Here is a 57671-nt window from a genome sequence, read left to right as displayed (position 1 = left end):
GTTATGGAAACCAACCTTGATGGTGTGTTTCTTGTATCCCAGGCGACTATACCGGCCTTGCGCAAAAGCCGTGGCGCAATCGTCAACATCGCATCGATTTCGGGGCTGAGGGCGAGCACACTTCGTATAGCATACGGAACGTCGAAGGCGGGTGTCATCCACCTGACCAAGCAACAAGCCGCCGAACTAGGAGAATTCGGTATACGCGCCAATTGTGTGTGTCCTGGCCCGGTCCGGACCAAGCTTGCGATGGCAGTCCACTCGCCCGAAATCATCGCCGCCTATCATGACGCTATCCCACTAAACCGATACGGTTCGGAGGATGAGATCGCGCAGGTGATCTATTTCCTTTGCTCGGACAATGCCAGCTACGTAACGGGTCAAGTGATCGCGTCCGATGGCGGGTTCGAAAGCACTGGCGTGGGTTTACCTGCTCTACGATCAAGCAACTGAAACTCAACCACGATTTGCCCGCGCCGGGACGCTAAATAGAGTATCTAGGCTCACAACCCCAGCGACGATTTCACGGCGTTGTCGACGACCCCGCCCAGAAGGGCGTTTTTATCCGCGGCACAGCCCTCGGACAGAGCGGCAATGAACGCTTCGCGCAGTTGCACTTTGTCTTCATCCGTGGCGACGTGGTCCTCGATATTGATCTGACGATTATAGAGCGACAGGGCAGTCATCTTGCCCACGACCTCGACAACAAAGGCCTCATCCCCGTCCGCCTCTTCAGCGATTGAGGCGCAGGTGTAGTGCATGACAGGCAGGGCATCGTCAACCATCTGCTGGGCGGCTTCGTCGGCCAAAGCAAAGACCGGAGCCAACAAAAGTGATACCAAGACAACTGGCTTGAGAGTTTTCATCCGCATCGCAATCACTTCCAGTTATGTCCGATAATCGCACCGGCCACACCGCCGATTGCCGCGCCCTTGCCGTCACCGATCAGGGCCCCAACTCCGGCGCCGATCAACGCACCTTCTATTGTCTGCTTCTTCTTTTTGTCGTCCGCAAAAGCCGCAGTCGCCACGGAAAGCGAGATCGCCCCCGCCAATACCAACGCTTTGGAGCCCATAGCTGAAAGTGCCAAACCCTAACCCTCCTGTTTCATCTGTCACAGAATATGCAGGTACAGCCTAGCCGGGGGACATCGCTGTGGCAACAAAGCCGGGTTCAGACCTCTTCCACTGACAGAACGCCATCTAGCGACTTGATCGCGCCTTTGATCTGCGGGTTGATCGGGAAGTCCTGCCCCAAATCCATCTCGACATCGCCCGGCAGGCCCGGGTCCATCAGGCACAGCTGGATCGGCCCCTTGGCAGCCCCTTTCGCAGCGCTGACCGCGTCTGCCAGCACGCTTGCCACCGTGGGCAACACCTGCGGCTGATCGACGAATATACGCAGGCCGGTCGCGCCCGCCTCGGCCACAACCGAATCCACCGGGCCTACCGAACGACCCAGAAGTTTCAGCTGATCTGCCTCCATCGTCGCCTCGGCGGTCAGAACCACCTGCGCGCCGGTCTCAAGATATTCGCGCGATTTCTCCAGCGTTTCTGAGAATAGCGTGACCTCATACGCTCCAGTCGGGTCCGAAAGCTGCGCAAAGGCAAAGCGATTGCCGCGGGCCGATTTCCGTTCCTGCCGGCCGGCAACAACCCCGGCCATCTTCGCGATCAGAGGGCCAGAGCGCGCCTTTTCCGTCACCTCGTCCAAGGTCAGCACCTGTTTGCGTTTCAGCGCAGGCATGTAGTCGTCCAGCGGATGGCCCGACAGGTAGAAACCGATGGCTTTGAACTCTTCGCTCAGACGTTCGGCAGGCAGCCAATCCGGCGTCGGCGACAGGCGCGGTTCGGGCAGGTCATCCCCGGCCTCACCAAACAATGACACCTGGTTCGAGTTCTTCTGTTCGTGGATCGCTGCCGAATACTGCACAAGCGGATCGAGGCTTTCGAACACGCGGCGGCGGTTCTTGTCCAACTCGTCGAAGGCCCCGGCCCGTGCCAGCATCTCCAACGGGCGCTTGCCGACCTTTTTCAGATCAACCCGGCGCGCGAAGTCGAACAGGTTGACGAAAGGCTTGTCGCTCTCTTGACCCTGCGCGCCTTCGGCACGACGCCCATCAACCACAAGGCTCATCGCCTCGACGCCCACGTTTTTCAACGCGCCCAGCGCATAGACAAGATGCCCATTGTCCACATCAAATGTGGCCTGAGAGCGGTTTACACAAGGCGGGATGTAAGGCAGGTCCAGCCCCTTGCGGACCTCTTCAAAGTAAACGGCCAGTTTATCGGTCAGGTGGATATCGCAGTTCATGACGCCCGCCATGAACTCAACCGGGTGGTTCGCCTTCAGCCAGCCGGTTTGATAGCTGACCACCGCATAGGCGGCCGCGTGGGATTTGTTAAAGCCGTAGTTGGCGAATTTCTCCAAAAGGTCGAAAACCTCGGAGGCCTTCTTGGCATCCACGCCATTTTCCGCCGCGCCCTTTTCGAATTTCGGGCGCTCGGCATCCATCGCCTCTTTGATCTTCTTACCCATCGCGCGGCGCAGCAGGTCAGCGCCACCAAGGGAATACCCAGCCATCACCTGAGCGATCTGCATCACCTGTTCCTGATAGACGATGATGCCCTGCGTTTCCTCAAGGATATAGTCGATCAGAGGATGCACGGACTCGATTTTCCGCAGCCCGTTCTTGACCTCACAATAGGTCGGGATGTTCTCCATCGGACCGGGGCGATAGAGCGCCACAAGGGCCACGATATCCTCGATACAGGTAGGTTTCATGCGCTTGAGCGCGTCCATCATGCCCGAGGATTCCACCTGGAACACCGCCACTGTCTTGGCCGCGGAATAGAGCTTGTATGTCGCCTCATCATCCAGCGGGATGGCGTTGATTTGGTTCTCTGCCCCTTCAGCCGGTTCATAGAGCTCTGTCCCGTCTGCCGCGACATGCAGAGGCCGCCCGGATTTGAAGATCAAATCCATCGCGTTCTGGATCACGGTCAGGGTTTTCAGACCGAGAAAGTCGAACTTCACCAGCCCGGCCTGTTCGACCCATTTCATATTGAACTGGGTCGCGGGCATATCGGAGCGTGGATCCTGATAGAGCGGCACCAGCGCGTCCAACGGCCGGTCGCCAATCACAACCCCCGCCGCGTGGGTAGAGGCGTTTCGCAACAGCCCTTCGACTTGCTGGCCGTAATTCAGCAACCGCTCCACAACCTCTTCATTCCGCGCCTCCTCGCGCAAGCGCGGTTCGTCCTTCAGGGCCTTTTCGATCGAAACCGGTTTGACGCCCTCGACCGGGATCATCTTGGACAGCCGGTCGACTTGCCCGTAAGGCATCTGCAAAACCCGCCCGATGTCACGCACGGCAGCCTTGGACAGCAACGCACCAAAGGTGATGATCTGCCCCACCTTGTCACGCCCATATTTCTGCTGAACGTAGCGGATCACTTCTTCCCGGCGATCCATACAGAAGTCGATATCGAAGTCGGGCATTGAGACCCGCTCAGGGTTCAGGAACCGTTCGAACAGCAAGCTGTAGCGCAACGGGTCAAGGTCGGTGATCGTTAAGGCATAAGCCACCAGAGATCCCGCACCGGACCCCCGCCCCGGCCCAACCGGAATGTCATGATCCTTGGACCATTGGATAAAGTCAGCAACGATCAGGAAGTAGCCGGGGAACCCCATGCCTTCGATGATCCCAAGCTCAAAATCCAGGCGTTCCTGATATTCCTCCGGCGTCACCGCATGAGGGATCACGGCCAGACGTTTCTGCAGACCCTCATTCGCAATTCGGCGCAGTTCGGCCACTTCATCATCGGCAAACTTGGGCAGAATGGGATCACGGCGATAGGCCATAAAGGCGCAACGGCGCGCAATCTCGACCGTGTTCTCGATGGCCTCCGGCAAATCTGCAAACAGGGTCACCATTTCCTGCTGCGACTTGAAATAATGCTGCGCGGTCAGACGGCGGCGACCGGCTTGCTGATCGACATAGGCCCCCTCGGCAATACAGATCAGCGCATCATGGGCCTCATACATATCCGAGGTTGGAAAGTAGACATCATTGGTGGCGACCAGAGGCAGGTTCTTGACATAGGCCATCTCGACATGGCCTCGCTCGGTCAGGCGTTCCGCCTCAGGCTGGCCGTCCTCGCCCGGATGGCGTTGCAGTTCGATATACAAACGATCCGGGAACATCCCCGCCAACCGGTCGACCAGAGCCTCAGCCGCCGGGCGCTGACCTTGCTGCAACAACATCCCGACCGGGCCCTCCGGCCCACCAGTCAGGCAGATCAGACCCTCGGACCGATCCGCCAGCTCCTCCAACGTGACCTGCGGCAATTGCCCGCCCTTGTTCACATAGAGACAGGAGCTCAGCTTCATGAGGTTCTCATACCCGACCTCGGACTGCGCCAGCAGCACCAGCGGCGCGGGCGCTTTCGGCTTTTCACCTGGTTGTGGCTGCACATAGGTCAGATCGACCTGACACCCCATGATCGGCTGAATCCCGGCCCCGCTGGCTGTGACTGAAAACTCCAGCGCCGAGAACATCGAGTTGGTGTCGGTCACCGCAACGGCGGGCATTTCTGCTTTCTCGCAAAGACCAGGCAGCTTTTTCAGCCGCACAGCGCCTTCCAGCAGGGAATATTCAGTGTGAACGCGAAGGTGAATGAATCGAGGGGTACTGCTCATACCCCGCACGCTATCCCAGTCAGCAGCGACGAAAAAGCGGGAACGGACTCTGTTGGTCGCTTAAAAAATCAGCAGGGATTATTCTGATTTTTTAGAAGGTGCTTCGGGCCAGACTCTGCACCGCTTCAAAAATGGTCTTTATTTACAAGTGCCTGACTTCTAAACAACTGCAGGATTCACAGGTCGTTCCAGTCCAATGGTACATCATATAGGCAGTTTTTCTTGCCAGATAAGGTGCGCTGTTTCTAACATCTGACGGCAAGCACTTCGCCCGCCACTCTTTCTACGTCGCATCGAAGGAGGGCCCAAAGGGCGCAACCGGGTAAGGCGACGGGTTTCACGAATGGACATCACGTTTCTTCTGAACGGAGAGACAGTGCAGCTGTCGGATGTCAGTCCGACGGTCACCCTGTTGGACTGGCTGCGCGAGGAGCGTGGCCTGACCGGCACGAAAGAAGGCTGCAACGAGGGCGATTGCGGCGCCTGCACCGTGATGGTCACCGAAGAGGGCAGCGCCAAGGCATTGAACGCATGCATCCTGTTCTTGCCCCAACTGCACGGCAAAGCCGTCCGCACCGTCGAGGGCGCAAGCGGCCCAAACGATGAACCTCATCCGGTCCAGAGCGCGATGGTTGATCTACACGGCTCGCAATGCGGCTTCTGCACCCCCGGCTTTGTGATGTCGATGGTTGCCAGTCACGCAAATGGCGCAACCGACCACGACACCCAACTGGCCGGCAACCTGTGCCGCTGCACCGGCTACGCCCCGATCATCCGTGCCGCGAAAGCCGCCGAAACGCATCCCGCCCCGCACTGGATCACCGACGACCAGTCCTTCTCTTGTTCAAAAATACCTCGGGGGGAAGCCGCAGGCCGAGGGGCAGAGCCCCCCTTCCTCCCCGCGTCATCCAACGAGTTGGCGGAGATCTACACTCAACACCCCAACGCCACACTCATCGCCGGTGCAACCGATGTCGGCCTTTGGGTCACCAAGCAACTGCGTGACCTCGACCCAGTGATCTTCCTCAGCGGCTGTGAAGATCTCAAACAGGTCACAATCACCGACGAAGAAATCCGCTTCGGAGCAATGGCCGACATGAACCGGATGGGGGAGGCTCTTGCTGATCTCCACCCTTCCTACGCTGAAATGATCCGTCGCTATGCCAGCGTTCAGGTGCGCCACGCAGCCACCGTCGGAGGCAACATCGCCAACGGCTCGCCCATCGGGGATAACCCGCCTGCCCTGATCGCTTTGGGCGCTACTTTGCACCTTCGCAAAGGCGACACCCGTCGTTCCCTTCCTTTGGAGGAGTTCTTCATCGACTACGGCAAACAAGACCGCGCGCCCGGCGAATTTGTCGAGGCCGTCAGTTTCCCGCGTCAGGCGGATCGACTGAAGGCTTACAAACTCAGCAAACGGTTCGATCAGGATATCTCGGCCGTTTGCGGGTGTTTCAATATCAGCGTTACGGACGGCACCGTCGCCGAAGCGCGGATTGCCTTTGGTGGCATGGCTGGTACGCCGAAACGGGCAACCCATGTCGAGGCCGCACTGATCGGCAAACCTTGGTCGCGCGAGGTGGTTGACGCTGCGCTGCCCCGCTTTGCCGAAGACTATTCACCACTCACGGACATGCGCGCCTCGGCAACCTATCGACTGGAGACCGCCAAAGCGATGCTGGAACGGTATTTCCTGGAAGATCAGGGCGAAGTGACCGACGTGCTGAAGGTGACAGCATGAGCGTGACCAAACCCCTCCCCCACGACGCGGCCCCACTGCATGTAGCCGGTGCCGCGCGCTATGTGGATGACATTCCGACGCCAAAGGGCACCCTCCATCTGGCCTTTGGTCTGAGCCCGATTGCCAAAGGCAAAATCAGCGCAATGGATCTGTCGGCCGTGAAATCTGCGGATGGCGTGGTGCAGGTGATGACGGTCGAGGATCTACCCTTTGCCAACGATGTCTCGCCCTCGATCCATGATGAACCACTGCTGTCGGATGGCACGGTTCATTATGTCGGACAGCCCGTGTTTCTGGTCGTCGCCACCAGCCATCTCGCAGCCAGAAAGGCCGCGCGGTTGGGCAAAATCGACTATGCCGAAGACGCCCCGATCCTGACCGTCGAAGACGCTCTGGCTGCCGACAGCCGGTTCGAGGATGGCCCCCGCATCTACGCCAAGGGCGACGCAGACGCCGCAATCGCCAGCGCGCGCCATATCGTCGAAGGAAGCTTCGAGCTTGGCGGGCAAGAGCATTTCTACCTCGAAGGTCAGGCAGCCCTGGCCGTGCCGAATGAAGGCGCGGATATGCTGGTCCATAGCTCAACCCAGCACCCGACCGAGATCCAGCACAAGGTGGCCGATGCACTGGGCGTTCCCATGCACGCGGTCCGGGTTGAGACACGCCGGATGGGAGGCGGGTTCGGCGGCAAGGAAAGCCAGGGTAACGCTTTGGCCGTGGCTTGTGCTATCGCCGCGCGTGCAACCGGTAAGGCTTGCAAGATGCGCTATGACCGAGATGATGACATGATCATCACCGGCAAACGCCACGCATTCCGCATTTCATACAAGGCCGGGTTTGACGAGAGCGGCCATATTCAGGGCGTCTCGTTCCTACACCACGCGATTTGCGGCTGGGCGCAGGACCTGTCTCTGCCTGTCGCCGATCGTGCCATGCTGCATTCGGACAACGCTTACCTTCTGCCCAATGCGCGGATCGAGAGCCACCGGCTGAAGACCAACACCCAATCCGCCACCGCCTATCGCGGGTTCGGAGGCCCTCAGGGCATGGTCGGGATCGAACGAATAATGGACCACGCCGCGCATGAACTGGGATTGGACCCGGTCGAGCTGCGCCGTCGTAACTACTACGAACCCGCCCACAAGGTTGCTGAAGCTGCACCGGCAGAGAAACCATTGGGACACCCCGATCCGCATGAAGACCTGACCAGCCGGGGCGCAGTTGAGATGGGCGAGGCGCCCGTGCGCCCTCTACCCCAAGGCGGCAACACCACGCCCTACGGGATGGAGGTCAGCGATTTCGAACTGCATGGCATGACCGAAGCTCTGCTGAAATCCAGCGACTATGCCGCGCGTAAGGCAGCCATCGAAAAATGGAACACCGAGAACAGTGTGATCAAGAAGGGCATTGCTTTCTCTCCGGTCAAGTTCGGGATTTCCTTCACGCTGACCCACCTCAATCAAGCAGGTGCTTTGGTGCATGTGTATCAGGACGGTTCGGTCCACCTGAACCATGGCGGCACCGAGATGGGTCAAGGCCTGTTCCAGAAGGTTGCACAGGTCGCTGCGTCGCGCTTTGGCGTTCCGCTGGAGATGGTCAAGATCACCGCGACTGATACGGCCAAAGTGCCCAATACCTCGGCCACGGCGGCGTCTTCGGGCAGCGACCTGAACGGCATGGCGGTCAAAGCCGCCTGCGACACGATCCGCGACCGCATGGCCGACTATTTGGCCGAGCGTCATCAGGCCGACCCGTCGAAAGTTACTTTCTCGGACGGTCACGTCTCAGTCGGTGCGGAACGCTATACCTTCTCTGAGGCCGCCGCTTTGGCCTACCAGGGGCGCATCAGCCTGTCGGCAACCGGTTTTTACAAAACGCCCAAGATCGAATGGGACCGGATTGCAGGGCGCGGACGCCCGTTCTTTTATTTTGCCTATGGGGCCTCGGTGACCGAGGTCGCCATCGACACGCTGACCGGCGAGAACCGCATTCTGCGCACCGATATCCTGCATGACGCAGGCGCATCGCTGAACCCGGCGCTCGATATCGGACAGGTCGAAGGCGGCTACGTGCAAGGCGCAGGCTGGCTGACGACTGAGGAACTGGTCTGGGACGACAAGGGCAATCTGCGCACCCACGCGCCCTCAACTTACAAGATTCCTGCCTGCTCAGACCGGCCCGACATCTTCAACGTATCACTTTGGGATGGCGAAAACCGCGAGGACACGATCTATCGATCGAAAGCGGTGGGTGAGCCGCCCTTCATGTTGGGCATATCGGCATGGCTGGCCCTGTCGAACGCGGTCGCAGCCTGTGGCGACAGCTATCCGGCGCTGGATGCTCCTGCCACGGCTGAGGAAGTCTGGCGCGGCGTTCAGCGGGTGAAAGGAGGCATCTGATGGGCTTCGACCTGGAGGCTTTGAGGGAGGCGGTCAAAACCCACGGACAGGTGACTCGTGTGGTCATCGCCGCGCTCAAGGGGTCGTCCCCGCGAGAGGTTGGCGCTTCGATGCTGGTCTGGCGGGATGGCCAGAGCGGAACGATCGGCGGCGGCACTTTGGAGTTTCAGGCCGCAGAAGCAGCGCGGTCCCAATCCCTCCCCGCCCGTCTAACCCATCACGCTCTTGGCCCGGAGATGGGGCAGTGTTGTGGCGGTGCAGTTTCACTGTTCAGCGAGGTCTTTGATCAAGATACACTTGAAGCGCTCGACGACACGATCATAGCGCGATCCGCTTCTGCAGGCGAAATGCCTCTGTCCGTTAAACGGTTGCTGGCAAATGCGCGCGGTCAGGGGATTGCCCCCGGATCGCAGCTGATCGACGGCTGGATGGTGGAACCCGTTCACAAGCCAACCCGAAACCTGTGGATCTGGGGTGCTGGCCATGTGGGCCGAGCGCTGGTGGACGTTCTGTCCCCCCTGCCCGACATCGCGATCACCTGGGTCGACACGGGACCCGAGCGCTTCCCGGCCTTGGTCCCAGCAGGTGTCACCACGGTCCCGGCGGCAAAACCGGCGGAGCTGGTTCGCCATGCTCCGCCCAATGCCGAGCACCTTGTGCTTACTTATTCACACAATCTGGATTTAGAGCTGTGCAACCGGCTGCTTTCGCATGATTTCCGCTTTGCGGGGCTGATCGGCTCGGCTACGAAATGGGCGCGATTCCGGTCGCGGCTGGCAGCTCTTGGGCATTCGCCTGAACAGATCAGCCGGATCACTTGCCCAATCGGCGATCCTGCCCTGGGCAAACACCCGCAAATGATCGCCGTTGGCGTCGCCGCGCAGCTTCTGCGTCCGGCCCGACAGACTGAGTTGAAGAAGGACCTGAGCGCGTGACCACTCCTCTTTTAAGCCTGCAAGGGCTGACCAAGGCCTATCCCGGCGTCGTGGCCAATGATCAGGTGTCATTCGACATCGGCGAAGGCGAAGTACATGCGCTTTTGGGCGAAAACGGCGCGGGGAAATCCACGCTGGTCAAGATGATCTATGGGCTGGTGAAGCCAGACAGCGGCGCCATGATGCTGCGCGGCCAACCCTTTGCCCCAGCGGAACCCCGCGCGGCTCGGGCGGATGGGATTGCGATGGTGTTCCAGCACTTCTCACTGTTCGACGCGCTGAACGTGGCCGAGAATATCGCGCTGGGGATGGAGAACCCGCCGCCCATGGGCGATTTGGCCTCGCGCATCCGCGAAGTGTCCGAGACCTATGGCTTACCTTTGGACCCGTACCGAACTGTCGGCGATCTGTCCGCGGGGGAACGTCAGCGCGTCGAGATCATCCGCTGCCTACTGCAAGACCCCAAGCTGCTGATCATGGACGAACCAACCAGCGTGCTGACCCCGCAAGAGGTCGAAATCCTGTTCGAGACGCTGAACAAATTGCGGTCTGAGGGCACCTCGATCCTCTATATCTCGCATAAACTTGAAGAAATTCGCACGCTGTGTGACCACGCCACGATCCTGCGCCTGGGCAAGAATGTCGGCGAGTGCATTCCGGCCGAGACGTCCGCACGCGATATGGCCGAGATGATGGTGGGATCAACGCTGCAAACGCCCGAACGCTCGGGCCGTGAGTTCGGCGAGGTTGCGTTGGATGTCAGCGGTCTGTCGGTGCCATCGCCGTCGGAATTCGGAACGGCGCTGAAGAACGTCCATATGACGGTCCGCAAGGGTGAGGTTCTCGGCATCGGCGGTGTCGCTGGCAACGGTCAGGATGAGTTGCTGGGCGTGCTGTCCGGTGAGATTCAAACCCCTGCCGATGCGATCAAATTCAATGGTCAGCGGATCGGCAAACTCGGCCCTACCGCCCGCCGGAAACTGGGCGTGCTGACCGCGCCTGAGGAACGTTTGGGTCATGCCGCTGCGCCGGATATGAGCCTGACCGAAAACGCCCTCCTGACCGGGTCGGTGCGCGAAGGTTTGGAGAACAAAGGGTTCCTCAAATGGTCCGAAACCAAAAGCTTCGCGGAGAAGATCATCAGCGCGTTTGACGTCAGAACGCCCGGGCCTGAAAACGCGGCACGGTCGCTTTCAGGCGGGAACCTGCAGAAATTCGTGATTGGTCGGGAAGTCTTGCAGAACCCTGAGGTTCTGGTGGTGAACCAACCGACATGGGGTGTGGATGCGGCGGCGGCTGCGTCGATCCGGCAGGCCATTCTGGATCTGGCGGCCAAGGGAACGGCGGTGATCTGCATCAGTCAGGATTTGGACGAGCTGATGGAGATCTCAGACAGTTTTGCGGCCCTGAACGAAGGACGGCTGAGCGCGCCTCGGGAAACCACAGGCCTGACCGTTGACGAGATCGGCCTGATGATGGGCGGCGCCCATGGAATGGAGGTGGCGCATGTGTGATCTGTCGCGTCGCCTTCGGCGAGAGTATTTGGAAAAAGATGAAGACGGGCGGGGATTAAGTACATGATTGTGTTGGAGAAACGGCCGCAACCGTCGAAAGCGTGGTCCTATGCGACCCCCGTGGTGGCGGTGATTGCCACTATGGTCTTTGGCGGTATCCTGTTCGCCATTCTGGGCAAGAACCCGGTTGAGGCCATCGGCACAATCTTTTGGGAGCCCCTGTTCGGCGAGTTCGCATTTTACTACCGCCCGCAACTGCTGGTCAAAGGCGCACCATTGGTGCTGATTGCGATCGGGCTGGCATTGGGTTTCCGCGCCGGCATCTGGAATATCGGTGCCGAAGGGCAGTACATCATGGGGGCCATCTTCGGGGCTGGGGCCGGGTTGGCCTTTTACCCTCTGGACGCGTTTTACATCTTTCCGATCATGGTGATCGCGGGCGCGTTCGGTGGCTGGCTTTGGGCGATGATCCCGGCCTTTCTGAAGGTGCGCTTTGGCACCAACGAAATCCTTGTTTCGCTGATGCTGGTTTACGTGGCCGAGCAAATGTTGGCCTCGGTGTCGCTGGGCCTGTTGAAAAACCCCGAGGGGTTTGGCTTTCCCGGTTCGCGCAACCTGCAATCCTATGACAGTGCGCATAATGCCGAACTGATCGCTGGATCAGGGATGCACTGGGGTGTCGTGACGGCCCTCATCGCGGTGATCTTTTCCTATGTTCTTTTGAACCGGCACATGCTGGGCTTTCACATCCGTTTGACCGGTGAAGCTCCGCGCGCCGCAAAGTTTGCTGGTGTGAATCCTGCCCGTCTGATCCTGTTTTGTCTGGGCCTGTCCGGCGCTCTGGCCGGTCTGGCGGGGATGTTCGAAGTCTCCGGTCCTTCGGGTGTGGTCAGCATCGACTTTAACGTAGGTTACGGTTTCACAGCGATCATTGTGGCCTTCCTTGGCCGTCTGCACCCGGTGGGTATCCTGCTGGCCGGTGGCTTGATGGCGCTGACCTATATCGGCGGTGAAATCGCGCAGTCTCAGCTCGGGCTGCCTGCCGCTGCCATTCAGGTGTTCCAAGGGATGCTTTTGTTCTTCCTGCTGGCATTCGATCTTCTGACAAACTACCGCATCCGTGCGGCCCGTAGCGAGGTAGCGTAATGGACCTAGGTGAAATCAATCCCGTCCTTCTGGTCGCCTCGCTCATGGTGGCTGCAACCCCTCTGCTGCTGGCCGCAATCGGAGAGCTGGTCGTCGAGAAAGCAGGCGTTCTGAACCTCGGTGTCGAGGGTATGATGATCGTCGGCGCGATCAGCGGTTTCGCGATCTCGGTGGAAACCGGCTCGCCATGGTTGGGTTTTATCGCGTCAGCTATTGGCGGTGCGGTGCTGTCACTACTGTTCGTGTTGCTGACACAGGTCGCTCTGGCCAATCAGGTGGCCAGTGGCCTTGCGCTGACATTGTTCGGCCTCGGGTTCAGTGCCCTTCTGGGCCAAAGCTATGTGGGGATCAAACCCCCCAGCATGGAGGATATTCATATCCCCCTGATCAGCGATATCCCCGTCATCGGGCCGGTCTTTTTCCAGCATGACCCGATCCTCTATGTCGGCATCGCTTTGACTGCGGGTGTTTGGGCGACGCTGAAATACACGCGTGTTGGTCTGATCCTGCGCGCAGTGGGTGAAAACCACGATGCAGCGCATGCGTTGGGCTACAAAGTGATCAAAATTCGCATCATGGCAATCCTGTTCGGCGGTGCCTGCGCGGGGTTGGGTGGAGCCTATATCAGTCTGATCCGCGTCCCTCAGTGGACCGAGGGCATGACCGCCGGTGTCGGCTGGATCGCTCTAGCCTTGGTGGTGTTTGCCAGCTGGAAGCCATGGCGTGCCTTGCTGGGTGCCTATTTGTTTGGCGGCATCACTGTGTTGCAGCTTAATTTGCAGGCAGCGGGCGTTGCCATTCCTGTCGAGTATCTGGCAATGTCGCCCTACATCATCACGATCCTTGTGCTTGTGATCCTTTCGGCCGACAAGAGCAGCGCACCTGCCTCACTGGGCCGGATTTTCCACGCCTCGCACTAGGGGCCAACTGAACCAACTTGGGGAGTAACACATGAAATTCACGACACTTCTGGCAAGCGCCGCCATGGCGCTGGGTCTGGCCTCGGGGGCCATGGCAGCCGACGACAAGACCAAGGTCGGCTTCGTCTATGTCGGTCCGGTGGGCGACGGCGGCTGGACCTATGAACACAACAAAGGTCGCCTGGCCGTTGAGGAAGAGTTCGGCGACAGGGTTGAAACCGTCTTCGTCGAATCCGTTCCTGAAGGCCCGGATGCCGAGCGCGTCATGACGCAAATGGCGCTGGAAGGCGCTGACCTGATCTTCACAACCTCGTTCGGCTACATGGACCCGACCATTAACGTGGCGAAGAAATTCCCGAATGTGAAATTCGAACACGCCACAGGCTACAAAACCGCCGACAACGTCGCGGTCTACTCGGCCCGTTTCTATGAAGGCCGCGCCGTACAGGGCCACATCGCGGGTAAGATGACCAAATCGAACATCATCGGCTATATCGGTTCCTATCCGATCCCTGAGGTGATCCGTGGCATCAACTCGGCCTATCTGCATGCCAAGAAGGTGAACCCGGATGTCGAGTTCAAGATCGTCTGGGCCTACACTTGGTTCGACCCTGCAAAAGAGGCTGACGCCGCGACCGTTCTGATCGAACAGGGCGCAGACGTGATCCTGCAGCACACCGACTCGACCGCGCCTCAGGCGGCTGCGCAAGAGGCGGGCAATGTCGTGACCTTCGGCCAGGCCTCTGACATGAGCGAATACGCCCCATTCCCGCGCGTATCTTCGATCATTGATGACTGGGCACCCTACTACATCGCACGGACCAAGGCTGTCATGGACGGCACATGGGAAAGCGCCAACACATGGGACGGTATCCGCGAAGGCATGGTTGCAATCGGCGAGATCTCGGACGCGGTTCCCGCAGATGTCAAAGAAGAGGCTCTGGCGCTGAAAGCGGCGATGGCCGCAGGTGAATACCACCCCTTCACCGGCCCGATCAAAAAGCAAGACGGCAGCGACTGGCTGGCCGAAGGTGAGGTCGCTGATGACGGCACGCTGGCCGGTATGAACTTCTACATCGAAGGTCTGGAAGGCGAGATCCCGCAGTAAGCTGCAGGACGTATCAAATAACCAAAGGCCCGCATTTTGCGGGCCTTTTTTGTTGGGGCTAAATCGCCCAGATCAAGGCTTGAGCCTTCAGTGCCCGGTCAGCACCAGCGTATTCACCGGCATCAGGATCAGACGCAACCGAAGGCCGGCCGCGTGAACGACACCAATCGTGTCGACCACATGCAAGAACGCCTTGTTCCAGAACCCAAGGCTTTCATCCTCAAGCTTGTGGTGGTTGTCGGTATAGACATTCGCCAGACAGTTGCTGCCCGGAGGGATGTCATCCGCCATGCCCTTATACAGCGGCTCCATATACACCAGAATTGAGCCGGGCACTTTGTTGTGCTGGACGTCCCGCAGTTCGTCCGTGGGTCGGATCTGCCCCGAGGGGATGACGTCCTGCACCTCGACCACAACCATCGGGATCACGGTGAAGGGTTTAGTCATGCAACCCAGTTCTCCAATCATTCCAGGTTTGATGACCTGAGCAGACATCTGGTTGAACGCAGCCTGAAACCGGTCATGGCCCGAGTGCGAAGGCACCAGAATACCCGCCGGGCGCAAAAGCGGGCTGACATAGTCACCAACCTGTAGACCGAACTGTTCGATCCGACCGGTAACACCCGCGCTGATCACGGTCTTGTCCAGTTCGGTCAGGGCTGCATCCAGTTGCGCGTTGGCGCTGGCCAATTGGGCTGGGATAAGCTCCTCGATCTGCTGCACCACGGCAGCGCGCTGCGACTGGGCGGCGGTGACCTGCGCTTCGCGCTCGGCCACCAAGTTCTCTAACCGCTCAATCTCGGCCAGACGTACGGCGCTGGAGCCTTCGTCGCGCAGTGTGGTGTTGCGCTCTAGGTCTTCGACCGATTGCGCCAAAGCCGCGCGCGCACCGGCGATCCCGGCATCGGCCTGCGCCAGGTCCGTCTCTGCCACTTTCAGTGAGGCTTGAACCTGCGCGATCTGTGCATGGGCGGCCTGAACCTGCGCCTGCTGGGTGAAATCTTCGATCCGGAAAATCGGCTGGCCCGATGTCACCGTATCGTTGTTGCTGACATAGACCTCAGACACCCGCCCGCCCAGTTGCGGCAGGATCGTGACGGTCCGGAAATACGAGGCCGCCGTGCTGGAGGCCGGATGGAAGTAGAACAGCGTGGTGATCACGGACAGCGCCAGAATGGCACAGGTGGTCAGGCCCCAGCGTAGCTCGTACCACATGGTGAAAAGGGTGATCTCATGCCCGATCCGCTTGCCTTGGACAAAGCGTCGGAACAGGAAATCCGGCAGCACCGTAATCAGGGCGCAGAGCATCGTTTCGATCATGACTTACTGCTCCGACGTCGTAGAGGTTTGCGGTGCCGGAGGCGTCGGTTCAGCAGGTGCCTGAGGCGCAAGAGACTGTCCAAGTGAGCGAATGGCATCCGCTATGTTTCGCATCGGGGTCGCAAAATCTGGGAATTGGAAACCGGCAACCAGAACGGCTGCAACCCAGAAAATGCCGTTATGTGTAAACAGCGCCAGCAGCGCCAAAATTCCTACCAACTGGAACTGAGGGTGATTGTTCTCATGCGCCATTTTCTCGGGCACCGAATGCAGCGTCAGATATCCGACACCAATCAACACAACCAGAACGACAAAAAACACGACCATTGCCGAAAAGAGGTAGTCGCTCCCATCGGCTGCGACGACATATTTTGGGATATGTCCCGTAGCCATAGGATGGAGGTCCGCTGCAGTCACCTTAATCTCCTTCTTTTCTATGATGCGTCTTTGGCCGGGTTGATCGCCAAATTCAAGCCTGCTTATAGTCTCCCGAAATCCAAGCATATTCTTATAACAAGCACCAAGACCCTTATGACATCTGCTTCATCACAATCCATCCCGGCCACCCTGCGATGATCGACTTTCTTATCATTGGCGGCGGCATTGCGGGCCTCAGCGCAGGCGCGCGCCTGTCTGCCCATGGCTCTGTCACTGTTCTCGAGGCCGAGGACGCTCTGGGCTATCATTCATCGGGCCGCTCGGCCGCGATGTTCGAGGAAAACTACGGCCCGCCTTCCGTGGTTGCGCTCAATCAGGCCGGGGTCGACTACCTGCGATCAGCGAACGGAGGCTACCTAACCCCCCGGGGCCTCATGCTGGTTGCAGGCCACGATCAGGCTGACTTGTTTGCCAAAGACGTCGAAGAACTAAACGTACGCACCATTTCACCGCAGCAAGCCATCGACAAAGTCCCGATCCTGAACCCGGACGTTCTGGCCCATGCCGCCATCAGCGTGGACGCCTTCGACATCGATACCGACCGCCTGATGCAGGACTTCGCACGCGTGATCCGAGGCAATGGCGGCGCGGTCCTGACACGGCAGACCGTCACCAATATCCGCAAAGGCGGCCATTGGGTGGTACAGGCAGGCGATGTGTTCGAGGCTCGAAATCTGGTCAATGCGGCTGGCGCTTGGGTGGATGAGGTCGCCGCGATGGCTGGCTTGCCGCCCATTGGCATCGTGCCGAAACGCCGCTCAATGGCGCGTATTCCCGCACCCGGAGGGCATGATGTCTCCAACTGGCCCATGCTGATGGGGGCAGGCGAAGGCTGGTACGCCAAGCCTGATGCGGGGAAGTATCTGGTTTCACCCTCCGAAGCCGAGCCGACAACGCCTCATGACGCCTATGCCGACGATATGGTGCTTGCCGAAGGGTTGGCGCGGTATGAGGCGATGGTAACAACACCTGTTACTCGGCTCGAGGCGAACTGGGCCGGGCTGCGTAGTTTCGTGGCGGATGGCACGTTGGCGCTGGGGCCAGATCCACAGGACCGCTCGTTCATCTGGTGCGCGGGTCAGGGTGGATACGGGTTTCAGACATCGCCGGCAGCCTCGTCCCATCTCGCCGGCCTTGTGACGGGGGCGCCGTCTGAGCTGCCTGAAGACGTTGCCAATCAGTTGCATGTAGAAAGGTTGCGATCATGACCAAACGCGCATTGCCTTCGATTGCCAGCGTCGCTACGCAAGGCGACGGGGCCCGTATGATCGCCCCAGCCGCAAGCCGCAACTCGGACGCGCTATGCGCCTTGCTGGCCAAGATGGCCCCTGCCCCAGGCCGTGCTTTGGAAATCGCAAGCGGCACCGGCCAGCATGTCGCCGCCTTTGCAAAGACATTGCCCAATTTGATCTGGCAACCCACAGAAATCGACCCCGAACGCCGCGCCAGTATCGACGCATATGCGACCGGCCTGTCCAATATCCTTCCCGCCTCCGATTTGGATGCAACCAGTGCAGGCTGGTGCGAGGCTTTCCAAGGGCAGGATCTGATCGTTCTAATCAACCTGTTGCATCTGATCTCATGGCCGGAAACTGAAGCGTTTCTCAGCGAGGCTTCACAAGCTTTGAGTCCGGCTGGCCGCCTTATCTTATATGGCCCCTTCATGCGAGACGGTGTCTTGACCAGCCCTGGGGATGAAAAGTTTCACGAAGCCCTCGTCTCACAAGATCCAGAGATCGGGTACAAGAACGACACCGAGGTCAAAGCCCGTTTGCAGCACAATGGCTTGCAATTGCTTCACCTGGTCGAAATGCCCTCCAACAATCTGGCGTTTGTTGCTCAAAGGCCAAAAACCTGATCGGCGGTTGGGGCCAATCAAAGCCTGCTGGCGCAGGCTTGCCTCCGGCGGAGGTATTTTTGAACAGAAGAAGTAACGGATCGTTAACTCTGATTTGCGACTATTGATCTGCGGTACAGGCGGAGGCGCCGATGATCGCAACAGGAGAAGGCCCCCCTTGCCAAAAGCAGGGGGGCTGGATCTTTCACCAGCCCCCGCTTCTTCTGTTTGAAAATACCTCCGCCGGAGGCATGTGTCGCCGCAGGCGGCGCATTCGCGCGCGCCGCCGCAGTTGTCCAAAATGTCAGCCGTCCTTGCGGATGACCTCGTTTTTCGGGTCGTAGGGGCTGTCGCAAGTAACGACGGCATCCCACAGCTTGTCCTGAATCTTGACCTTCAGCTTGGTGCCTTCTACCGCGAGATCAGGCGTCACATAGCCCATGCCGATGGATTTCTCGAACGCCACCGAATAACCGCCCGAGGTCAGACGACCCACGCGCGCGCCTTCCGGCGTATACAGCGCCTCACGGCCCCAAGGGTCGGCATCGTCCGGTCCGTCGATCAGAAGGGTGCAGCACTTGAAGCGCACACCGGTCTCTTCCAGCTTGGCCTTGCCGTAGAAGTCTTTCGACAGGTCGACAAAGCGCGGCAGGTCGGCCTCAAGCGGGGTCGCATCGCGACCTAATTCAGTGCCGAAGGCGCGATATGATTTCTCCTGACGCAGCCAGTTCTGGGCGCGGGCACCGACCAGCTTCATACCATGCTTCTCACCCGCCTTTTCCAGCAGTTCGAACAGGTAGTTCTGCATTTCGATCGGGTGGTGCAATTCCCAGCCCAGCTCACCGGTATAAGCCACGCGGATCGCGTTCACGGGGCACATGCCGAGTTCGATCTGGCGGGCTGACAGCCACGGGAAACGCTTGTTGGACAGCGCGGTTTCCGGATCGGCGTCTTTGATGACCTCTTTCAGAACATCACGGGACTTGGGTCCGGCGATGGCGAAGACGCCCCATTGGGTGGTCACATCCTGGATTTCGATGTAGCCGAACTCCTCCATCTTGTCCTCGGCCGCCTTGCGCAGATAATCGGCGTCGTATTCGGTCCAGGCACCGGCAGAGACGATGTAGTAGTTGTTCTCGCCATTTCGAACGATGGTGTATTCAGTGCGGGTAGTGCCGTGCGAGGTCAGTGCGTAGGTCAGGTTGATACGACCGACCTTGGGCAGCTTGTTGCAGGTGAACCAGTCCAGGAACTGGGTCGCGCCGGGGCCTTTGACGACGTGTTTGGTGAAGGCCGATGCGTCGATCAGGCCAACGCCTTCGCGAATCGCTTTAGCTTCTTCGACTGCATATTGCCACCAGCCACCACGGCGGAACGAGCGGCTTTCCTTGTCGAAATTATCCGGCGCATCGACAGGGCCGAAATAGTTCGGGCGTTCCCAGCCGTTGACCCAGCCAAACTGTGCGCCGCGCGCTTTCTGACGGTCATAGGCCGGAACGGTACGCAGAGGACGGCAGGCTTCACGCTCTTCATCTGGGTGGTGCAGGATGTAGACGTGCTCATAGCACTCTTCATTCTTGCGCGCTGCAAATTCGGTGGTCATCCAGTTGGACGAGTACCGCTTGGGGTCCAGCGAGGCCATGTCGATCTCAGCTTCGCCATCGACCATCATCTGCGCCAGATAATAGCCGGTGCCGCCTGCAGCGGTGATGCCGAAGCTGAAGCCCTCGGCCAGCCACATATTGCGCAGGCCCGGAGCCGGACCAACCAGCGGGTTGCCGTCTGGGGTGTAGCAGATCGGGCCGTTGAAATCATCCTTCAGGCCGGAGTCGGCGCAGGAGGGCACGCGCTCAGCCATCGCCATGTACTGATCCGCGATCCGGTCAATATCCAGCGGGAACAGGTCAGCGCGGAAGCTGTCCGGCACACCATGTTCAAAGCGCGCAGGTGCACCGTGTTCATAGATACCCAGAATCCAGCCACCGCGTTCTTCACGCGCATAGGATTCGTTGTCGGCATCACGCACAACGGGGTGTTCGGGGTTACCGGCTTCACGCCATTTGACCAGCTCAGGGTCTTTGTCCATGACGATGAACGTGTGCTCGACCGGGATCGCGGGCATCTTGATGCCCAGCATCTTGGCGGTGCGCTGCGCGTGGTTGCCCGATGCGGTCACGACATGCTCGGCGGTGATCACCACCTGCTCGTCGGAGGGAACAAGGTTGCCGCCCTGCTCGATCATCTTGGTGCAGGTGACTTCCCAATGAGTGCCGTTCCAGTGGAAGGCATCCGCCTGCATCTTACGAACAATGTCGACCCCGCGTTGACGGGCACCTTTGGCCATCGCTTGGGTCACGTCAGCAGGGTTAATATAGCCATCTTCTGTGTGGTAGATCGCACCTTTCAGGTCGCCGGTTTCGATCAGCGGCCAGCGTTCCTTGATCTGCTCGGGTGTCAGCCACTCGTAAGCGACGTCACAGGTCTCAGCTGTAGACGCATAGAGCATGTATTCGTCCATACGCTCTTGCGTCTGCGCCATGCGCAGGTTGCCGACGACTGCGAAACCCGCGTTCAGGCCAGTCTCTTCTTCAAGCTGCTTGTAGAAATCAACCGAATACTTGTGGATGTGGGTCGTCGCGTAAGACATATTGAATAGTGGCAGCAGGCCCGCCGCGTGCCAGGTTGAGCCCGAGGTCAGCTCGTCCCGCTCGATCAACATCACATCATCCCAGCCCGCTTTGGCCAGGTGATAGGCAATCGAGGTTCCGACGGCGCCGCCGCCAACGACCAGTGCTTTGACTTGGGTTTTCATAACCGGGTGTCTCCCCTTGGAATCTGTTGCCACCATATGGCTTGATTCCGAAATCAATCGCGGAAGCCATCCGACCAGTGATATAAGAAAAACGACCCGCACGGGAGATGCAGGTCGTTAAATGGCGACTTATGATCCAGCCATCAGCCTTCCGAACGACACCGTTTGGTGTTTCCGACGGTCTTGCACACCAGCTTGCCGGGCGGCTCGGCGGTTTCGGATTCCTGAACTTCCGACGTGCTGTCAACGCTTGCGGGCGCATCCTCGGACCCGCCGGTGAAGGCTGCGATATAGTCGCCTGCACTTAACCCGTCACCCGAGGCTTTCGCTTTCTGGTAGTAGTCCAGCCCCGCGACTGCCAGCCCGGCCACCGCGACAAAGCCAGCCAGATATTTTGCACTCATATCGATCACCTGTTCGTCTTTCGCCATAAGACATCACATCACCTAGACGTTTTGTGGGCACAAAGCGGACAAGATCGCGGAAACTGCTAGGTGTGATCGGCCAGTATCTTTCCCGGATTCATGATGTTGTCGGGGTCCAGCGCCGCCTTGATCGCGGCCATGTAGTGTGTTGCCTGCCCCAGTTCTTTCTCAAGATAGGGGCGCTTGCCCTGCCCGATGCCATGCTCGCCCGTGCAGGTGCCCTCCATCGAGATGGCCAGATCGTTGAGCCAACCGACGAACTCATCGGCCCGGCGGACTTCTTCGGCGTCGTCCATGTCGATCAGGGGCAGAGTGTGAAAGTTCCCGTCGCCGACATGCCCAACAATAGGCGCAAGTAAGTCAAGCTCGGCCGCTTTATCCTGAGCGGCCCCTACGGCCTCGGCCAGACGAGAAATCGGCACGCAAACATCGGTCGAGATCCCCTTGGCGCCCGGTCGCAGCTGAAGGCTGGCCCAGTACATGTCGTGACGCGCCTGCCAGAGCTTGTTGCGCTCCTCGGTGGTCGAGGTTGCCGCGAAGTCCGTGCCGCCAAACTCTTCTGCAATCTGGCCGAAAATCTCGGCCTGTTCGGCGGCGCTGGCATCCGAGCCGTGGAACTCTAACAGCAGCAGAGGCGTTTCAGGCAGGGTCAGGCCGGAATAAGCATTGGCGGCTTTGACGGATAGTTCATCCAACAATTCAATCCGCGCGACAGGTACGCCGTATTGGATCGTCATCACTACTGCCCGGCAGGCAGCATCGACGGTTGGGAAAGAGCAGCGGGCGGAACTGATCGCCTCGGGGATGCCGTGCAGGCGTAGGGTCAATTCGGTAATGATACCTAGCGTGCCTTCGGCCCCGATAAGCAGCCGCGCCAAATCATACCCCGCCGAAGATTTCTTGGCGCGATTGCCGGTCCGGATGATCTGCCCATCCGGCATCACCGCCTCAAGACTCAGCACATTGTCCCGCATTGTGCCATAGCGCACCGCATTGGTCCCGGACGCGCGGGTCGCGGCCATCCCGCCAAGCGAGGCGTTGGCACCGGGATCAATCGGAAAGAACAGGCCCTGATCGCGCAGATGAGTGTTCAGATCTTCACGCGTCACACCGGGTTGCACGACGCAATCCAGATCCTCGGCATGCACGGCCAGCACTTTGTTCATTTGGGTCAGATCGACCGACACTCCACCGGCAGGCGCGTTCACATGCCCTTCAAGCGAAGTGCCCGTGCCAAACGCGATTACCGGCACCTTATGCGCAGCGCAGGTTTTGACGATCTCGGAGACCTCCTGCGTGGTGTGGGGAAACACCACCGCGTCCGGGCTTTGATTGGTGATCCAGGTCGTGGTGTGGCCGTGCTGTTCGCGGATGGCCGCACCGGTTTGCAGACGATCCCCAAACCGTTGCTTCAAGATGCCAAGGGCCGTTCCAATCCCAGCCTCATTTCTCGGCAAAGCCGTCGCTTGTACCATGCTACCCCTCTCCTGCCCGCCGGTTGTGCGAGCCTTTCCCAATGTGTCGAAAAGGCCCGCCCGAGCCGGGCAAGACCTAGATTTTATTCTCCCAGCGCGATCCCTTCGCGCCGATGGTCCACCCCACCGCTGAGAGTTTCACCGATCTCAATCGCATGCAGGCCCGAGGTCAGATCGCGGGGGTTTACCTCGAACCCGATTTCGATCAGCGCGTCCGCGTAGCCTTCGGCTGCAGTGTCCACCTCGACATCATAGGTCCCGAACCGGTTGACCAGATGCGGCAGCGAGATCGCCTGCTGCACATCCATGCCCCAATCCGCCCAAGCGATGATCGATTTGGCAACGTAGCCAATGATACGGCTGCCTCCGGGGGACCCGATGGCCAGAACCGGCGCGCCGTCCTGCATGACGATGGTCGGGCTCATGGACGAACGCGGGCGCTTGCCGGGTTCCAAACGGTTCGCGATGGGCACTCCGTCGCGATGGGTGCGGAACGAAAAATCCGTCAGTTCGTTGTTCAGCAAAAATCCGTTCGTCATCAGACGCGAACCAAAGCCGTTTTCAATCGTCGTCGTCATTGACAAGACATTGCCGTAACTGTCGACGATCGAGATATGCGACGTCGAAGGCAGCTCCAATGACTCGTCATCAGCCCAGTTCATCGCATGATCAAACTCGGGATTGCCCGGGGAGACCTCGATCAGTGCGCCCTCGGCATTCAAAAGCTCCGCACGCTGCGCCAGATAGTCCGGGTCGACCAGCCCGGTGGTCGGCATCGGTACGAAATCGCTGTCCGCCATGTACCGCCCACGATCCGCAAAGGCGAGGCGTGAGGCTTCGCCGATCAGGCGCCATGCCTCCATGCTTTCTGGGCCCACTTCGGCCAGATCATAGCTGTTCAGCAGACCCAGAATCTGCCCAACGGTCAGCGCCCCGGACGAGGGCGGACCCATCCCGCAGACCTCGTAGACGCGGTAAGCCGCACAGACCGGATCGCGTTCAATGACCTGATACAGGGCCAGATCGGTGCCAGACAATACGCCCGGATTGCCCGGCGCGGTGCGGACGGTCCGCACGATATCTGATGCGATTTGTCCGCCGTAGAACCCGGCGGCACCGTCCTCGGCCAGTGCCCGCAGTGTATCCGCATAGGCCGGGTTCATCAGACGTTGGCCCTGTTGCAGTGGCTCACCTTCAGGCAGGAAATACGCAGCCGTTGCAGGGAAACGCGAAAGACGCTCGGCGTCGTTGGCGACCAGACTGGCCAGACGAGGCGAGACCAGAAACCCGTCATCCGCCAGCCGGATACCATCGGTGAACAGCCCGGGCCACGGCGAACGGCCCCAACGGCGGTGCGCTTCCTCCAGCAAGGCAGGCGTTCCGGGCGTGCCAACGGACAACCCTCCGACGACGGCATCAAAGAATTGCAAGGGCTCGCCGTTTTCATCCTGAAACAGGGTCGGCGTCGCGTCCAATGGGGCCGTTTCGCGCCCGTCCAGTGTTGTAAGCTGTCCGGTGGCGGCGTCATACCAGACCAGAAACGCCCCACCCCCAAGGCCCGAGGATTGCGGCTCGACCAATCCCAGAACAACCTGCACCGCGACCATGGCGTCCGCCGCCGATCCACCGGTGCGCAGGATTTTTGCCCCGGCCTCAACCGCCAGAGGGTTGGCCGCAGCGACCATCCAATTCTCGGACTTTACGGGCACGCCGCTTGTTTTGGCCTCAAGCGCCGCGATCAACTCATCGGTCAGAGCTTGAACTTGACCTTCGCTCGCGCCTTCAGGGGCCACGGAGTCCGCTGTTTCCTGGGCAAAGCCCGGAGCGGTAAAGGCAACGACAGACAGAAGTAATCCTGAAATCCGATTGATACGCATAATATGCTCCTGGAAAAGGTTACAGCATGGATGGGACCACCTGATCCGGTGGTCTGTGCCCATCCTCGAAGGTCTTGATATTGATAATAACTTTCTCACCCATCTCGATCCGCCCCTCCAGCGTGGCCGATCCCATATGGGGCAGCAGCACCACGTTGGGCAGCTTACGAAGGCGTGGGTTCACCTGCGTGCCGTGTTCATACACATCCAACCCGGCGCCCGCGATATCGCCGGACCGGATCAGCCGCGTCATCGCATTTTCGTCGATCACCTCACCACGCGAAGTGTTCACGACCACAGCCGAGGGCTTCAGCAGCTTCAAACGGCGCGCGTTCAGCAGGTGGAACGTTGAAGGAGTCGAGGGGCAGTGAACAGAGATGACATCCATCCGTGCCACCATCTGATCGAGGCTTTCCCAGTAGGTGGCCTCAAGATCCTGTTCAATCTCGGGGCGCAACCGACGACGGTTGTTGTAGTGGACCTGCATCCCGAATGCACTGGCACGGCGCGCGACGGCCTGACCGATCCGACCCATGCCCAGAATACCCAGACGTCGCCCTCCGATCCGACCGCCCAGCAAAGCCGTCGGAGCCCAACCGGACCAATCGCCTTGCTGCATCAGCGCCACGCCTTCAGGGAAACGACGCGTCACCGCCAGAATCAGCGCCATGGTCATGTCGGCCGTATCATCGGTCAGAACACCCGGAGTGTTCGAGACCAGGATGCCACGCTGACGCGCGGTTGAGACGTCGATATTGTCGACCCCTGCCCCGTAATTGGCTATCAAGCGCAGCTTTTCACCAGCTTGCCCCAACAGACCACCGTCGATTGTGTCGGTCACCGTAGGCACCAGCACGTCGGCCTCTTGCACAGCGGCGACCAGTTCCTCACGGGTCATGGGGGTGTCATCGTCGCGAAGGCGAACATCAAACAGCTCGCTCAGTCGCGTTTCCACTACTTCTGGCAACCGTCGCGTAACAACAACACTCAGACGTTCTCTTGGCACTTCCGCCCTCCCACTGCTTTGCAAACGCGCTTGCGTCATGGCATCGTGGCGCAGGATAAGGCGGGGCACAAGAACCCCAAAGGCATTGAGTCGACCTTTTTTCGAAAGCAGATCAACAGGCACAAGAGCAGGCAGTCAGTGAGTGGTCTTCTACCGGTGAAACGCCTTTGTTTGGCGATCCTATCCGCGTATTTTATTGCGTTCGGCTCTGCGCCGGTCGCGGCCCAAGACGTGCGCGGCCCGGTCACCAACCTGCCCCTTCCGCGCTATGTCTCGATGAAGGCTGCCGAAGGCAATGTGCGCCGCGGTCCGTCCCTGACCCACCGAATCGATTGGGTCTTCAAGCGGCGCGGTATGCCGCTGCAAATCACTGCGGAATACGGCAACTGGCGCAAGGTACAGGATCGCGACGGGGCCGGAGGCTGGGTTCACTACGCCCTGCTGTCCGGCGTGCGCACGGTGCTGATCGAATCCGAGATGCTGCCCGTTTATGCCCGACCCGATCCGAACTCGACCGTCAACGCGCATTTCGAAACCGGAGTGGTCGCCCGCCTTGGCGCGTGTTCGCTGGATTGGTGTCGCATTTCGGCGGGGGGTTACAAGGGGTGGACGCTGAAAGCCAACCTCTGGGGCGTCGATCCGTCGGAAATCCGGGAATAGCCTCTTTCTCTAATCCCGTACCCTAGTCGGATTGCAAAGCCGCTATTTCGTCAAGCGCGCTGATGATGTCTTCGGCATGATCCGGATCGGCAAACAAAGTCCGAAACAGCGCCGCCAGAGGGTAGCCGGGCCAGGCTTCGTCCAACAACAGAATTGTGGCCCGCGCGCGCTCATCGTCTCCGAGCCTTTGATAGCTTGCCGCCAGATAACCGATCGAGATCGCGCTGACCGGATCACCCAGCCTGACCGCCTCGTTGAACTGGTCTACCGACGCCTGGTAATCCCCCAAGTGATAGCTGGAGGAGGCCAACACGCTGCGATAGGGAAATCTACCGTTTGTCGTATTGGCACCCCGCGCCCGATTGGCGGACGCTATAGCGCGCTGGAAATCCCCACCAAACAGCGCGAACAGGGCATCAAAATTCGTGACGTGGATATCATCAGGGGCAAGCCGTGTTGCGCGCGTGGACTGTGCAAGTGCTGCCTCATGCTCGCGCGAGCAAAATGAAGCTAGGGCAAGGGCGGAATGGCTCCAACCTTCGTCTGGCGCCAGTTCTAGTGCCCGCTGCGCGCGAGTTTTAGCAAGGGCCAAAAGCGCCTGTTTTTCGGCTCCGGGCGGGGTTGTTAAGGCAAGGATGCTGATCGCCTGCGCCGAACCGGCGTAGCCGCCAAAATACGTCTCATCAAGCGCCATGGCGCGTTCGAACATGCCGCGCACGGCTTGCAGCCTATCGCGGTCCAGAACCGGGAACATCAGCAGGCGCGCCTCAGTCGCCAGATTAACGGCTTGTAGCTTGGTCGGGTTTGTCGAGAACAGCGCCTCTCTGATGGCTTGTTCCTGATTGGCATTTGCTGAGACGGCGACCGGGCTGGGCGGTGACTGGGGTGATCGGGAGAAGAGCATCAAGCCGCCTGCGATAGCCAACGCGGCCAAAACCGCCACTGTGACCCAGACCATCTTGGAGGGACGCGCTCGGTCCGAGGGTATATCGATGTCCAAAACCTCAAACCGGGGGACATAACCACCCGGATCTACATGGATGCGCAGCCTCTGATCCTTGCCGGAGTTCGAATAGAAGCTCGCCAATCGCCGACGCATGCGCCCTGCATCGACCCGCACGACGGCCATCGGGTCACCCCCAGAATCCAGCGCCCTTCCATAAACATCCTCGGCGATCGACTTGGCGCGGATATCCTCGGACCGGCCTGCCAGAAGCTTGTCGACAACGTAACTAAGGAAAGACTGCAGTCGCTCGGCCCCATCGAATTCCGGGCTGTCCAGGACCGCCTTCAGTGCCCGCTGAATGTCTTCATCCGAGAGCGTTCTTTGATCCGGATCTGACTTTACACTGGCGTCTGACATCGCTTTCGTTAACCGCTGGCTGGTTTCAAGCCTTTGAAAAATAACATGTTACCCCGTAACATACGTTAAGATACCTGAATGTGTAAATGAATTTCCGGCAGAATGATTAGCAAAGGAGGGGAACGGACCTCATCGCGGGGGCACAACTGGGTTCAGACACCGTGAGGCTTATGATGGCTTGCTTGTCGATACACTTTCCTGATCAGGCGAATGACATCCGGCGCCTGCGCAGCTCAGACACGGTCTTTGCGCAAATCTGCGCTGACTTTGAAAGCCTGGCTGCTCTTCTTCCCTGCGATGCAAGTGACCCAAGAAATTCTGATCTCATCGACAGCCTCCGAGGGCTTGAGGACGAAATAAAAACCTACCTTTCGTCCCACTCGACCCCGCCCGAGGGCTAATCAAGACGCAAAAAGGCGATTCAAATGTTGGCCAATCTTCTATTCTACGTCGGGCTCCTCGTGTCGTTGACCATCGGGTTCATGTATTTCCGTGATCTCGGTGATGTCAGCCAGATGGTGCTGAAGGTCAAGCGCAATAACATGATCCGCTTTATCCGGAATGAGAACACCTATCTTGCCGCGGGATTCACCGGGCTTGCGCTGATGCTTGTCGGGCATTTTCTTGGTGGCGGTCCGGGCTGGCTGTTTTTCCTCGGCGTACCCGCGGTCACACTGGTGATCATATTCCTGTTCGTGTTTCCATGGGTTTGGGTCCACATCGGTCTGCGCAACCAGCAAGACACCGCCCGCTACTATCCGATCTCCGAAGCGCAACAATTCATCAACCCATCCGCCAGCGTTCTCGTGATTGAAAACAACGGCCACGCGCGGGCGCATTCGGACGCCCAGCTGATGCGCCCTCATCTGGCCGGCAACGATAAGGGGTTGGGGGGCGATGACATCGTCATGACCTATTGTGCCATGGCCAATCTGGGGCAGGCCTACAAACCCGAGATCCACGGCAAACGTCTGGATCTTGAAGTGATGGCCCAGCATGGCAACAACCTGATCCTACGCGACAACACCACCGGAGAGCCGATCCAGCAAATCTATGGCCGCTTCGACAGCGACGCCTCGAAAACAGCAGCGATGCAGCCATGGCCCACTTTTCGGATGAGCTTTCGCGGGTTTCAGAAGGCCTATCCAGATGGTGAGGTCTTTCTGAACAAACCCTCCTCGAACCCGCTTCTCAGGTTGTTCGACACCTTTACTGAAACGGTTTTCTCCTCGGGCATCGCCAAGCAACACCAAGAAGAAGCGCCGGTCATGGATAACATGAGCCACAGCGACAACCGCCTGCCCAACAAAACCTATGTCTGGGGCATCACGATCGGTGACGATGCAGTTTGCTGGACCGATGATTTCCTGGCCGAGAATAAAGGACTGATCAACGCCACGGTCGGCGGGCGTGACGTCGTGGTGTCCTACGACCCAATCTATGAAAGCGTTGGCGTCTGGTACAATGACAGCGGCGCGCCCATCACCCATGTCGATTTCTTCGGAAACGCGGATTGCGGCCAACTGACCCGCGTTGAGACCCTTCGATCAGGCATGTTCTGGCATGTCTGGGTCGAGTTCTTCCCCGGCACGGATATCAACCGCTCCGGCCCGCCCAACACCACATCTGACCCCCGCCAGACCCCCGCCCAAAGCGAATGAGGAATGTTGAAATGAAAACCCTAACCAGCCTGTCGGTGCTGTTCTGCCTATCGGCCACGATCTCAACCGCTCAGGACGCGCCGATCATCCATGATGCCGAGTACTACATCCTCGAAGCGCAGAATGCCGAACAATGGGCTGCTGACAATGCCGAGGTTGACCAGTTGCTAGAAGACTTCCGAAGCTCGAACGACGGCAAGCCACCCAACATCATCAATATCCTGATTGACGATATCGGCTTTGGCGATCTTGGTATCCCTGAACTCAACGCAGTTCGCGGGTATTCCACGCCTCATATCAACGCCTTCTCGGACGAAGCGATGCGCATGGTGCGCATGTATACCGAACCATCCTGCACACCCACACGGGTTGCGATGATGACCGGTCGACTCCCGGTTCGGATGGGCATGGGCGACACCACGGTCGACATCGCCGGGTTCGGGTTGCCCGCCGACGAGGTCACGCTGGCGGAGATTCTGTCAGATGCGGGCTATGCGACCGTGCATGTGGGCAAGTGGCACATGGGCGATATCCCCGAGGCCTGGCCCCATAACCAAGGCTTCGATTGGGCGGGGTTCCCGGTTCATCAGCAGGGCCAACTGACAATCTATAACGACGACGCGATCAAGGAACAGGTCTCGGTCGGGATCGCGGATTTCGATGACCGTTTCGTTCTGGACGACTTCTTTCGTCCCGACCCTGCCGCGATGGTCACCGGCCTTGAAGCTGAACGCGGGGGTCTTGCGCGCGAAGTTGACATGACCGCAGGCGAGCGCTGGACCGCCGAAAAATATGACGAAATGAACCAACGCTACCAGGACCAGACGCTTGAAAAAATGCGCGAGCTTGCCGGCGGGGACGCTCCGTTCTTCCTGCAGTATTGGCCGCTCATTCCGCTGGATAACACGCGCGCAGGTCGTTCGGGGCCGCAATCGCCGAACGGAGGGCTCTATGTCGACAAGATGCAGCAGCTCGATAGTTGGCTGGGCGATATCTTCAACGAGATGGAGGCACTTGGCCTGGCCGACAACACCATTGTAATAGTGATGGGCGACAACGGCCATTTCACCAAGTATTCGCCGCAATCAGGGTTCACCCCGATGGTTTTCGCCGGCGGCAAAGGTGATGTGTCCGAGGGCGGCATTCGGGTCGACAGCTTCATCCGCTGGCCCGGCATGATCGAGGCCGATGGTATCGTCGGAGATATCGTCCACGTCTCGGATCTCTATACCACGCTCGCCCGGTTCGCCGGGGCCGAGGATGGCATTCCTCGGGATCGGTTGGTGGACGGGGTCGACCAATCCTCGCTGCTGCTCTTGGGTGAAACAAAAGGACGGCGCGATCATCTGATCGTCTATTCCGTCCACACCCCCCGCGCGGTCATCAAAGATCAACTAAAGCTGCGCATTCCCGGAGCCGGAGAGAGCGCGATTCTAGCCGATTTCTTCGATGTCTACCGCGATACGCATGAGAAATACCCGGTTTCAACCGAGGTTGGGGCTTGGGGCGGGCAAGAGTTTGTCCGTATTCTGGGGCGTCATCTGAAACGCAAGGAAAAGTATCCAGACATCGAACCAGCCCGTGGTGTTCCCTATGAAGGCATCGAAAATCTTCGCCCCGAAACTGAAGCCGCTGTCGAGGCCTTTCTGCTCAAACAGTCTTCGGTTGGCAGATGATCGTACATCCGGACACTGACGCCTTGCAGCAAGGTCGTCGCGCAATTTGAAAGTAAGGAGATTCACCAATGGCAATCAGATCCACTGCCGCGATAGCGGGCGCCACGGCCCTGTCCTGTTTACTGTCGAGCGCAGCATACGCTCAGTCCCTGCCTGCACCGGGTCAGACCGAAGAGGGCTGGCGACACACTCTTGGCTTTTACCTGTTCACCCCGCTCCGTACACATGGAACGTCAACCGTCTCGGGCGTTTCAGCCGATATCGACCTCGATCTTGGCGACGTGCTGGATGTTCTCGATTTCGCAGCGGCCGGGCGGTATGAGGCCTGGAACGGAGACTTTGGGATCATCGTTGACGCCAACTATGTAGGCATCGGAGAGGATACCACTCTCCCCGGCCCCGCCGCCACTGCAGTGGATGTAGATGTGCGCCAAAAATGGTTTGCGGTCATGGGTGCCTATCGCGTAGCGGATGGGACCTATGGTGCCAACAACCAGCGATACACCGTCGATCTGCAAGGCGGCATTCGCTACAACTCGATCCGGCAGGAAATCAGGTTCACGACTCCGGGGCCGACGAACCCGCCCACCCAAGGCGGTGACGAAGGCTGGATTGAGCCCGTTGTGGGTGCCCGGGGCATGTGGCGTCTCAACGATCGGTGGACAACCATTGCGTCGCTGGAACTTGGCGGGTTCGGAGCCGGAGGCAACGATCTGCAAGTCGGCGCAAATATCGGCTTTGACTATCAGCCGTGGGATCGAACCGCGATCACCTTTGGCTACAGATATTTCAGTGTCGACTACAGTGATTCAACGTCAACCGGCCCCTTCGCCTATGATGTCACGCAGCAAGGGCCCTATGTGGGGCTAAAGGTCTTTTTCAACTAGATCCGACCGCTTTGCCGTTTCTCGTGTTCGCCGGGCTCGATCACTCTATGCTTAGAACCAGTTTGCCGGTGGTTTCACCGGCTTCCAAACGACGGTGCGCCTCGGCAGCTTGGGCAATGGGTAGGATAGTCAGCTGCGGACGCAGAACACCCGCTTGCAACAATTCAAATACCCTGGCCATATCTTCGTTGAACTGATCTGGTTGGTTGACGAAATATGTGTATATGTCGCTGACCCGGACCGAGATCGACTTCTGGAAGTGCTTCGCTAAATCCTCGGCAAAATTACCTGCGGGCGGACCGGCAAGGAACCCGAACAGAACTGCAGTGCCCAAAGGCGCCAGAGCGTCGAGGTCTGATTTCAGAGTTTCACCCGAGATCGGGTTCAGCGTCAGATCCACGCCGCGCCCTTCGGTGAGGTCCATCACCCGCTCGGTGACATCCTCGGTGCGATAGTCGATGACGTGATCGGCACCTTGATCGTTTGCATACCCAACCTTGTCGGTGCTGGTCGAAGCGATCACTGTCATTCCCAGATGCTTGGCAATGTGTAGCGCCATGGTGCCAACACCCCCGGCCGCAGCGTGAACCAGTACAGATTTGCCAGCTGCCGCGCCGCCCAGATTGACCAGCATGTGGTAGGCGGTCATCCCATTGACGGGGATTGCGGCTGCGGTTTCCAACTCGACAGTATCGGCCAACCGGGAGACATAGGGCGCAGCGATCACCGACTGGGTGCCGTATCCACCGGCACCAATCTGCCCCATCCACGCTACGCGGTCCCCGACAGAGAACCCTTCGACCCCCTCGCCCAGCGCCTCAACCACTCCGGCTCCCTCGACCCCGGGTACATGAGGCAGGTCCGGCATCATCCCCTCGGGCATTTCACCTCGACGGATGATCGTGTCAATGAAGTTGACTGCCGCGGCTTTGTTGCGGATCAAGATTTCCCCGGCATTAGGGGTCGGGGTCGCACGGTTTGTTTCGCGCAAAACATCTGGTTTGCCGGTCTGGGTGATTTCAATAGCGAAAGGCATGAGCTGTCTCCTTCTGTTGCGCGGAAGGTAGAGGCCACGTCGCTGGATGATAATAGTTGATATCAGGAGAAATAATCCCAAAAATAGAATAATGATCTACAACGACCTTGCCCTGTCTACAGTCGTCGCAAACCATCTCAGCTTTTCCAAAGCTGCGGAGCGTCTGGGGATACCGCTCAGCCGTGTCAGCCGCAGGATTGCAGAGTTAGAGGACCATCTTGGCACCAAACTGTTTGAGCGAACGACGCGGCAGGTGCGCCTGACGGAAGAAGGCCGCCGCCTTCTGGATCAATGTCAGGACCCGATCGAGGCTCTGCAAGGTATCGCAGGTTTTACGGACGACACGAGGCGCCAGAGCATCCGCATCACAGCGCCCCCGCTGGCCGCGCGCACGACCATTGGACCTCGGTTGTTGGATTTTGCGACACGAAATCCGGATGTGGCGTTTGAGATGACCACAACCAATGTCATGCTGGACTTCTTTCGCGACAATATCGATCTGGCCTTCCGCCTCGGCCCTTTGACGGATTCCAGCCTTGTCGCGAAACGGCTTTGGTCAGTTCCCTACTGCTTTTGCGCAGGACAGGGCTTCATTCGAGAGCGTGGGCTGGACAGGTCGGTATCCAGACCAGACTTTCTTGCTTTGCCTGCCTTGAATGCGGGTCAACCCTGGGCGCTGGAGAGCGGGGAAACACTGCACCCGAAGCACATCGCCCACAGTTTGACCGACCTTGATGTCATTGCGCAGGCCGCCCGTCGCAACCTGGGTGTCGCGATGCTGCCTTCAGATATGGTAAACGGCGAACTGCAACGGCTTGAGGTCACGGATGCCCAACCAATGACGCGGGACATGTTCGCCGTCTATCCCAGCCGCCGCCTGTTGCCCGCGCGGGTCAGGAAGCTGTTTGATTTCATGACGCCCGGCTGAACCTACCAATCAATTGCGACGCCATCGCGAAAGAACCCTCCGGTCGGGCCACCTTTCGGTAAGGTCGCTGCCCAGACAACGCCCCTGGCACCCTCGGAAATCGGACGCCCCCCGCCCCCCATATCCGTCGCAACCCAGCCGGGACACACGGCGTTGACGAGAATGCCCTGCGGTTTCAATGCGGCAGCGGTCTTGAGCGTCAGCGCGTTCAGAGCAGCTTTGGATACGCCATAGCCAGGCGTTCCGGCGGACATACTGGTCAGCGACCCCGCCCCAGAGGACACGTTGACGATCCGGGCATCCGTACCTCGTTGTAACAGAGGCACCGCCGCAATCGTGGTCTCCCACGGGCCGAATAGGTTCGTATCAAACGCGCGACGCACCCGGTCCAGATCGGCGAAGTGAACCTGTTGGTCGGTGTCATAGTCCACACCAGCGTTATTCACCAAAACATCAAGGCGGCCATAGGCCGATTCAACCATCAAGAAGAAGGCGGCGGCGACAGAATCCGGACTAGAGACATCCAGTTGCAAGGCTTCCGCCCCATATCCGATTTCATCCGCAGCAGCCTGCCCTTTTGCCAGATCGCGCGCACCCATCAGAACCTTCATCCCATGGTCTCGGGCCAATTGGCGGGACACTTCTTTACCAATACCGCGGTTGGCTCCGGTCACGAGTGCGATGCGCTGACTGGTCATGGTTACTCCTTCAATTCGCCTCGGCAGCGCGCTGGCCAGCAAGAGCCACAAGCCCACGGTCACCAGATTCCCAGATTGCCGTCATGGTCATTGATGTGACAACCCAGCGGTCGTCTGATTTCTCAAGCTCATAGTCATAGCGGCCACCAAGCACCCACAGACCATCATCAAAACGATGGGTTGCTGTGAAATCAGCCTGTGCCGTGGCGGATGTATCGGACAGGGAGGTGATGGTGTGATTGGTCACCATATGGTGCGTAGCGTCGAAACCAGGAAGAAAGGTGGACCAGCTCGCCACAAGCTCGTCAGCGGGTTGTGTGACCGGGTCTCCGCCCCAGAGGCTGGTATAATCCGTCGTGACGGTATCGGAAAACGCGCCGCGCACGCGGGTCCAGTCGTGGCGGTCGGCACCTGCCGCGATATCGGCAATGGCGGTCGAGATATCGGCTTGCTGCTCGGCAAACGCTGCGGTTCCGATCATTGAGACGGCCGCAAGGGTCGATGTGAGTTTTCTACGCATGAGAATGCTCCGAATGGATGAGGGTGGACGCTGAACAATTGCTCGGCGTCCTAACAGGGCTTAGTTGCTCGAACCGGCGCGAAAGTGGCCAGCGACGGTATCGGCCGCGCGAGTGACATCCTCGGGGTTGTCGTAGAAGTCGAACTGCGTCACATCCTCCAGCCATTGCGCGGTCGCCTCTCCTGCGAAACCGGCGAGGAAGGTCTGAACGCCCTGTGGGATCGCCGCGCTTTCCGAGTGCACAATGGCCAGTGGCTTGTCCAAACGCTGCGGATTGTCGGCGGGATGATAGGTCAGCCAACCTTCCCAGCCCGCATTGTTCCACTTGTCGTCATATTCCGGGATCCCGCCACGGTCGGCCTCATAGTAGTATCCGCCGATCGGCATCAGCACGCCCTCGGCACCTTCGGGGCCTGCTGCAGGAATGATCTGGCCACCAGCGGCCTCGGCGGCGTGGGACACCTCGATCAGCCCGGCGACACCTTCTGCACCGCCATAAACCGCCTCAACGATCTCTTCATTCTGCAACCATGGCGCAACAAGACCCAGCCGCTGTGCCAGCGGATTGCCTGAAACTGCATCGACCATGTACCCAGCTGAGGCGCAAATCCCCAGACCGTTGATGTGGTCGGCGTCGACTTCGGGTAGGGTCGCGACGAATGCGATGGCCGCTTTGATGTCCGAAGTCTTGGCCTCGGGGCTTTCGACAAAGCGCACGTTGTTCGGCAGATCGCCCGATTTACCCCAACCGCGGAAGTCAAAAGTGAAGGCGGCGAAACCACGTTCGGCCATCTCGCGGGCATAGTTTGCGGGCATCTGTTCCTGAACCGAGGTCCAGGCCCCGGTCACGACGACTGTGGGCAGCGGTTCAGATCCACGCTCTTCCGGCAGGTAAAGCGTGCCGGACAGCATAGCGCCTTCGTTCTCGAAGGTAACGGTGCGGGTTTCGACCTGCGCAACAGCGGCTGTCGAAGCCATAAGCGCTGCGGCGGTGTTCAGAGCGAGGGTATTCATAGCGATATCTCCCAAAATCTGTCTGGATGGGCACAAGCCCGATGACACCTGAGATATGCTGCGGTCAGCAGGGATACTTGCACCGGACTGCCGCGTTTTTGAAAGATCCTGCTTTAGACGGCATTTGCTGCGCGGAACGCGCGCGGGGTCTGCCCTACCACCTGTTTGAAACTGCGCGTGAAATGCGCCTGATCCGAAAATCCACAGGCCAAAGCGATATTACCCAGAGGGCGCGTGGGGTCTTCGATCATCTTCATCGCCTGCTCGACCCGGTAGGCCATGACATATTGCATGGGGGTCGAGCCCAGCGTTTCCTTGAAAACCCGCGCAAAATGCGAGGGGCTCATGCCCGCCTCAGAGGCCAGTTGATCGACCGTGATCGTTTGGTCCAAACGGTCCTGCACGTAGGCCAGCACCCGTTGATAGTGCTGAGAGGTAAAGCGAGCAGATAACTCAACTTCTTCAGCGCGGCGTTTGCCGTATTTCTGCAGCAGCTTGACTAGAAATACCCGGCTCATGGCTTCGAACATCACCGCCGAGGACATATCATCGGTCGCAAGCGCATCGCGTAGAATGACGCCCGCAGCGCATAGGTCAGGATCAGAAAACTGCGGCTGATCGTGAAACTGCTCCGGCGCCAGAAGCATACCGAGTTCCGACTGAGCAAAGCGCTGGACCTTGTCCGGATGCAAGGTGATCACGATCACGTCGGACTGCCCGTACCATCGCCACCCCGACCGCATCCCTGCCGGGGTCACGATGACTTCGTCTTTGCAAAAGGTGAAATCCCGTAGCGTGCCGTCCCGCCAGTTTTGCACACGATGCCCTTGTTCCTGAAGGTTCAGAAGGACGTGGTGTTCCGAAAATACCTCTTCCGGCATCCGATCAGGTTCGGCCCGAAAATACCGCACGGACATCAAACCAGCCGCCGAAGGGCGCTGCATCGCATCACTGTTCAGCAACGGTTCTGACGGGTAGATATCTGCGTATCTTAGGGGCAATGGGCGGCTCCGGCTTGCAATGCTCGATATGTGGGTTCTGCGCGCGCAGGGTCAAACGCTTTGTTGGCGCTTTATGTGGTCGATGAACAGCCTCAGGGGCATCATGGATTTATACTCGCGTGGGAAATACATGAAAATACCGGGGGTGGGGCCCAGATGGTCCTCAAGAACTGGTGTCAATACTCCGGTATCAATCAGTGGGGCAACATAAGCCCTGAAGGTATAGGCCAACCCTAACCCTCTTTTCGCCAGATCGACGGTTGCAGGAAGGGCGTTCGCGATCAGATTGCCCTGCACATCGACGGCATATTCCTCCTCACCCGATTGAAAACTCCACGGGGCAATCTGGCCCGAGGATTGGAACCTATAGCGTATACAAGTGTGCCCCAGCAGATCACGCGGCGTTTCCGGGATGCCCCGAGCCGCCAGGTAATCCGGGCTGGCGACGACGGTCACCGGAAGCGGCGGCGTCAACCGCACCGCCACCATGTCCTGCGCCACACGATCCCCCAGACGGAATCCAGCATGCAACTCCTCGCCCAATATGTCTGAAAGCGCATCCGTCAACGACAGTTCCAACTCGATCTCGGGATACGCGGCGCAAAAACTCTTGAGGATCGGACCCACGTAAAGGTGGTAGGCAAATTCCGGCATCGCCAGTTTCAACGTGCCCCGCGCGGCGTGACCGGTGCTACGCGCGCTTTCCACGGCCTCGGAGAGTTGATCAAAGGCAGGCCCCGCGCCGCGGATCAGGGCGCGCCCGGACTCGGTCAGGCTGATCGAGCGCGTTGTCCGAATGAAAAGCGCGGTGCCCAACTGGTCTTCCAACGCTTTCAATTGATGGCTAACGGTCGATGGCTTGATGCCCAGACCTTCGGCCGCAGCACGCAGCGATCCGTGGCGCGCGATGGCGGTAAAGATTTCAAGCGTGGCAAGCGGCAGGCGCATAGAGTTCCCGAACAATCTTATTATTCGATATCATACATGAAAGAAGTGCCAACAGGGTGAATTATCACGCACTACCGGGATTATTATCTTCGTGTCATCGTATTCAGGAGGACACAAGATGAACACTCTGACCAAAGTTGCTGCCCTCACCGCTGCTCTGATCACAGGAGAGACCGCCATGGCCGCATCCCCAGAAGACAATATCAAGGTCGTACAGGAGTTCTTCGCCGCCTATGGCGCCAGTGATCTGGACGGTATCGCAGCCGTGATGGACGAGAACGTCAAATGGCACATCCCGGGCCGCCATCCCTTGTCCGGCACCAAGACCGGTCGGGACGAAGTGCTAGCCTTTTTCGAACAACTGGGCACCGCTGGTTTTCAGGCAGAACCCATCTATTTCGGGGCCGACGAGACCCATGTGGTTGATATCCACCGTGGCTGGTCGAACGCCGATGGCAAACCAAATGTCGATACGACCTGGGCGCTCGTCTATCGGATCGAGAATGGCAAGATCGTCGAGGCAACCAACCTGTCCGCCGATCAGGACGCGGCAAACACGTTTTTCTGGTCCCAATACTCGTTGGCTCCGGTCCCTGAGCGACTGGCCAAGTAAACCATCAACAGGTGATTCAAGTGACCAATTACCCCGAAATCCGCGGTTTCATCGCCGACTGGTTTGCCCGGTTAGACAGGCTGGATCCGATCGACGCGTTCCTGCCTGACCTCCACCCAGATGTGGACTGGGACATGCCTGATATCGATACCACACTCAGCGGGCATGATCGCGTGCGGGCCTGGTATCGTGGCGTGCTTGAAACCTTGAAACGTCCAACAGAGCACCACGTTAGCAAGATCACAATCACGCCCGGCGCAGCCCAGTTCGAAGTTCTGTTTCGCGCGACGACCATTGCGGGGGACCACATTGAAGCCCGCGTTCAGGAAGACTGGCGCTTTGAAACCCGACCTGATGGCCGCCCGCTGATCACCCATTACTCCGCAACACTCCTGCAAGAGGCAGTTACATGAAAACCCTTGTCCTCACCGCTCACCCCGACCTGAACAAATCGCGCATCAACCGCGCCTGGTTTGATGCACTTTCAGAAGCCGCCGACGTGACAACCCGCGATCTGACCGCCATTGGCGGCGGTGAGATGCGCTTTGACATCGAAGCCGAACAAGCCCTCTTGCTGGCCCATGACCGGATCGTGTTCCAGTTTCCATTCTACTGGTATTCTGCACCCCCGGTGATGAAAGCCTGGATGGATCAGGTGTTGAACTATGGCTTCGCCTATGGGCCGGGCGGTGACAAATTGAAAGGACGTGAGTTCCTTATCCTTGTTTCGACCGGAGGTCCCGAGCACAGCTATCACGCGGGCGGATACAACAACTTTACAATAGCCGAGTTTCTGAAACCGTTCCAACAGACGGCGAACTTGGCCGGAATGACGTATCTAAGGCCTTTCGTGGCCCATGGCATGGCGGTGGCAACTCGAGAGCAGATTGAAGAGAACGTGCCCCTTATGCTGGCCTATTTGAGCGATCCCGAATTGGACCCCAAGGTGAGACAGGCCCGTTTGCTCAAACAATTGGAAGACGACCCGTCACTGGCAGCGGCGGTAAGCTGAGGTCGACCTATCCTGCGCCGGACAGAAAACACATGTTTTTCAGCCGGCGCGGGTTCTCTAACGTCCAATGACAGGTAAACTATCAGCGCGGAACAAGGGTGTGAGACCACGATGGCCGAGACTGATCACCTGAACCACTGGTTGATTTCCGGTGGTCGCCTGCTGGGCGACGAGAGGCTTATCGTCAAAGGGTATTGTGAAGGGTTGACCGCGCTTGGCGTGCCCTTGACCCGCGCAAGGATCGCGCAGAATTACTCAAACCCCTTGCTCAGCGCGTGGGGGATTATCTGGACACCCGAGGAGACCCGCCGCTACACCGTGCCGACCACGGTTTTGTCGACCAGTGCGTGGCACGGCAGCCCGTTCGAATATGTTGTCACCCAGCGGCGCCCACTACGCAAACGCCTGACTGATCTTGACGTTCTGGAGGAACATCCGGTCTATGCCGAGCTGGCTGAAGCAGGCGCCACCGACTTTCTGGCCATCCCGCTGGAGCACGGCAATGGCTCGGTTCAGGGCACCAGCTTTACCTCAAACGCAGGTACTGGGTTTTCAGACGCGCATATCCGCTACATCGAAGACACGCGATACGCACTTGCCGCAGCTTTGGAACCCATTGCGATGCGCCAATCGCAAAAGAGCCTTCTTCGGACCTATCTGGGGCACGGCCCCGCCGAAGAAATTGATCAGGGGCACATAAAGCGCGGAGAACACAGAACAGTTTCTGCCGCAATCCTGTTTGCGGATCTGCGCGGCTTTACCCAAAAGGCCTCAACCTGGTCCGAGGGCGATTTGCTTGCCATGATGGGTGAGTATTTCGAGATGGTTATGTCGCCCATCCAGGAAGAGGGCGGTGACGTTCTCAAATTCATGGGGGACGGCATACTAGCCGTTTTCAACATTGATGACGACGCGGAAGCCTCGTGCAGATCTGCGGTGCAGGCCGCAGAACTCGCCCTGACCAACCTGCGCGACTACAACGAGACAGCCGCCGAAAAGGGAAACGAGCCCATCGAGTTCGTCGTCGGCATTGATTTCGGTCGCGTCACCTTTGGCAATATCGGCAGCCCTGATCGTTTGGATTTCACCGTCGTCGGTCAGGCTGTGAACGTGGCCAGTCGCGTTCAGGAACTGTGCAAGAAACTGAACGAAAAGATACTGGTGACTCGGAGCGTCGCAGAGCACATGAATGGTAGCAAACAGTCAGCTGGCTATCATTCTATCCGCGGCTTGCAGAAGAAAATTGAGGCTTTTGCGATCCGAGCATAGCTCTTCAAAGTCAACTTTTCGCCGAATAAAGTTGTTTGCGTCGAACCTATCGCAAGGATTTATCGTTTACACAGCGCAAATGGAGCACATGCCTATTGGCTTGGACCAAACGGAAATAGTTTTTGGTGAGGAATATGGCTGGGGTGGTAGGATTTTTTGTCAACATATTGAAAATTAACAAAATAAAGGAAATGGGGTCAATGGGTAGTGTTCGGAAATTGGTTTGTGTCCAATATTGTGCCTCACTTTTCTGCTTTTGACTTTTTGGACGTAAGCGAGTTCGCCGGTCATACGATTTGCGCGGGATCGGGGCGGGAAGCAGACCTTCGCTGCACCGTTCGTCGAGGTCCGCAGAATGGCGATAAGCAGGCGTTGGTTAGGCTCGGAGACGGCTTATGAGGTGCGCCAAGCGTGATGTCAGTGGTAGAACGGCTGGATCCAAGCATTTCAAAACCAAACTTTTTGCACCCTTGTTAATCAAAAGAGATAGGGTGAGGCTTCAAGTGGTGTAGCTGCATTCGGAGGATCGTATTTTGAGCCTCGTCTACCTGTGGGCATTTCTCGTCACGCTTGCGCAGGTGTCTTTAGCCTTCGGAGTCACTGTGCATGCTGTTCTGAGAAAGCGCGATACACGCGCGGCCATTGGCTGGTCAGCCCTTGCTTGGCTTGCGCCGTTTGTTGGCTCGTTGGCGTACATCATACTGGGTGTCAATCGGATCAACCGGGCTGGCACACGGATGGGCCTGTCAGACACCATGCGCCAAATTCCAGGCTTCTCTCTCTCGGAAAGTGAGAGAGTGTTGTTTGAAGAGGCTAATATCCAACTACCTCACTTGGCCGGATTAGCCCGTGCCGGGGAAGCTCTTAGCGCAAAGCCACTCTTGCCGGGAAACACGGTCGATTGCCTGCGAGATGGTGATGAGGCCTTTCCGGAGATGATCGCGGCCATAGATAGTGCCAAATTATCGGTTGGATTGTTGAGCTATATTTTTGACAGCGACCGAGCAGGAGAAGAATTCTTGAATGCGCTCGTCCGCGCCAAGGATCGCGGCGTGGTAGTGCGCGTTCTTATCGACTGCGTTGGCGCGCGCTACAGCAAAGAAAATATGGTTACTCGTTTGGAAGAGGTGGGCATTGAAGCCGCGAGTTTTCTTCCTACGAGCGGGTTCTCCTCACGCCGCTTTTCAAACCTCAGAAATCACAGAAAAATCCTTGTTGTGGATGGCTGCATTGGCTTCACAGGCGGCACCAATATTCGTGAAGCGCATTGCCTGAACCTCGATCCTGAGGCGCCGACACAATGCCTGCACTTCAAATTCGAGGGGCCAGTGGTAAGCCACTTTAAGCAAGTATTCGTTACGGATTGGGCCTTTACCACCGGTGAGCAGTTGAGCGGCCCGGCATGGTTTCCAGAGCTTACCCGCCATGGCACGGTCTGGTCGCGGGGGATTTCGCACGGACCAGACGAGGATTTCGAGACGCTCAGCAAACTCATTTTCGCAGCGCTGTCGGCCGCGCGGGAACGGGTGCGTATCGTCAGCCCATATTTTCTACCGGATTCTCGGCTGATAGAAGCGCTTTCAGTGGCGGCGCTCCGTGGCATCAAGGTCGAAATCTACCTGCCATCCAACAACAACGTTAAGGTTGTCGAGTGGGCAGCTATGGGGCAGATCGGGCAAATTTTGGAACATGGTTGCCGGGTTTTCTTCACCAAGCCACCGTTCGATCATACGAAACTCATGCTCGTGGACGACGTTTGGGCTCTTGTTGGAAGCACAAATTGGGATCCCAGAAGCCTGCGATTGAATTTTGAGTTCAATGTTGAATGCTATCATCGAGAGCTGTCGGAAAAACTCCATGCCATACTTGACTCAAAAGCACTTGGCGCTCGAGAAATCAGCCTCGAAGAGATCAATGATCTCCCGCTTTTGGCCAAATTGCGCAACGGTTTCGCCCGGCTACTTTCCCCTTACCTGTAGGCAGCCAAACTTAGCCTTACACCCGAACGTCCAAGCGAGCGGTCTGAGAGGTAGTTCTTTTTTGGTATCCGCAACGCCCTTAAAAACTTGACCCAAAATGGACAATGCAGAGGGTTTGTCCGAAATTGAAAGGGAAGGCTGAACGTCCCTTTGTCTATTTCGCGGTGTTGAAAAGTTGCGCCAACAAGCTCGTGTGGCTATCATCTTGATATGGAATTTATTGTGGGTGGCATAGTTACGGTTGTTCTGGTGATTTGGGGCGCGGCCTCATTTTGGCGAGCGCCCTCAAATGACCAAAAAAAGGAAAAAGACAAAAAGTAGCGGCATCGTCTGCAAGAACTTTGAGCACGCCTCATGGGATGCATCATCATCCAATTCACCAAACAAACGTATTCGCCGACTTTAGGGATAGCGTTGCAGCGACGACAGGGTGGACATTGCCCCCTTTCTCAATAGACATTACCCATCGAATACTCGCGACCAGGTCTCCTGATCCAAAAGCGAAACGAGTTGATCACGTGAGTCGATTACCGCGCTTATCGCTCGATCTCTTTCCCGATCCAGTTCACTAAAAATGGCTCTTGTGGACGATGCCGATGCTGATTTGTCCGTGGAACCGAGAATGGCATTGTCCGCAGAACCTTCGACCGCGGCACGGAACCGATCAACGGCAACTTCCAAGTCGCTCACAATTTTCAAGGCCGCGGTCCGGACATCGCTGTCTGCGGGCGAAATAGCCTTATCCAAGGCGGGTCTCAGCGTATTGGGCTCCAGAAATAATGGTGCTAAATCAGACGATCCGTCCAAAAAGAAAGTGACCGCCGTTATCGTCGCAATTACTGGCATATCATAACTCCAAGCTGGTTCCCAAAGCGACTAAGTCTGCCTTTTCGTACAAAATTTCAGCAACTTCCGGCCAGTAGTCTTCCGGGACTGCTGCCTGCAATTGCCCCTGCAATACCAGCAGGTTATCGCGTTGCGAACGGCGTTCGGTGTCATATCTGTCTGAAACAGCTACCAACTTGGAACGTTTTACAGAGCGGTTGGCGGACAACCGGTTGAATTCTTCAATAAAGGCCGCGTGCGCCTGGATCATCTGTGTTGAATTCGCCTCAATCTCCCGGGCGACCTGAACCAGATCTGAGCCATCATCAGAAGGTATCCGTTCCAACGCGGCTGTGAGCTCAGAATTTATGTCGCCGATCGAACTACTGCGGTCGAACGGGGCACAACTTGAGATGCAACAAAGAGAAGCAGCAGCGGCCAGATTGATAAAATCTCGCCTCGACAGAGAGGCATTGCAGGTAGCTGCCATCGTGTTTCCCCCTGATCTGTGATCCACCTATTTTTAGATCGCGTCCTTTGTTGCCGTGCTCACTGAAGACGGCCCAATCTTCAGAAAACACTCAGGTATTCAATACATCCGCGAGCCGTGCTGGATAATGAGCCGTGCAAGACTGCCTAAATCTTAATCGTTCCACAATGACATTTAAATGTTAGGATGTGAGGCACTGCTTTTCAGACAATTTTATCAATAGGGGGGAAATACGATGGCACCTAATCGGCGCGACTTCATGAAAACTGTTCCAGCAATTGGGGCCGCGTTTGCGGTAAGTCCTACTTTTTTGTCGGAAGAAGCAGCAGCACAAACCACATCGACAGCCGCGCCATTAGAAGGCCACTTTCACCCTAAAGGAAAAGCACCGTCCGAGCACACGCTCAAAATCCTGGCCGAAGCGAAAGAAACACTGCCTTTCTCAGACACTCAGGACTTTGACGAAGTTGCCAAGGGTTTCATTGCCCAGATGCCGGAACCTCAAATAATGGCAGACGCGGGCAATGTCGCCTGGGACCGGGGCGCATTTGATTTCATCGACGAGCAAGACGAGTACGACAGTATCCACCCGTCATTGATGCGTATCAGCAAGCTGAATCAGAACTATGGTCTGTACGAGGTAATACCCGGCATCTATCAGGTGCGCGGGTTTGATTTGTCCGACATCTCATTCGTGCGCGGTAAAACGGGTTGGATCGCCATTGACCCGCTGGTTTCGGCCGAAACGGCGCGAGCCGCGTGGGAATTGTTCTCGGAACACAAAGGTGAAGGGTTGCCGATTACGGCCGTGATCTATTCTCATTCCCACGGCGATCACTGGGCAGGTGTTCGTGGCATCGTTTCGCAGGAGGACGTCGATTCCGGCAGTGTCGAAATCATTGCTCCGCGCGATTTCATGGAACACACAATTTCCGAGAACGTGTTCGCGGGAAACGCAATGAACCGTCGGCTATTTTACCAATATGGTCTACTGTTGCCCGTGGCCCCGCATGGGTTCGTCAATCAGGGTCTCGGCAAGCGCGTTTCAGCAGGTGCCACTGGCCTGATCGCGCCAACCCGGATTGTCGAGGATGACATCGAAGAATTCGAGGTCGATGGCGTGCGGATGATCTTCCAGAACACACCCAACACAGAAGCGCCATCTGAGATGAATACTTACATCCCAGACATGAAGGCCCTGTGGATGGCAGAAAACGTCACGGCCACGTTGCACAACATCTATACATTGCGTGGCGCGCCAGTGCGCGATGCCCTTCGATGGTCAAAATACATTTCTCGTGCCCTGTTCCTGTTCGGGCAAGAGGCAGACGTCATGTTCGCTTCGCACCATTGGCCGCGCTGGGGCAATGACCGCGTGCAGCAGGTTCTGAGAGATCAGCGCGACCTTTATGCCCATATGAATAACCAGACCCTGCATCTGGCCAATCAGGGCGTGACGATTAACCAGATACATCACCACTATGAGCCGTCACAGGGTTTGCAGCAGACATGGCATACACGTGGCTATCACGGCTCACCTCAGCACAATTCGCGCGGCGTTGTTCAGCGGTTCCTTGGATTCTGGGATTGCAATCCCGCGACCCTGATACCGTTAGAACCAGAAGCTTCAGCTCCGCTCTACGTCGAGATGATGGGCGGCAAAGATCCAATTATGGCCAAGGGCCTGGAACTACACAATGCAGGGCAATACTTCGAAGCGTCCGAGATTCTGAACAAACTGTTCCTGTCGGATCCATCAGATCAGGAAGTAAAAGATTTGTTAGCAGACGTTTACGAACAGCTTGGCTACCAGCAAGAGAACCCGGGCTTGCGGAACAGTTTCCTGTCCGGTGCCTATGAGCTTCGTTCTGGCATCCCCACCGGTGAAACGGCCGACACGTCCAGCCCAGAGGTGATACGCGCGATGTCGACTGAGCTGTTCCTTGATTTCCTTGCGATCAAAATGGACAGCCGCAAGGCCGAAGGCATCGAGTTTACGATGAACCTAAGCACACCCGACAATGGTGAGATGTTTGCGATCGAGCTGGCCAAGGCAACACTCACAAATGTCGAAGGTTTCGCTTTCGATGAGCCAGATCTCACTCTGACTTTGAACCGATCCGATCTGGAACTTGTGATGACTGGGGAGGCTGATTTCGAAGATTTGCTGGCCGACGGCCGCGCAACGGCTGATGGTGACGTCAGCGTTCTGATCAAACTCGCTGGAGCCATGGTTGAGTTCGATCCTTTGTTCGAAGTTCTGCCTGGGACAAGTACCGGTCCAACAGAAGTAGCAGAGGCTGAGCCGTTGCAGGCAGTGACCGGTCAGGTCGTTATCGAATGATGTTACACGCGGGTCCCTTCGGACCCGCGTTATCCACTTTTGCAATCCAATACGATTTTGACGATGTAATCCAAATCACCCGAGGAGACTTCAATGGCTGATCTTGTTGTTCTTTCATTTGATGGTGTCGACAGTGCAGATGCTGTTTTGACAAAACTACGACAGCTCAAAAAACAGGAATTGATCGACCTGCTGGACGCCTGCGTCGTTGTGCGACCCGAAGAGGGAGACATACACATTAAGCAGTCAGTGAACATGACCCGAATTGGTGCCAGTACGGGCCTGAGCACCGGTGCAATAGTTGGTATGTTGGCCGGTATTCTTGTTCTCAACCCACTCGCCGGCATGGCAGTGGGAGGTTTGGCCGGGGCGGCAATGGGAGCGCTTGGAGGGTCCCTTTCCGATTACGGCATCAATGATGATTTCATCAAAGAACTGGGCGAGACCATCCAACCAAATTCATCGGCTCTGTTTCTGCTTGTCGCCAAGGCCACACCGGACAAAGTGATCGCCGAGATCGAACAATACGACCCGAAGATACTTCAGACGTCCCTGTCGCAGGAACAAGAAGACAAACTCCGCGAAGCGCTCGCCGCTGCGCATAGCCAGTGATTTTTTGATAGAGATCGGTCGCCAAGCCAAAGTGTGGACGACCTTCTTCAAATCATAGGGCTTAGGTTGGGAGCACTGCAATATGGTAGGCGAATCCGCTAATTGGCATGGGGAAAACACCGGGCGCGTCGCAGATGCGCTCGTCAAGCTTGGCCAGATTGGTTTCTGGGTTCAACTGGTTTTTTTGATCATTGTCGTTGTACTGGGCGGCGTTGTCCTTGGCGTTGTCGGAGGCGGCGCAGGCGTGGGCAACGTGCTGTCCTTCTTAGGTTTGATCCTGCCCGCTTTCACCACATTTTGGTGTTGGCATTACTTGTCTTTGGGGCGAAAGCTGAAAGAGACTGGAGATGACCCCTCAGCCGCCCGGCTTCAAAGTCGCGTGTGGATCGGCGTTTGGGTCGGCACAATCGGCGCTGTTCTGACAATCGTGTCATTGTTCGGAGCCGCATTTGCGCTTTTGGTCACAATGCTTGCCAACCCTCAAGTCGGCTTGCAGATATCCGCAGCTGAAACCGGTGCCAGCCCCTACACGATTTCGGCGGTTGATGCCGTCAGCATCATGACCCTACTCTTGACGCTGACCGCTGAGCTGCTTGTTGTAGCGATTTCTTTGCGTATCGTTTTCCTGATCTCTCGTTCTCTGGGAGGAGAGGATGCCTGAAACCTTTAGTAAGGGAACAGCATTGGAGCGATGATCACCGCGACAGTGCCGGTCAGTATTGTGAGCGGCACACCGAGTTTGAGGAAGTCAGCAAAACTATACCCCCCGGGAGCAACGACCAATGTGACCACAGGTGTTGAGATCGGAGTCGAAAATGACGCGGATGCAGCGATCAGAACACACAGCGCAACTGGGTATGGTGAAATCCCAAGTGCTTCGGCGGCTGAAATTGCAATCGGCGCAACAAGTACCGCAGAGGCAGTATTGGATAGGACTAAGCCCAATAGGGCCGTTAAAACAAAGATCGCCGCCATGACTGCGCGCGGACTGGCTTCTCCGACAAGGTAAAGCAGTTGGTCGACGATTATGTCCGATCCGCCCGTAGCTTGCAGCGCGTCGGCAAGTGGCAACATCCCGGCGATAAGAACGAGGCTTGGAAGCTTTACGGCGCGATACGCGTCTTCAGCGGAAAGAGTGCGAAGCAAGACTGCCGCTACCGCGGCCATCAGTACTGCAGTAGTTATTGAGACGAGTTCTGAAACTGTCAGGGCAACCATCGTAGCCATGATGGCAATCGCAGCCCAAAAACCCTTAGCTGCCGGTGGGACGGATGTCCGCTCATTTGGGAAGGACAGAAGCACCAACATATCATGCCTTTCAACCGCGCGATCCAAGTCTTCCCATGATCCGGCAAGCATAAGACGATCGCCTGATTGCAAAACTGCAGTGTTGGGGTGTTCGACGGGCTCGCTGTTTCTCACCAGGCCAACAATCTCAATCCCTTTGGATTCGAACCCGGGTGCATCATGCATTTGTCGACCAATCACATTAGCCTCGGGGTGGATCAATACATCCGCAAGACCCAACTGATCGATCCAAACAGCGCTTGATTTCTGAAAACCCAGAGTTTTGGCAAACAACGCATTGGTTGATAACTCCGCCAGTGCGTCTTGGGATCCTCGAATGAAAACAATGTCACCCGGTAGGAGTTCCATACCTTCCCGAAACATGGCTGCGAGGTACTTTCCTTTGGCGCCAGGCCGCAGTCGAACGAGTATTGCCGTGCCACTTCCCGTCAGCTTGTCAACGCCCTCTGAGAGTACTTTGGCAGTGACCTTCAAAGTCGCGGAATGCCTATCCAAACCAAAGGTTTCCCACATACCCGCAAGCGTTGTTCCGGAAATTGCGAACTCTTGCTCATCAGGGGTCGACTTGGTTTTCAACCGATAGCGGCCCCAAAACAAAACAAACAGGACTGCAACAACCAGAACCGACGCACCGATCAGAAAAAAGGAAAACAAACCGAAAGGTTGGTATCCCTGCGCCACCAACTCATCACTTACGACAAGGTTCGGAGGCGTGGCGATCAGGGTCAGCATGCCACTTATCAACGCGGCATAGGACATTGGCATCAAAAAACGAGCCTTGTCGTTTGCCGTTTCTTGAGCAATTCGCAGAATGACCGGTATGAAAATTGCGACGACGGCTGTTGAGCTCATAACGCTCCCCAGAAGCGCCGTGCTGATCATGATAAGCACCAGCAATCCAGTTTCACCACGACCACCGTGCCGCATGATGGCGTCCCCTACTGCGCGAGCAACGCCGGTTCTATCCAACATTTCGCCCAGCACAAGAAGGCAGGCGACAAGGATTACAACGCTGTTCCCAAAGCCCGATAGGCTCTCCCCAATTGTCAGCGTGCCGCTGAGGGCAAGCGCAAGAACAACTATCAAGGCAACGAAGTCATAGCGAACACGGTTGCTTGCCATCAGCACGCCCGCGACGGCAATCAGAGCGAACACAAATCCGGCTTCATTCGTCATTATACTACCCCCTTCAAACGATAGGGCGTCCATCCATGCGTGCAAATTTCAGGTGGTCGCGTCAGCCATATCCACGCCTGCTTCCCGCAGCAGTTCAAACTTCACAGCTGTTGCACTGACCTGTCGATAAAAGGCAATCAGCTGCCGCGTCGGGCCTTGAAGACGTGTCAAACCTACGGTGGCGGCGACGACTGTGCCGACATCCGTATTGCCTTCCAGGACCTGCCAACCGCCCACGACAAGAACACCCACCGTCCCCGCTCCGTTAATGGCGCTGAGTACAAATTTCGAAGACAGCTTCCAGACGAATATCCGGGAACGGGTATCGTAGATCTCGTCAAATTTAGGAGTGATCTCCGCGGCCGAGCGATCAGGGTCAACAAGCCAGTTTGTGGCTTTGCGCAATGTGTGAACTCTGTCTGACACAAGGGAGTTCACGCGCGTCTGCACGAGAAGAACAATAAACACCTGCGGGACAATCATGCCAATTGCAATCAGTCCCAGAGAGGGTTGATTGGCCGCAATATACCCAACAATCACAACAAGGGTTCCGGCTTGTACGATGGGTTCAGACAGAGCGCTACCAGAGAACTTTCCTACTTGTTCGGCTTCAGCCGACACCATTGTTGCTTTGGCACCATAGGCAACTTTCTCGGAACCCGCCGGGTTTTCGCGAGACAGATTGCAAATACGCTTGCGCAGCTTGCGGATCATGTCCTCGCCAAGGACGCTCGAAAGATACCCCAGCACCCATTTCAGCGCGAGGCTCAGGGTTATCACCGCGCCCATAGCAGCACCAAGCCACAGCAAGCCTCCGGGGCTTATGTTCTTTTCGGTCAGACCGTTCACGATTTCCTTCTGGTAGTTCAGTGGAAACGCCGCCAGGGCGGCAATGGCCAGCGACAGCAAGATGTTGACCACCTGACGATGTCCCGTAGTTCTCAAGATAGATTTATAAAATTCGATCACTCGATCCCCCAAAATCCAAGAGCACCTTTGCTTGAAGGTGCGGGTGCATTGTTGTGACTGCACCCTAACACTCAATCCAATCTGAATATAAATCTACCTTTTCTCCGGCCTAAGCGACTACGTTTGTGACGCTCGGATTCAGGAGCAACCAGATGAGTGCAACACATACCGTGGGAATTTAGAGCGGCCGCTGAAGTCCAATCCTGGAGAAGCGTAGCTGCATTAAGTAGTCGAGAGATCTCGAGCACGATTTGTTGGATTGGCCGAATTTCAGGTTGACCAAAATCTGAGATTAGTACGAACGTCGGCTCTTGATGCTACAACGCAGCATGTGATTGTACTTTGTATGTCCGTTTTGGGCCGGGCGTGTAGCCTTAGATTGGAGGTACGGCACGTACGGTGACCGACTGTCTGGCCGCCACCCTTTCGCGATGTATCATATAAAGCCCCGCACTGATGATGATGGCAATGCCAAGCAGGCTAAGCGTGTTCGGGAAGTCGTTGAAAACAAGATAGCCGAACAAGGTTGCGACCGGCAGCTCAAAATACTGCAGCGGTGCCAGCGTGACGGAAGGCGCAAAAGACAACGCATAGGTCATCATCATGTGGCTCACCGTCGCAAAAAAGCCAGCGCCCAAAAGCCACAACAACGCGATATCTGTCGGCCAAACGGGATCAAACAAATCAGAGCCGGAACCTTGCGCAAAAATTAGAGCTGGAATGCAAAACAGGCTGGCGATCAGGCCGGTGTGGAATTGCAGGGTCACAGGGTGCACCCGACGCGACAATCCCCGGGTCAAAAGAATGTAGAAAGCGAAGGCAACTGCCGTGCCAAGCGGAATAATGGCAACCGCGCCGAAAGCTGCGAAACTGGGCTGGATGACTAACAACACCCCGACAAACCCCACAAGCGCCGCGCCAACGCGACGCGGGCCGACGTCTTCACCAAGATAGAACTTGCCGACCAACAAGACGATGAAAGGGGCAACGAACACGATTGCCAGCGCATCGGCAAGGGGCATCACCCGGATTGCGGCAATGAAGCAAAATGTTGCGAACACCAACAGCAATGAGCGGAAAACCAGCACCATCACCTGACCTTTCGCCACGCGCAACGACAGTCCCATTATCCAGATGAAAGGCGCCATTAGCGCGCATTGCACCACAAACCGGGCAGCCGTAATCTGCCCAACTGGCACACTGGTCGACGCGAGTTTCGCAGACACATCCAGCAAAGGAGCGGTTAGGCAAAACCCCAGCATCAGCGCAACGCCAACAAGGGTGCGATCCGGTGATTGAGGTATGGGTTCAGCAGAGGTCATCGTTTCATTTAGAGATGTCGCCAAATGCGTGTCTGTTCTCAATGCGACGACAGGCAAAAGTTCCGCAATCCAAGAGTTCGAGTTGAATTGGATACAGCGCTCGCGGCGGATGTCTCCTCCGACGTGCCGCACAGCCGCATCAAGTGGCGTTGGCTGAAAGAAAGACAGAAAGAAGACCCGAGGCGAACCTCTTCATTGAACATGTATATCCAAATTCAAAAAATGCATCGCATTTTTGCTGATCCAGCGCACATGCAATAGATCACTACATGTACTGTTATACAAGCTGGCGAAGTTGCCCGATCGGCGGTCAAAGGTTCTGGGCGCGATTGACGGAGCACGGTATAAGCACTGCGCCCCAATTGACGACATACTGGGATCCGAACTCGAGATTTTCGTGCCGCCAAAAGACAGATGGGAGGTGTTTCCTCGCCACCGGTCAAAAACAAAAATTTTGGATTTTAGATACATGGTGCCAAATCAATAAGCTTAAATGGCAAGTACCAACTCAATTCGGCATTCACCAGTGCTTTGGCGCAGCATGTTGCAGGAGGCGGTAAGTGTCAGTCTGGATGTTCATTCTTTGTTCGACAATAGGTCTTCGAGATTGTCATACGGCGCGGTGTCCCTAAACTGCTTTACGAGCTCAGCGTCGTTTGAACGATCCCGCTCGCACGTTTTCAATAGCCGCCATAGATGAAGAAGAAGAACGATTGTCGCTCCCGCGGCCGCAATATTGAAGGCGATTTCCCACATTGTCATTTTGATGCTCCTACAATTAATAAGTTACATTCCCGTAACCGCAGAACCTATCATGACACTTGTCGAACATCGGCATGCTCTACTGCTCAAGTTCAGAGGTTTATGTCGACCCAGAGAAGTTCATGACCTTATCGATATCGTCAAAGAACTCCGTTGATTAATGTAAGCATTTCCATCTTCTCATGCGAAGAGGCGGGCTCATTCCTCAGAGGGACATCCTTCACGTCGCGGCCTTCCCATTTGATTTCGACACCAATGCGGTTCAGCGCGTCCCTCACGAAAGTCTTGACGTCAGACCGAACGCTTTTGTCAGCATGAAATACCGCGAATGACGAAACCGCGGTCAGATCCGCAGCGTAGTGTTGCTCAAACATAACCTTCGCTTCAAACATGTCCTTGACGATATCATGCAATATACGCAGCTTCGTTGCCCGTGTCTCAACGAGAGACCGATCAAACTCTATCAACGCCAATACTGCGGCCTCGTAGTCGTCTTCTTGGGACGAATTTCGTGATGTGCTTTCCGATCGAGCGTGCGAACCGTCATCGCCGTCGCCATTGTCCACCAGATCGTTCTCTGTCATCTTTCAATCTCCAGTTTGATCGCGATCATCGCTCGAAATCCTGAGACCTCGTGCCAGGGAACCGGCTCCTCATGAGCTCCAAGGCCATTAAGCCCAATTGTCGCGCATACTCCGGCATTTGTCGTAACTCATTGAATCTGGTACAGGATCAAGGAACGCTCCGACGTTACTGCGCAGCAATCCCTGTAAAATCCCAAGTGGAGCGATCCAGCGTCGGAGGGATGAGTCGTCGAGCGCCGATTGACTTAAACCGGAACCTGTGGCTCCGAGCCCAAACTGCAACTGAAAGATCATGTCTCAAATTGACCTGGAAAACCTATTGAAATCAATCAGCCGGCCGACGCCGGAGGAGGAGATCTTTTTCGCGAAACGTCGCGCTCTTGGTCTCGGCGTTGGCCTCGATGAGCACGGGAAAATGGACTATCCGAAAAAGCTCATTTTCATCGATTTCGAAGCATCTTCCTTAAGCCCTGAAAGTTGGCCGATCGAAATCGGCGTCGCGTGGATCGAACAGCAGGATGTCGTTGTCGAAAGCAAACTCATGCAACCGGATCCTGCCTGGTCTCTCGACGATTGGTCGGAAGAAAGCGCTGCCGTTCACAATATCCCTTTCGCCGACCTTAGGACAGCGGAGCCTGCGATGGATGTTGCAAGATGGTTTAAGGAAATCATAGGCGACAACATCCTTGTCAGTGACGCTCCCGAGTTCGATCAGCGTTGGCTTGATCGTCTTTTGGAAACGCTCAACGAACCGACCAAGCAGATCGACGACTTCGATCGCATCGTCTGGATTTCGTTTTCTCAGGAAGACGGCATTGTTGCACCCGGAACGATCGACCAGGTCTACAAAACACGAGCAGAGCGCCCGACAACGCATCGTGCCGGCGCAGATGCTGCAGATATGGCTCACGCATACAAAGCTGGCTTACCTCAGCTTTCTTCTCCCGACTTCTTCCAGCCAATGTCCGGAGAAGATTTGCGGCAATGGGAAGGTGGAGAGCAAGACAAAGACTAAGCCTGCATTGGGAAGCATGCCTTAAGCCCGCAAGACGCAAAGCGATCTGTAGATGCTCCGATCAGTCTCAGCTGGATCCGATGTTGGGCGGACCGGGCATTGCGAGCGGCGCAGTCATACGGCGCCGCTCGGCCACACGTCAGTCGAATATGCCGATCAACGATTGCGCTTTCACGCGCGCCCGTAGGCGATTTCGCAGAAACTGAAACTGGCTCCAGGCCAGGATCCGGTGGCGCAGGTGCTCCAGATCGTCATCGAACAGAACATCTTCTTCAGTGTCCGTCTCGAGCACCCGATTGCCATACCCCGCGCGCCGCGCGTTGGCGGCCTTGACGAGGTCCCTGCCGATCATGGCGATGCACGCGTTATCCCGCTCGTCGAGAACATCGCCGCGTTCCAGCCGTTCCAGCATCTGCGAAAAGCTGCGCTGCATAAGTCCGCTTGGAGTTGGTCCATGCCGCGCGCAGTCGTCTGCAAAAGCGGCGGCTTGCGAGATCACGCAAGCACCCAGTTCTTCGAGTGTTTGCTCGCGACGAATGTAGGTGTAGCTCATCACGATCTCCTCACGCTGCCGCTTCGGTCTCGGCCACCACCGGCATGGGCGTTGGCGCATCAATTGCAACGATCAGTGCTTCCAGTTGGTCAGTCAGCCCACAGATAACCAGCACCGCCGGATCGTCTGGCGAAATCTCCGCAAAATGGCCGCTTTCGGCGCGGTCCGGATCACCAACGTGTTCGAGGGCGAGTAGGTCGCGCAGCCACTCCAGACCGCGGCGATGCCGGATTGTGTAGGCGTCGGCAGTTGCGACCGACGCGCGCAATCGCTGCAGGCGCATCAGTGCTGCGGATCCACCGAGCAGCAACACCGCATGTTGAAGATCGAGATCAGCAGTTTCGAGGAACTCGCTGACTTGGGTCAGGATTTGTTGTTTGTTCATTGGGAATTACCCTGTGTTAACGCCGCCCCCGATTTCGGACGACAAGCGCGCAGGCGGGGGGATCCACTCCTTTCACCCTGCACGTTATTTGTGTTGATCTGAGCTCGGAGCTTTCTCTCATCTTGCTGCTCACAAGACGGCAGCAAGATGAGAGAAAATCAGGGCTGGGAGATTTCATACCCTTTTGGCCACGCGACCGATCGAGGTGAGGTGCAGCCGAGCGCCATTGAGCAGATCATCCGGACGATGCCGAAATTGTCGTCAATCCGGGGCGTCGTGATTTATATGGCGATCACGTTTTGTACCATCTGGTTCTTGCCGTCTCGCTCCAGCTGCAGAAGCGCGTTTCTGACAACAGCACCGTAGTTCTTTTTGTTCCAACTCAATTCAGTCATTTCCAGCCTTTGTTATTAGCGCTGGTAACGCCGGTAACTCTCTTGCCAACGTTACCATTAGTGGATTGTTTGAATGAGTTGGGCCCTGGATCCTCCGAGGAACAGGTAGGTTTGAATCCCTTTTTTGGTCAGAACAATTTTTTATGCAGCAATCTCTGCAAGGATGTCTTGCGCTTCCAATCGCCGGTAGCGGTCAGCGTTCAGCTCATAGAAGTGTCGGCTTGTCTCGTGAGCGTGGCCGCAGAGCGCTTGTGCGACGCGCAGATCCAGGTTCGGGTCCGCCACCACAGCATCGTAAGTCAGACTACGCGCGATATGTGGCCCGTGTCCGGTTAGTCGCCGCATGTTTTCCCAAAGCCAGTTATCGCCGAAGGGTTTCCAGTCGCGAGCAGGATTGCCGAATAATGCCGTACCGATGCGCGCCTCATAGACGGTCCAGAGATGTATGTCACCGACACCCATCAGCAGTGTCGCATCCAGATACGGTGTCAGACATTCGGCAAGCCGGGCATAAATTCGGGTGCCGGTCTTCGACGTCTCTATTGCCACGCGCCAACCCTCGCTGTCTCTACAAAATTCACTTCCGATACACCCAGCTCGCAGGTCAAACGCCCGCAAAGGCAGTTTCGACAGTAAAGCAATAGCGCCCGCAAGCGCATAGTCGCGACGGCGGGTTCGGACATGATCCTGATGCGTCGCTTCTTTTAGGAGCACATTAGCTATTTCTGCGAGCGCAACGAGATTCAGTGGTCTTTGCGCCAGAGTAACTTCCTTCCGTCGCAGATTAGATGAAGATTCCAGCTTTAACGCGTTGTGCGTTTCCATGAGCGCTTCGCGAATGTCTCGAGGATAGCCCGCGTGCTTGGCAAAACACGCGAGCGCCTCGCAGTAACCGGCTTTGCTACGCGTTGCGATGTCACTGTCAAAGACGTCCTGGGCAAAGGCTGTTGCCGTGTCCATTGAAAGCTCCGCCGGCATATGCCTGTGATTGGCGATCCGCACCAAGCGTCGTAACACGCAGGACAACAATTCGATCCGGGCACTGGACAGGCCGTTAGGCTTACCAGACCGTTCGGCAATCCGAGCCATTTCCGTATAAAAGGGCTCTGGAAGATCATGAAACGAGGGTCTGTTTTGCCGAGGGGATTTTTGGCGTGTTACTGTTCGACGTTTGCGCTGGCATTGCTGTAAGAAGATCGTGTCCGGATTCTCCGGGTCAATTGTAGACATTAATTCAGCCAGAAGCCCGAGGTTACGCGCGTCTGCCTTGAAGCTTTGCATTGCGACTTCATCAAGACGAGTCATGGACTGACGCCAGCGCATCCAGCGATCGGCGAGACGGATCAGCGAAGGCTCGCAGACCTCCTGCAACTCCGATTGGATTGCGAGAAATCGCGACCAATGCGGCGCGCGGAAAACGAGTTCGATCGGGCGGCGGTCAAATGCGCCGCTCTCAAGTGCCCAATCCATGCCCTCACCGGTTTCAAATGCGTATTTCCGAAGCAACACGGCTTGACTACTCAGGCTGTTTTCCTGCCACCCTTCCGTCCTCAGGCGATCAAAGAAAGCCATTCCTGAATCCCGCGATAGCTTTTCCGCATAACCATGATGTCGCGCGGTCTCGATGAGACCGCGAAAGGCTGAGGACAGAGCATGCCTGCTCGGGTGAAGTTTTTTTGCATAATAGGCCCGTCCAGTATCGACGTCGGCGAGATACCGACGCATACGTTGTGGCAATTCCTGTTCCGTGATCAGGTATTTCATCTGTTTTTCCCTTTTGCGAGTGCGTTGTTGACGGCATCCAACCCATCTTGGCCGCGTTCAATTGCGGCAGTTTGGTCAAAGAATGCGTAAGTCTTCGCAACCGTGGCTGGAGAGTTATTGAGAAGTGCAGCTATGACGTTCAGATCAGCGCCGGGCTGATTGATCAGGATCGAAGCGATGGCGTGACGCGCCTGATGCAGCTTCATGTATAAATCGACCGAAGCAGTGGCGTAACGCCAGGCATCGGC

51 protein-coding genes (2 of these 51 running past the window's edge) are annotated in these 57671 nt (G+C 57.2%); 24 read left to right on the top strand and 27 right to left on the bottom strand.

Features of this window, described 5'->3' with window-relative positions; genetic code table 11:
- Positions 1–453 carry the 3' portion of an SDR family NAD(P)-dependent oxidoreductase gene (locus tag ACR3FB_RS03530; protein ID WP_480564165.1) on the top strand. Its footprint begins 306 nt before the window's first position, so 453 of the gene's 759 nt are visible here — the last part of the coding sequence; its start codon lies off the left edge, out of view; it ends in the stop codon at positions 451–453.
- 50 nt (positions 454–503) lie between these two features.
- Here the strand turns inward: ACR3FB_RS03530 and ACR3FB_RS03525 are convergent, their stop codons facing one another.
- From ACR3FB_RS03525 to dnaE, 3 genes are all read right to left on the bottom strand, one after another.
- Entirely contained in the window at positions 504–866 is a 363-nt protein-coding gene (locus tag ACR3FB_RS03525) for a hypothetical protein (RefSeq protein WP_480564162.1), read from the bottom strand.
- Between the two features lie 11 nt (positions 867–877).
- A complete protein-coding gene (locus ACR3FB_RS03520; RefSeq protein ID WP_419738497.1) occupies positions 878–1090 on the bottom strand; it encodes a YMGG-like glycine zipper-containing protein in 213 nt (70 codons plus the stop codon).
- A gap of 83 nt (positions 1091–1173) precedes the next feature.
- Entirely contained in the window at positions 1174–4701 is a 3528-nt protein-coding gene (dnaE, locus tag ACR3FB_RS03515) for a DNA polymerase III subunit alpha (RefSeq protein WP_480564159.1), read from the bottom strand.
- 343 nt (positions 4702–5044) lie between these two features.
- Here dnaE and xdhA point away from each other — a divergent pair, with 343 nt between their 5' ends.
- From xdhA to ACR3FB_RS03480, 7 genes are all read left to right on the top strand, one after another.
- The gene (gene xdhA, locus ACR3FB_RS03510) at positions 5045–6442 is read left to right on the top strand and encodes a xanthine dehydrogenase small subunit (RefSeq protein WP_480564156.1); all 1398 of its coding nucleotides are present in this window, start codon (positions 5045–5047) and stop codon (positions 6440–6442) included.
- Positions 6439–8841 (top strand): xanthine dehydrogenase molybdopterin binding subunit, encoded by a 2403-nt coding sequence (gene xdhB / locus ACR3FB_RS03505; RefSeq protein WP_480564154.1) that lies wholly within the window; start codon positions 6439–6441, stop codon positions 8839–8841. The genes xdhA and xdhB overlap by 4 nt, the downstream gene beginning before the upstream one ends.
- A complete protein-coding gene (gene xdhC, locus ACR3FB_RS03500) occupies positions 8841–9776 on the top strand; it encodes a xanthine dehydrogenase accessory protein XdhC (RefSeq protein WP_480564152.1) in 936 nt (311 codons plus the stop codon). Before xdhB ends, xdhC begins: the two co-directional genes overlap by 1 nt.
- Complete coding sequence (locus ACR3FB_RS03495; protein WP_480564149.1) at positions 9773–11290, top strand: ABC transporter ATP-binding protein; 1518 nt, start codon at positions 9773–9775, stop codon at positions 11288–11290. Before xdhC ends, ACR3FB_RS03495 begins: the two co-directional genes overlap by 4 nt.
- Positions 11291–11353: 63 nt before the next feature.
- On the top strand, positions 11354–12436 hold the full coding sequence (locus tag ACR3FB_RS03490) for an ABC transporter permease (RefSeq protein ID WP_480564146.1): 1083 nt from the start codon (positions 11354–11356) through the stop codon (positions 12434–12436).
- On the top strand, positions 12436–13356 hold the full coding sequence (locus ACR3FB_RS03485; protein ID WP_480564144.1) for an ABC transporter permease: 921 nt from the start codon (positions 12436–12438) through the stop codon (positions 13354–13356). The genes ACR3FB_RS03490 and ACR3FB_RS03485 overlap by 1 nt, the downstream gene beginning before the upstream one ends.
- A gap of 31 nt (positions 13357–13387) precedes the next feature.
- On the top strand, positions 13388–14464 hold the full coding sequence (locus tag ACR3FB_RS03480) for a BMP family ABC transporter substrate-binding protein (RefSeq protein WP_480564141.1): 1077 nt from the start codon (positions 13388–13390) through the stop codon (positions 14462–14464).
- 87 nt (positions 14465–14551) lie between these two features.
- On the opposite strand, the gene ACR3FB_RS03475 is transcribed toward ACR3FB_RS03480, so the two are convergent.
- Positions 14552–15784, bottom strand: a complete 1233-nt coding sequence (locus tag ACR3FB_RS03475; RefSeq protein WP_170637606.1) for an HlyD family secretion protein — start codon at positions 15782–15784, stop codon at positions 14552–14554.
- A 3-nt stretch (positions 15785–15787) separates the two neighbouring features.
- A complete protein-coding gene (locus tag ACR3FB_RS03470) occupies positions 15788–16201 on the bottom strand; it encodes a hypothetical protein (RefSeq protein ID WP_480564138.1) in 414 nt (137 codons plus the stop codon).
- A gap of 155 nt (positions 16202–16356) precedes the next feature.
- Here ACR3FB_RS03470 and ACR3FB_RS03465 point away from each other — a divergent pair, with 155 nt between their 5' ends.
- Both ACR3FB_RS03465 and ACR3FB_RS03460 read left to right on the top strand, forming a co-directional pair.
- Positions 16357–17430, top strand: a complete 1074-nt coding sequence (locus tag ACR3FB_RS03465; protein WP_480564136.1) for an NAD(P)/FAD-dependent oxidoreductase — start codon at positions 16357–16359, stop codon at positions 17428–17430.
- Complete coding sequence (locus ACR3FB_RS03460; protein WP_480564133.1) at positions 17427–18080, top strand: DUF938 domain-containing protein; 654 nt, start codon at positions 17427–17429, stop codon at positions 18078–18080. Before ACR3FB_RS03465 ends, ACR3FB_RS03460 begins: the two co-directional genes overlap by 4 nt.
- A gap of 283 nt (positions 18081–18363) precedes the next feature.
- Here the strand turns inward: ACR3FB_RS03460 and ACR3FB_RS03455 are convergent, their stop codons facing one another.
- The 5 genes from ACR3FB_RS03455 to ACR3FB_RS03435 form a co-directional block, all read right to left on the bottom strand.
- Entirely contained in the window at positions 18364–20871 is a 2508-nt protein-coding gene (locus ACR3FB_RS03455; RefSeq protein WP_480564130.1) for a GcvT family protein, read from the bottom strand.
- A 143-nt stretch (positions 20872–21014) separates the two neighbouring features.
- Positions 21015–21302: a hypothetical protein gene (locus ACR3FB_RS03450; RefSeq protein WP_170659143.1), complete on the bottom strand. Its 288-nt coding sequence runs from the start codon at positions 21300–21302 to the stop codon at positions 21015–21017.
- A 59-nt stretch (positions 21303–21361) separates the two neighbouring features.
- On the bottom strand, positions 21362–22771 hold the full coding sequence (locus tag ACR3FB_RS03445; protein ID WP_480564127.1) for an FAD-binding oxidoreductase: 1410 nt from the start codon (positions 22769–22771) through the stop codon (positions 21362–21364).
- An 83-nt stretch (positions 22772–22854) separates the two neighbouring features.
- The gene (ggt, locus tag ACR3FB_RS03440) at positions 22855–24648 is read right to left on the bottom strand and encodes a gamma-glutamyltransferase (protein ID WP_480564124.1); all 1794 of its coding nucleotides are present in this window, start codon (positions 24646–24648) and stop codon (positions 22855–22857) included.
- Positions 24649–24667: 19 nt separating this feature from the next.
- Complete coding sequence (locus ACR3FB_RS03435) at positions 24668–25654, bottom strand: 2-hydroxyacid dehydrogenase (RefSeq protein WP_425085077.1); 987 nt, start codon at positions 25652–25654, stop codon at positions 24668–24670.
- Positions 25655–25825: 171 nt separating this feature from the next.
- Between ACR3FB_RS03435 and ACR3FB_RS03430 the strand changes: the two genes are divergently transcribed.
- Positions 25826–26314 (top strand): SH3 domain-containing protein, encoded by a 489-nt coding sequence (locus ACR3FB_RS03430; protein ID WP_480565848.1) that lies wholly within the window; start codon positions 25826–25828, stop codon positions 26312–26314.
- 22 nt (positions 26315–26336) lie between these two features.
- On the opposite strand, the gene ACR3FB_RS03425 is transcribed toward ACR3FB_RS03430, so the two are convergent.
- A complete protein-coding gene (locus ACR3FB_RS03425) occupies positions 26337–27677 on the bottom strand; it encodes a tetratricopeptide repeat protein (RefSeq protein WP_480564121.1) in 1341 nt (446 codons plus the stop codon).
- A 425-nt stretch (positions 27678–28102) separates the two neighbouring features.
- On the opposite strand from ACR3FB_RS03425, the gene ACR3FB_RS03420 reads away from it, so the two are divergent.
- From ACR3FB_RS03420 to ACR3FB_RS03410, 3 genes are all read left to right on the top strand, one after another.
- Positions 28103–29338, top strand: a complete 1236-nt coding sequence (locus tag ACR3FB_RS03420; protein WP_480564118.1) for a DUF3179 domain-containing (seleno)protein — start codon at positions 28103–28105, stop codon at positions 29336–29338.
- An 11-nt stretch (positions 29339–29349) separates the two neighbouring features.
- Positions 29350–31014: a sulfatase-like hydrolase/transferase gene (locus ACR3FB_RS03415; RefSeq protein ID WP_480564115.1), complete on the top strand. Its 1665-nt coding sequence runs from the start codon at positions 29350–29352 to the stop codon at positions 31012–31014.
- 68 nt (positions 31015–31082) lie between these two features.
- Positions 31083–31901 carry a hypothetical protein gene (locus ACR3FB_RS03410; protein ID WP_480564112.1) on the top strand — a complete coding sequence of 273 codons (819 nt, stop codon included), beginning with the start codon at positions 31083–31085 and terminating at the stop codon, positions 31899–31901.
- 40 nt (positions 31902–31941) lie between these two features.
- On the opposite strand, the gene ACR3FB_RS03405 is transcribed toward ACR3FB_RS03410, so the two are convergent.
- Entirely contained in the window at positions 31942–32937 is a 996-nt protein-coding gene (locus ACR3FB_RS03405) for a quinone oxidoreductase family protein (RefSeq protein WP_480564109.1), read from the bottom strand.
- A gap of 91 nt (positions 32938–33028) precedes the next feature.
- On the opposite strand from ACR3FB_RS03405, the gene ACR3FB_RS03400 reads away from it, so the two are divergent.
- The gene (locus ACR3FB_RS03400; protein WP_480564106.1) at positions 33029–33865 is read left to right on the top strand and encodes a LysR family transcriptional regulator; all 837 of its coding nucleotides are present in this window, start codon (positions 33029–33031) and stop codon (positions 33863–33865) included.
- Positions 33866–33867: 2 nt separating this feature from the next.
- Here ACR3FB_RS03400 and ACR3FB_RS03395 read toward each other — a convergent pair whose 3' ends face one another.
- The 5 genes from ACR3FB_RS03395 to ACR3FB_RS03375 all read right to left on the bottom strand — a co-directional run bounded on the left by ACR3FB_RS03395 (position 33868) and on the right by ACR3FB_RS03375 (position 38046).
- Positions 33868–34563 (bottom strand): SDR family oxidoreductase, encoded by a 696-nt coding sequence (locus ACR3FB_RS03395; protein ID WP_170374420.1) that lies wholly within the window; start codon positions 34561–34563, stop codon positions 33868–33870.
- 10 nt (positions 34564–34573) lie between these two features.
- The gene (locus tag ACR3FB_RS03390; protein ID WP_480564103.1) at positions 34574–35083 is read right to left on the bottom strand and encodes a nuclear transport factor 2 family protein; all 510 of its coding nucleotides are present in this window, start codon (positions 35081–35083) and stop codon (positions 34574–34576) included.
- A gap of 60 nt (positions 35084–35143) precedes the next feature.
- Positions 35144–36097: an alpha/beta hydrolase gene (locus ACR3FB_RS03385; protein ID WP_170374415.1), complete on the bottom strand. Its 954-nt coding sequence runs from the start codon at positions 36095–36097 to the stop codon at positions 35144–35146.
- Positions 36098–36210: 113 nt separating this feature from the next.
- Positions 36211–37098, bottom strand: a complete 888-nt coding sequence (locus tag ACR3FB_RS03380; RefSeq protein ID WP_480564100.1) for a helix-turn-helix domain-containing protein — start codon at positions 37096–37098, stop codon at positions 36211–36213.
- Positions 37099–37149: 51 nt separating this feature from the next.
- Complete coding sequence (locus tag ACR3FB_RS03375) at positions 37150–38046, bottom strand: LysR family transcriptional regulator (RefSeq protein WP_480564097.1); 897 nt, start codon at positions 38044–38046, stop codon at positions 37150–37152.
- A 118-nt stretch (positions 38047–38164) separates the two neighbouring features.
- Here ACR3FB_RS03375 and ACR3FB_RS03370 point away from each other — a divergent pair, with 118 nt between their 5' ends.
- From ACR3FB_RS03370 to ACR3FB_RS03350, 5 genes are all read left to right on the top strand, one after another.
- Positions 38165–38659, top strand: a complete 495-nt coding sequence (locus ACR3FB_RS03370) for a nuclear transport factor 2 family protein (protein WP_425085066.1) — start codon at positions 38165–38167, stop codon at positions 38657–38659.
- 20 nt (positions 38660–38679) lie between these two features.
- Positions 38680–39072, top strand: coding sequence for a nuclear transport factor 2 family protein (locus tag ACR3FB_RS03365; protein ID WP_425085065.1), 393 nt, complete (start codon positions 38680–38682; stop codon positions 39070–39072).
- Positions 39069–39671, top strand: coding sequence for an NAD(P)H-dependent oxidoreductase (locus ACR3FB_RS03360; protein ID WP_480564094.1), 603 nt, complete (start codon positions 39069–39071; stop codon positions 39669–39671). Before ACR3FB_RS03365 ends, ACR3FB_RS03360 begins: the two co-directional genes overlap by 4 nt.
- Positions 39672–39782: 111 nt before the next feature.
- On the top strand, positions 39783–40940 hold the full coding sequence (locus ACR3FB_RS03355) for an adenylate/guanylate cyclase domain-containing protein (protein ID WP_480564091.1): 1158 nt from the start codon (positions 39783–39785) through the stop codon (positions 40938–40940).
- A 533-nt stretch (positions 40941–41473) separates the two neighbouring features.
- Positions 41474–42919, top strand: coding sequence for a phospholipase D-like domain-containing protein (locus ACR3FB_RS03350; RefSeq protein ID WP_480564088.1), 1446 nt, complete (start codon positions 41474–41476; stop codon positions 42917–42919).
- A 459-nt stretch (positions 42920–43378) separates the two neighbouring features.
- Here ACR3FB_RS03350 and ACR3FB_RS03345 read toward each other — a convergent pair whose 3' ends face one another.
- Positions 43379–43765, bottom strand: coding sequence for a hypothetical protein (locus ACR3FB_RS03345; protein WP_480564085.1), 387 nt, complete (start codon positions 43763–43765; stop codon positions 43379–43381).
- Position 43766: 1 nt separating this feature from the next.
- Positions 43767–44234, bottom strand: coding sequence for a hypothetical protein (locus ACR3FB_RS03340; RefSeq protein WP_480564081.1), 468 nt, complete (start codon positions 44232–44234; stop codon positions 43767–43769).
- 259 nt (positions 44235–44493) lie between these two features.
- Here ACR3FB_RS03340 and ACR3FB_RS03335 point away from each other — a divergent pair, with 259 nt between their 5' ends.
- From ACR3FB_RS03335 to ACR3FB_RS03325, 3 genes are all read left to right on the top strand, one after another.
- Positions 44494–46578, top strand: a complete 2085-nt coding sequence (locus ACR3FB_RS03335; protein WP_480564079.1) for an alkyl/aryl-sulfatase — start codon at positions 44494–44496, stop codon at positions 46576–46578.
- Between the two features lie 93 nt (positions 46579–46671).
- Positions 46672–47190, top strand: coding sequence for a DUF1269 domain-containing protein (locus ACR3FB_RS03330; RefSeq protein WP_058284048.1), 519 nt, complete (start codon positions 46672–46674; stop codon positions 47188–47190).
- 82 nt (positions 47191–47272) lie between these two features.
- Positions 47273–47851: a DUF3611 family protein gene (locus ACR3FB_RS03325; RefSeq protein ID WP_209251444.1), complete on the top strand. Its 579-nt coding sequence runs from the start codon at positions 47273–47275 to the stop codon at positions 47849–47851.
- Between the two features lie 5 nt (positions 47852–47856).
- On the opposite strand, the gene ACR3FB_RS03320 is transcribed toward ACR3FB_RS03325, so the two are convergent.
- The 4 genes from ACR3FB_RS03320 to ACR3FB_RS03305 all read right to left on the bottom strand — a co-directional run bounded on the left by ACR3FB_RS03320 (position 47857) and on the right by ACR3FB_RS03305 (position 53311).
- Positions 47857–49674, bottom strand: coding sequence for an SLC13 family permease (locus ACR3FB_RS03320; RefSeq protein WP_480564077.1), 1818 nt, complete (start codon positions 49672–49674; stop codon positions 47857–47859).
- Between the two features lie 48 nt (positions 49675–49722).
- Positions 49723–50706, bottom strand: a complete 984-nt coding sequence (locus ACR3FB_RS03315; RefSeq protein WP_480564075.1) for an ABC transporter ATP-binding protein — start codon at positions 50704–50706, stop codon at positions 49723–49725.
- 311 nt (positions 50707–51017) lie between these two features.
- Entirely contained in the window at positions 51018–51965 is a 948-nt protein-coding gene (locus tag ACR3FB_RS03310; protein ID WP_480564073.1) for a DMT family transporter, read from the bottom strand.
- A gap of 902 nt (positions 51966–52867) precedes the next feature.
- A complete protein-coding gene (locus tag ACR3FB_RS03305; RefSeq protein ID WP_480564071.1) occupies positions 52868–53311 on the bottom strand; it encodes a hypothetical protein in 444 nt (147 codons plus the stop codon).
- Positions 53312–53603: 292 nt separating this feature from the next.
- On the opposite strand from ACR3FB_RS03305, the gene ACR3FB_RS03300 reads away from it, so the two are divergent.
- Positions 53604–54326: a 3'-5' exonuclease gene (locus tag ACR3FB_RS03300; RefSeq protein ID WP_480564069.1), complete on the top strand. Its 723-nt coding sequence runs from the start codon at positions 53604–53606 to the stop codon at positions 54324–54326.
- 139 nt (positions 54327–54465) lie between these two features.
- Here ACR3FB_RS03300 and ACR3FB_RS03295 read toward each other — a convergent pair whose 3' ends face one another.
- From ACR3FB_RS03295 to ACR3FB_RS03280, 4 genes are all read right to left on the bottom strand, one after another.
- Positions 54466–54879: a hypothetical protein gene (locus tag ACR3FB_RS03295; protein ID WP_480564067.1), complete on the bottom strand. Its 414-nt coding sequence runs from the start codon at positions 54877–54879 to the stop codon at positions 54466–54468.
- 10 nt (positions 54880–54889) lie between these two features.
- The gene (locus tag ACR3FB_RS03290) at positions 54890–55264 is read right to left on the bottom strand and encodes a hypothetical protein (RefSeq protein ID WP_480564065.1); all 375 of its coding nucleotides are present in this window, start codon (positions 55262–55264) and stop codon (positions 54890–54892) included.
- Between the two features lie 536 nt (positions 55265–55800).
- Positions 55801–57423 carry a hypothetical protein gene (locus ACR3FB_RS03285; protein ID WP_480564063.1) on the bottom strand — a complete coding sequence of 541 codons (1623 nt, stop codon included), beginning with the start codon at positions 57421–57423 and terminating at the stop codon, positions 55801–55803.
- On the bottom strand, positions 57420–57671 hold the final stretch of the coding sequence (locus ACR3FB_RS03280; RefSeq protein ID WP_480564061.1) for a hypothetical protein. 1518 nt of this gene lie beyond the right edge of the window; 252 of the gene's 1770 nt are visible here — the last part of the coding sequence; the start codon falls outside the window, past its right edge; it ends in the stop codon at positions 57420–57422. The genes ACR3FB_RS03285 and ACR3FB_RS03280 overlap by 4 nt, the downstream gene beginning before the upstream one ends.

The sequence above is a fragment of the Ruegeria sp. AO1 genome (genome assembly GCF_056535985.1).
The sequence above is the reverse complement of the archived record's forward strand: the minus strand, read 5'-3'. Positions and strand labels throughout refer to the sequence as shown.

Coding starts and splice junctions, on each gene's coding strand:
- ggt (WP_480564124.1), bottom strand. CDS start 24,648: ATGCGTATCAATCGGATTTCAGGATTACTTCTGTCTGTCGTTGCCTTT.
- ACR3FB_RS03490 (WP_480564146.1), top strand. CDS start 11,354: ATGATTGTGTTGGAGAAACGGCCGCAACCGTCGAAAGCGTGGTCCTAT.
- ACR3FB_RS03290 (WP_480564065.1), bottom strand. CDS start 55,264: ATGAACAAACAACAAATCCTGACCCAAGTCAGCGAGTTCCTCGAAACT.
- ACR3FB_RS03300 (WP_480564069.1), top strand. CDS start 53,604: ATGTCTCAAATTGACCTGGAAAACCTATTGAAATCAATCAGCCGGCCG.
- ACR3FB_RS03405 (WP_480564109.1), bottom strand. CDS start 32,937: ATGCCTTTCGCTATTGAAATCACCCAGACCGGCAAACCAGATGTTTTG.
- ACR3FB_RS03370 (WP_425085066.1), top strand. CDS start 38,165: ATGAACACTCTGACCAAAGTTGCTGCCCTCACCGCTGCTCTGATCACA.
- ACR3FB_RS03400 (WP_480564106.1), top strand. CDS start 33,029: ATGATCTACAACGACCTTGCCCTGTCTACAGTCGTCGCAAACCATCTC.
- ACR3FB_RS03355 (WP_480564091.1), top strand. CDS start 39,783: ATGGCCGAGACTGATCACCTGAACCACTGGTTGATTTCCGGTGGTCGC.
- ACR3FB_RS03420 (WP_480564118.1), top strand. CDS start 28,103: ATGTTGGCCAATCTTCTATTCTACGTCGGGCTCCTCGTGTCGTTGACC.
- ACR3FB_RS03410 (WP_480564112.1), top strand. CDS start 31,083: ATGGCAATCAGATCCACTGCCGCGATAGCGGGCGCCACGGCCCTGTCC.
- ACR3FB_RS03310 (WP_480564073.1), bottom strand. CDS start 51,965: ATGACCTCTGCTGAACCCATACCTCAATCACCGGATCGCACCCTTGTT.
- ACR3FB_RS03335 (WP_480564079.1), top strand. CDS start 44,494: ATGAAAACTGTTCCAGCAATTGGGGCCGCGTTTGCGGTAAGTCCTACT.
- ACR3FB_RS03455 (WP_480564130.1), bottom strand. CDS start 20,871: ATGAAAACCCAAGTCAAAGCACTGGTCGTTGGCGGCGGCGCCGTCGGA.
- ACR3FB_RS03375 (WP_480564097.1), bottom strand. CDS start 38,046: ATGCGCCTGCCGCTTGCCACGCTTGAAATCTTTACCGCCATCGCGCGC.
- ACR3FB_RS03460 (WP_480564133.1), top strand. CDS start 17,427: ATGACCAAACGCGCATTGCCTTCGATTGCCAGCGTCGCTACGCAAGGC.
- ACR3FB_RS03330 (WP_058284048.1), top strand. CDS start 46,672: ATGGCTGATCTTGTTGTTCTTTCATTTGATGGTGTCGACAGTGCAGAT.
- ACR3FB_RS03445 (WP_480564127.1), bottom strand. CDS start 22,771: ATGGTACAAGCGACGGCTTTGCCGAGAAATGAGGCTGGGATTGGAACG.
- ACR3FB_RS03465 (WP_480564136.1), top strand. CDS start 16,357: ATGATCGACTTTCTTATCATTGGCGGCGGCATTGCGGGCCTCAGCGCA.
- ACR3FB_RS03475 (WP_170637606.1), bottom strand. CDS start 15,784: ATGATCGAAACGATGCTCTGCGCCCTGATTACGGTGCTGCCGGATTTC.
- ACR3FB_RS03360 (WP_480564094.1), top strand. CDS start 39,069: ATGAAAACCCTTGTCCTCACCGCTCACCCCGACCTGAACAAATCGCGC.
- ACR3FB_RS03525 (WP_480564162.1), bottom strand. CDS start 866: ATGAAAACTCTCAAGCCAGTTGTCTTGGTATCACTTTTGTTGGCTCCG.
- ACR3FB_RS03285 (WP_480564063.1), bottom strand. CDS start 57,423: ATGAAATACCTGATCACGGAACAGGAATTGCCACAACGTATGCGTCGG.
- ACR3FB_RS03395 (WP_170374420.1), bottom strand. CDS start 34,563: ATGACCAGTCAGCGCATCGCACTCGTGACCGGAGCCAACCGCGGTATT.
- ACR3FB_RS03305 (WP_480564071.1), bottom strand. CDS start 53,311: ATGACAGAGAACGATCTGGTGGACAATGGCGACGGCGATGACGGTTCG.
- ACR3FB_RS03325 (WP_209251444.1), top strand. CDS start 47,273: ATGGTAGGCGAATCCGCTAATTGGCATGGGGAAAACACCGGGCGCGTC.
- ACR3FB_RS03390 (WP_480564103.1), bottom strand. CDS start 35,083: ATGCGTAGAAAACTCACATCGACCCTTGCGGCCGTCTCAATGATCGGA.
- ACR3FB_RS03295 (WP_480564067.1), bottom strand. CDS start 54,879: ATGAGCTACACCTACATTCGTCGCGAGCAAACACTCGAAGAACTGGGT.
- ACR3FB_RS03415 (WP_480564115.1), top strand. CDS start 29,350: ATGAAAACCCTAACCAGCCTGTCGGTGCTGTTCTGCCTATCGGCCACG.
- ACR3FB_RS03450 (WP_170659143.1), bottom strand. CDS start 21,302: ATGGCGAAAGACGAACAGGTGATCGATATGAGTGCAAAATATCTGGCT.
- ACR3FB_RS03320 (WP_480564077.1), bottom strand. CDS start 49,674: ATGACGAATGAAGCCGGATTTGTGTTCGCTCTGATTGCCGTCGCGGGC.
- ACR3FB_RS03425 (WP_480564121.1), bottom strand. CDS start 27,677: ATGTCAGACGCCAGTGTAAAGTCAGATCCGGATCAAAGAACGCTCTCG.
- ACR3FB_RS03340 (WP_480564081.1), bottom strand. CDS start 44,234: ATGGCAGCTACCTGCAATGCCTCTCTGTCGAGGCGAGATTTTATCAAT.
- xdhA (WP_480564156.1), top strand. CDS start 5,045: ATGGACATCACGTTTCTTCTGAACGGAGAGACAGTGCAGCTGTCGGAT.
- xdhC (WP_480564152.1), top strand. CDS start 8,841: ATGGGCTTCGACCTGGAGGCTTTGAGGGAGGCGGTCAAAACCCACGGA.
- ACR3FB_RS03485 (WP_480564144.1), top strand. CDS start 12,436: ATGGACCTAGGTGAAATCAATCCCGTCCTTCTGGTCGCCTCGCTCATG.
- ACR3FB_RS03345 (WP_480564085.1), bottom strand. CDS start 43,765: ATGCCAGTAATTGCGACGATAACGGCGGTCACTTTCTTTTTGGACGGA.
- xdhB (WP_480564154.1), top strand. CDS start 6,439: ATGAGCGTGACCAAACCCCTCCCCCACGACGCGGCCCCACTGCATGTA.
- dnaE (WP_480564159.1), bottom strand. CDS start 4,701: ATGAGCAGTACCCCTCGATTCATTCACCTTCGCGTTCACACTGAATAT.
- ACR3FB_RS03480 (WP_480564141.1), top strand. CDS start 13,388: ATGAAATTCACGACACTTCTGGCAAGCGCCGCCATGGCGCTGGGTCTG.
- ACR3FB_RS03385 (WP_170374415.1), bottom strand. CDS start 36,097: ATGAATACCCTCGCTCTGAACACCGCCGCAGCGCTTATGGCTTCGACA.